The following is a 55,048-nucleotide window of genomic DNA, read 5'->3' on the forward strand; positions in this document are numbered from 1 at the left end:
TGATTTCGAGAGCCGGCTGTTCGTGAAGCCCGATGCCGCCGCGCTGCTGCGCGTCGAACTGGCGAAGCCCGGTTATGTCGTGCGGCCGATGGCGCTGGGGACCAACACCGATCCCTATCAGCCGATCGAGCGCGAATGGGGCGTGACGCGGGCGGTGCTGGGGGTGCTGGCGGACACCAACCATCCGCTGACGATCACGACGAAATCAGACCGTGTGGTGCGCGACATCGATCTGCTGGCGCCGATGGCGGCGAAGGGGCTGGCGACGGTGTGCATGTCGATCACCTCGCTCGATCCCCGGATCGCCGCCACGGTCGAGCCGCGCGCGCCGACGCCGACGCGGCGGCTGGCCGCGGTCAGGCGGCTAAGCGAGGCGGGCATCCCGACCTATGTCTCGATCGCGCCGGTCATCCCGGCGATCACCGACCACGAGATCGAACATCTGGTCGAACAGGCCGCCGCCGCCGGCGCGCGGCATGCGTTCTTCATCCCGGTGCGCCTGCCCCATGAGGTCGCACCCCTGTTCCGCGCATGGCTCGACGAGCATTTCCCCGATCGCGCGGCCAAGGTGATGGCGACGATCCAGAGCCTGCGGAAAGGGCGCGACAACGACCCCGGCTTCTTTACGCGGATGCAGGGCAGCGGGCCGTGGGCGGACCTGCTGCGCACCCGGTTTCACATCGCGTGCCGGCGGCATGGGCTGAACCAGACGCGGCTGACGCTGCGCAACGATCTGTTCCGACCACCGGCGGGGCCGCAGGGCGAGTTGTTCTGACGGACCCTGGATGGGTCGCGAAGCGTTTCGGGGCGAGCAAGATGGACAGGAGCAAATCATGACCAACCGCAAGCAGGACGAAGCCGCCGACCGCGAGAACGAGGTCACCAAGCCCGATACGGACGGATCGGATGCCGGATCGGCGGGCGAAGGCTCCGGCGGCGGTTATGGCAACCATGCCGAACCGGAAAAGCCGGCGGCTCAGTGATAGGCCCGGTCGCTCAAGCGCTGCGATAGCCACCAGATGTTGCCGGCAGGGTCACGAACGCCGCCCTGCCGGTCGCCATAATCCATATCGGCAACGGCCATGATCGCAGTGGCGCCGGCATCCACGGCATGGACCAGCGCGCGATCGGCATCGTCGACATACAGGTAGAAGGCGGAGCGCGCCGGGGGAAACGCCGCCGATGCCTCACTCAGCATCAGCATTGATCCGCTCAGGCGTAGCTGGGCATTGGCGATGCGCCCCGCCGGATCGACGCTGCGACCGACCTCGACCGCATCGAAGGCGCGAATCAGAAACTCGATATAGGCCGGTGCGCCGGTGACGAAGACATAGGGCGTGACGGCGGCGAAGCCGGACGGGATGATCGGAGAGGTCATGCCGCCGCCAGTTGATAATCGCGGAACCGCTCCCGCAGTGCGGTCTTCAGCAGCTTGCCGGTCGCGGTGTGGGGCAGGTCGTCGACGAAGACGATCTCGTCGGGGAGCCACCAGCGCGCGACATGCTTGGCCAGATGCGCGGCGATGGCGTCGGCGGTAACGTCGCTCCCCGGTTTGCGGACGATCAGCAGCAGCGGGCGCTCGTCCCAGCGGGGATGCGGGATGCCGATCGCGGCGGCCTCGGCGACGCCGGGGCATCCGATTGCGGCGTTCTCCAGTTCGACCGAACTGATCCATTCGCCGCCGGACTTGATGACGTCCTTCACCCGGTCGGTGATCTGCATCGTACCGTCGGGATGGAGGACGGCGACGTCGCCGGTGTCGAACCAGCCCTCCGCATCGATCGCATCGGCGCCGGCGTTGAAATAGCGCTTCACCACCCACGGCCCGCGGCACAACAACCGCCCGGCGCTGGTGCCGTCGCGTGGGCAGTCGCGCCCGTCGGGATCGACGATGCGCAGTTCGACGCCGAAGGGCACCCGGCCCTGCATCGCCACCTGATCGACCTGCTGGTCGAAGCTCAGACTGTCCCAGTCGGGCGAGCGTGCGCCTATCGTGCCGATCGGCGAGGTTTCGGTCATGCCCCAGGCATGGTTGACGCGGATGCCCATGCCCATGATCCGCTCGACCATCGCCCGCGGCGCGGCCGAGCCGCCGATGGTGACCAGTTCCAGATCGGCCGGCACCTGCCCGCCGGCGTCCAGATGCGCGAACATCCCGAACCAGACGGTCGGCACGCCGGCGGAATGCGTCACCCGTTCGCGCGTCATCAGGTCGCACAGGATGGCGGGTTCGTTGACGGCGGAGAACACCGTCTTCGTCCCTACCATCGGCATGGCGAACGGCAGGCCCCAGCCGACCGCATGGAACATCGGCACGATCGGCATCACGACGGAGCGGGTTTCGAGCGCGAACACCGCCGGCTGGATCTCCGCCATCGCGTGGAGGACCGAGGATCGATGGCTATACAGGACGCCGCGCGGATTGCCGGTCGTGCCGCTGGTATAGCAAAGCATGCACGGGTCGCGCTCATCGCCCTCGACCCAGTCGAACGCGCCGTCCTGCGCCTCGACGATCGCGCGAAAGCCGTCCGCGCCGTCACCGTCCATGACGATGTAGTGCTCGATCGACGGCCATTGCGGGCGCATTCGATCGACGATCGGCTGGAAGGCGCGGTCATAGAGCAGCACGCGGTCATCGGCGTCGGCGACGATGAAAGCGAGCTGGTCGTCGAACAGCCGCGGGTTCACCGTGTGGATGATGCCACCCATCCCGATCGCGCCGTACCAGGCGGCCAGATGATGCGCGTGGTTCATCGCCAGCGTGGCGATGCGGTCGCCGGGGCGGCACCCCATCGCGACCAGCGCCTGCGACAGGCGGCGGGCATCGGCGGCGAGGCCCGCCCAGTCGCTGCGGGTTTCACGGCCGTCGGCCCAGCGGCTGACGATCTCGCGGCGCGGATGTTCGCGCGCGGCGTGGTCGATGAGCCGCGGCACGCGCAGCTCGAAATCCTGCATGGTTCCCGTCACGATCGCTCTCCCGGACCGGAGACCCGACGATCGAGACTCCGGGCTAGCCGACCAGCGCCAGCCTCGTTTCAGAGGTCTTCAGCGTGGCGGCGGTGACACCGTGCAACGACTCGACGTGGCTCGCAAGCTCGGCATCGAGCAGGAAGTCGCGACCGAGCAGCACCGTCGCCTCGCCCTCCCCCGCCGTCAGTCGGACGCGCACCTCGCCGCGCGCACCGCGATGATCGGCGAGCAGATGGGCGAGCGGGGCGAACGCGGTGGCGTCGGCAACCTCGACCTCCAGGACGAAGCGCGCCATCGAGGCGAGCGATTCGAACGGCTGGATGCGCTTGACCGACACGCGCGGCGCTTCCTCGCCGGGGCGGCGGTCGAGTTCGACGGTGATGATCCCGCAACCGCCGATGCGCGCGGCCTCTTCCAGATCGGCGGCGACGCTGTCGTCGAAACAGGTGGCGACGAACTGGCCCGACGGATCGGACAGCTGCGCCATCATGTACCGCTTGCCCCGCGCGGAGGTGCGCCAGCGCGCCTCCTCGACCAGCACCGCCATCGTCGCGCCGGCGCGGCTGCCGTCGTCAGGAATGGTCAGCTCAGACAGGCTGCCGAAGCTGCGCGCGCCGTGGATGCGGGCGAGATGCGCGTGACGATCGACCGGGTGGGCGGAGAAATAGAAGCCGAACGCCTCCTTTTCCTGCTCCATCCGCTGCGACAGCGTCCAGCGGGCCGATTGCGGCAGCTTGATCGTGTCGCCGGCGTGGCTGGCATCACCGAACAGGCCGCCCTGCCCGCTGGTCTTCTGTTCATGCGTGCGGGCGGCGATGGCAAGCATCGTCTCGGCGACGGCGTGGATGCCGGCGCGATTGGCGTCCATGCCGTCGAACGCCCCCGCCGCCGCCAGCGTTTCCAGCTGGCGCTTGTTGAGCAGGCGCGGATCGACGCGGGTGGCGATGTCGTCGAGCGAGGCGAACGGGCCGTTGGCCCGCTCGACGATCAGCTTCTCCATCGCGCCTTCACCGACCGATTTCAAAGCGCCAAGCGCATAGCGGACGGCGAGGCCATCGACGCCTTCCACCTGATGCGTTTCGACATCGAAATCGGCCTGGCTGCCGTTCACGCAGGGCGGCAACATGGCGACGCCGGCGCGGCGGGCATCGTCGACGAAGATCGCCAGCTTGTCGGTCTGCGCCATGTCGTAACACATCGACGCGGCGAAGAATTCGTGCGGGTGATGCGCCTTGAGCCACGCGGTCTGATAGGCGAGCAGGGCATAGGCGGCGGCGTGCGACTTGTTGAAGCCATAGCCGGCGAACTTGTCGATCAGGTCGAACAGCGCGTTCGCCTCGGCCTTATTGATGCCGTTGACGGTCAGGCATCCCTCGACAAAGCCGGCGCGCTGGGCGTCCATCTCCGCCTTCACCTTCTTGCCCATCGCGCGGCGCAGCAGGTCGGCGCCGCCGAGCGAGAAGCCGGCCAGCACCTGCGCGGCCTGCATCACCTGTTCCTGATAGACGAAGATGCCATAGGTTTCGGACAGGATCGGTTCGAGCAGCTTGTGCGGGTAGACGATCGGCTCGGTGCCCTGCTTGCGGCGGCCGAACGACGGGATGTTATCCATCGGGCCGGGGCGGTAGAGCGAGACGAGCGCGATGATATCGCCGAAATTGGTCGGGCGGACGGCGGACAGCGTGCGGCGCATCCCTTCGGATTCCAGCTGGAACACGCCGACCGTGTTGCCGCCCTGAAGCAGTTCATAGACCTTGGGATCGTCCCATTCGAGCGCGTCGAGCGCGATGGTGACACCGCGCTTCGCCAGCAACTGCACCGCCTTTTGCAGCACCGACAGCGTCTTGAGACCCAGAAAGTCGAACTTCACCAGCCCTGCGCCCTCGACATATTTCATGTCGAACTGGGTGACGGGCATGTCGGATCGCGGATCGCGGTACAGCGGCACCAGTTGCGCCAGCGGCCGATCGCCGATCACCACGCCGGCGGCGTGGGTGGACGAATGGCGCGGCAACCCCTCCAGCTTGGTTGCCAGATCCCACAGGCGGCGGACCTGATTGTCGTTGGAATATTCCTTGGCCAGCTCAGGCACGCCGTTCAGCGCGCGCTTCAGGTCCCACGGATCGGTCGGGTGATTGGGCACCAGCTTGGCGAGACGATCGACCTGGCCATAGCTCATCTGGAGCACGCGGCCGGTGTCCTTCAAGACGGCGCGTGCCTTCAGCTTTCCGAAGGTGATGATCTGCGCCACCTGATCGCGGCCATATTTCTCCTGCACGTAGCGGATCACCTCGCCGCGGCGGGTTTCGCAGAAATCGATGTCGAAATCGGGCATCGACACGCGTTCCGGGTTCAGGAACCGCTCGAACAGCAGGCCCAGCGACAGCGGATCGAGATCGGTGATCGTCAGCGCCCAGGCGACGACCGAGCCGGCGCCCGAACCACGGCCCGGACCCACCGGGATATCATGGTCCTTCGCCCATTTGATGAAATCGGCGACGATCAGGAAGTAACCGGGAAAGCCCATCTGGACGATCACGTCGACCTCGAACGTCAGCCGTTCGCGGTACACGTCGCGCCAGCCGGGTTCGCCCTCCGGCTCGCCCTTGGCCACACGCAGTTCGGCGATGCGGTCGAGCCGCGCTTCCAGCCCGGCGCTGGCATCGTCGCGCAGCATCTGCGCCTCGCCCGCCAGATCGCCGGCCAGCGTCGGGAGAATCGGCTTGCGATAGGGCGCCATCACCGCGCAACGCTGCGCGACCACCAGCGTATTTTCGATCGCCTCCGGCAGATCGTCGAACAGCGCCTTCATCGTGTCGGCGGGCTTCAGCCACGCATCGGGGCAACTGCGTGGGCGTTCCTCGGTTTCGACATAGGTGGAGTTGGCGATGCACAGCATCGCGTCGTGCGCGTCGCCGAACGCGGATTCGGCGAAGCAGCAGGGATTGGTCGCGACCAAAGGCAGGTTGCGGGCATAGGCGAGGTCGATCAGGTCGGCCTCGGCCGCCTGTTCGGTCGCGTCGTTGCGGCGTGCCAGTTCGATATAGAGGCGGTCGCCGAACATCGCCTGCAACCGGTCGCAATAGGCGAAGGCGCGATCGGGCTGCCCCTCGGCGAACAGACGGGCCAGCGCCCCCTCACCACCCGCGGTCAGCGCGATCAGGCCGGTGGTGTGGCGAGCGAGCGTCGCCATCGAGACATGCGCGGCCAGTTCGATCGGGCGATCGAGATGCGCCGCCGACACCAACGCGCACAGATTGTCGTACCCGGTCATGTCCTGCGCATAGAGCGCGATCCAGTCGAGCGGGGCGGCCACGCCCTCCGGCATGTCGGGCCGGCAGACGCCCAGCATCGTGCCGATGATCGGCTGCACCCCGCCCTTCTTGGCGGCATCGGAATAGGCCATCGCCGCATACAGGCCGTTGCGGTCGGTCAGCGCGGCGGCGGGAAAGCCCTGTTTGCGTGCCTCGGCCGCGATCGCCTTGGGCTCGATCGCGCCGTCGAGCATCGTGAAGGATGAAAATATACGAAGTGGCACGAACCCTGAATGCATCACCGCAACCTAGTCCTCCTGGCGCGATTTCGCCAGCACCGGAACCGGTGTTGCGACAGGCCGTTTGCCGGGCGGACGACAGGAGCACGACATGACCGACACGCGACGACACGACTTCACCGGCCCCGGCCCCGGCACTGGCACCGGTATGCCGCCCGTGGTGGGCGCAGGGTGGGGATGGATGCTGGGATATGGCGTGCTGTCGGCCCTGCTGGGGCTGGCTGCCTTCGCCTGGCCGTTCGCGGCGACGATGGCGGCGACGCTGGTGATCGGCGCGTTCTTCATCGCCGCCGGCGCGGTATCGATCGCGGCGGGTATTTTCGGGCGCGGACATGACGGGCGCGGCTATGCGATCGGATTCGGGCTCGTATCGCTCGTCATCGGCTGCATCATGGCGTTCGAGCCGGCGACGGGCGCGCTGTCGCTGACGCTGCTCGTTACGGTGTGGCTGGCGGTGCGCGGCGCGATGGAGATCGTGTGGGGCAGCCGGATGCGGCGCGGCAAGGGGATGATGATCGCGCTGGGTATCATCAACCTGATCCTGGCGGCGTTCGTACTTGTCACCCTGCCCCTTTCGGCGCTGACGCTGCCGGGGTATATTCTGGGGATCAGTTTCCTGTTCGGCGGCATCGCCTCGATCACGTCGGCGCTGGCGCACAAGAAGGGAGAACCGGCGTTCTCCGTCTGACGCCGGGCGTCTACAGCAATTTCTCGATATCGACGGTCAGTTCGTCCGGTTTGGTCGTCGGGGCATAACGATGAACCGCCTTGCCCTGACGATCGACGAGGAACTTGGTGAAGTTCCACTTGATCGCCTTCGACCCCAGCAGACCGGGCGCTTCTGCCTTCAAATGGTCGAACAGCGGGTCGGCATCGGCGCCATTGACGTCGACCTTGGCCATGACCGGGAAGGTCACGTCATAACTGGTGGTGCAGAAATTCGCGATCTCCGCCGCATCGCCGGGTTCCTGCGCGCCGAACTGGTTGCAGGGAAAGGCCAGCACGGTCAGGCCGCGATCGGCGTAGCGGCGATGCAACGCCTCCAGCCCCTCATATTGCAGGGTGAACCCGCATTTAGACGCGGTGTTGACGATCAGCAGCACCTGTCCGGCATATGCCGCCAGCGCGACCGCACCGCCCTTCGCATCGCGCACGGTGAAGTCGGTGACGGTCATCGGTCGTACCTTCCCAGCAGATAGTCGAGATTCTGTCGCACCGCCGGCCATTCGCGGTCGATAATCGAATAGACGATTGTATCGCGCAGGCGACCGTTCGCCATCACCTGATGCCCGCGCAGGATGCCGTCCTGCTTCGCGCCGAGTCGTTCGATCGCGGTCTGGCTGCGCTTGTTGAGCGCGTCAGTGCGGATCTGCACGCACTGGCACCCCAGCACGTCGAACGCGTGGGTCAGCAGCAGCCGCTTCGCTTCGGTATTCACGCCCGTGCGCTGGACGCGGGTGGCATAAAAGGTGCCGCCGATTTCCAGACGGCGATGCGCCTCGCTCATCCGCATGAAGCGGGTGGCGCCCGCCACCGCACCCTCCGCATCGAGGACGGTGAACAGACGCGCGCGGCCGTGATCCTGTTCGGCGAGCGCGGCGGCCATCCAACGGTCTGGCGTCTTCAGCTGCGATACGTTGGCGTAGAACAGGTCCCACAGATCGTCCGTCCGCGCCACGTCGGTCAGGGCCGCGACATCGGCGGGATCGAACGGGCGGAGCGTGACGTGGCGACCGGCCAGCGTCGGCGTCTCGCGCCACAGGCTCACGTCAGCACGCCTTCGTGCAGGCGGACGACGCGGTCCATGCGCCTGGCCAATCGTTCGTTATGAGTCGCGACCAGCGCCGCAGAGCCTTCGCCGCGGACGAGGCGGAGAAACTCGCCCAGCACCCGGTCGGCGGTATGTTCGTCGAGATTGCCGGTCGGCTCGTCCGCCAGCACCAGCGCCGGGCGGTTGGCGAGCGCGCGGGCGACGGCGACGCGTTGCTGCTCGCCGCCCGACAGCTGGCTGGGCCGGTGCGTCAGGCGATGGCCGAGGCCGAGCGCGGTGAGGAGGTCGGCGGCCCGGTCGTCCGCCGCGGCGCGGGTGGCGCCGTGGACAAGTTGCGGCAGCACGACGTTCTCGGTCGCGTTGAAATCGGGCAGCAGGTGATGGAACTGATAGACGAAGCCGAGCTGGTCGCGGCGGACGATCGTGCGGCCATGCGCGTCGAGCTTCGCCGCTTCCGATCCGGCGATGCGGATCGATCCCTCGAACCCGCCCTCCAGCAGGCCGACCGCCTGGAGCAGCGTCGACTTGCCCGAGCCGGATGGCCCCAGCAGCGCGACGATCTCTCCAGGACGGACGACGAGATCGACGCCCCGCAGGACGTGGATCGTCTCGCCGCCCTGCACGAAGCTGCGCGCGAGGCCGGTGGTCTGGAGGATGGCGTCGTCGGACGCGGCGAAGCCGCGCCGGCCGTCCTCGGCTGCGCCTGCGGGGTCATTCATAACGCAACACCTGTACCGGATCGGTGCTCGCCGCCTTCCACGCCGGGTACAGCGTGGCGAGGAAGCTGAACCCCAGCGCCATGGCGGCGATTACGACGATCTCGACCGGATCGGTCTTCGACGGCAGTTCGGTCAGATAGCGGATCGACGGGTCCCACAGGTTCTGGCCGGTGACGAGCTGGACGAAGTTCACCACCGCCTGCCGATAGAACAGGAACACGAAGCCGAGCGCGAGGCCCGCGACCGTGCCGAGCGCGCCGATCGTTGTGCCGACCACCATGAAGATACGCATCAAGCCGCCGCGGGTGGCGCCCATCGTGCGCAGGATGGCGATGTCGCGCGTCTTGGCGCGGACCAGCATGATGAGCGACGACAGGATGTTGAACACCGCGACCAGGATGATGATCGACAGCACGGTGAACATCGCCACCCGCTCGACCGCCAGCGCCTCGAACAGTTGCGCGTTCATCGTGCGCCAGTCGCTGATGACCGCCATGTTGCCGATCCGGTCGCCCAGCGGCTTCAGGATATCGCCGACGCGGTCGGCATCCACCGTCTTCACCTCGACCATGCCGGCGACATCGCCCATCAGGAGCAGCGTCTGCGCATCCTCGATCGGCATGACGACATACGCCTTGTCGTAATCATAGATGCCGATCTCGAAGATCGCGCCGACGCGGTAGCTGACGATGCGCGGCACGGTGCCGAACGGCGATGCCTGACCCTGCGGACTGATGAGCGAGATTTCGCTGCCCACCTGCGCGCCCAGCGCCTCGGCCAGCCGGCTGCCGATCGCCACGCTGTCGCTGCCCGGCGTGATGCCGGCGAGCGAGCCCATCAGCACCTTGTCGCCCAGCGTCGCGTTCGAGCGGATGTCGCCGATCCGCATGCCGCGGACCAGCACGCCTTCGACCCGGCCGTTATAACTGGCCATCAACGGCTGTTCGATCAACGGCACGGCCGATGTCACGCCGGGCGTGGTGCGCGCGGCCTGCACGACCTCGCGCCAGTTCGGCAGTCGACCGCCGACTCCCTGCACGACCGCATGGCCATTCAACCCGACGATCTTGTCGAACAGCTCCGCGCGGAAGCCGTTCATGACGCTCATCACGATGACGAGCGCGGCGACGCCCAGCATCACCGCGATGAGGCTGATGGATGCGACGAGGAAGATGAATCCCTCCCCCTTGCCCGGCAGCAGATAGCGGCGGGCGATCATCCGTTCGTATCGAGAGAGGATCATGTCGCCTCAGGCTCTACGTAACGGCGCGGACGGACGCAACATGATCCCGCTGTTGCAGGGAATCCACAGCCGCCCGCCAATCGTGTCGCCGGAGCCGCAAGGACAGTGACAAGTCGCCAGACACGATCTAGCAACAACCTCGCTGAAACACAGGCAAAGGCCTTGGTTCGGGGATGCTCTTCCGCCCGCCCTATAAGAGGCTGGAGCGAGAGCGGGAAATCGGGGGCTGACGAGCGATCGTCACGCAGGCGCCCGGGCTGGCAACGGCCCGGGCGTTTGCCGTTCCGGCGATGAGCCAACAACTTGACGCCGCCGACGATCACTCCATGACATCTGTCACCCGGTCGATGCCGGCGGAAAGTCGGGAGCTTCCAGACTGCGACTCCCCGTCGGCACCCCGACTTTCTGCCATCGCCAGACTTAACGCCGGATGACCATCGGCATCAGAAACTGGCCGATACCGTCAATCCATAGGTTCTGGGATCGCCCGGCTGGCCGACGACCAGTCCTGTACTACCCGATTGGGTGGCGAGCACATCGTAATAGTTCTGGTCGAAGGCATTGCGCAGCCACAGGAAAGCATTCCAGCTCTTCTCGGCCTTGAAGCCCAGGCGGAAGTTGCTGAGCGCATAGCCGTTGATGTCGGTGTAGAGCGACCGCGACGGGTTGGACGAGAATTTCGAACGGTAGCTGCCGTCATACCCCAGATAGAATTGACCATCGACGCCCGCGACCCGCGCCGGCAGGTCGTATTCGGCGCCATAGGAGAACGCCCAGCGCGATACGCCCGGCAACCATTGGCCTGAGATGTTGCAGTTCGCGGGGCTGAGGCCCGGCGTGCCGGCGGCCGCCGGCGTCTGACCCGCGCCGACCGTGGTGCCGCCCGTCAGTTCCGGCGGACACGGCGCATCGACGAAGCGGACATAGCTGGCATCGGTGAAGGCGCCATTGGCGTACAGGTTGATCCGGCTGGTCGGGCGGAAGGCCGAATCGACCTCGATCCCGCGCGTCCGGACCTTGCCGGCATTGGCCAGATAGCCGCGCAGCACGCCCACCTGATTGTTGGTGACCGTGGCCTGATAATCCTCGATCTCGGTCCAGAAGCCCGCGATGTTCACCGTCGCGCGGCGATCGGCGAACTGCGTCTTCAGGCCGAGTTCGAAATGGTTGACCTTTTCGGGCCGAACCGTTGCAACCGACAGGATCGGGTTGTTCTGGGCATCGAGCGGCAGGCCCGACAGGTTGATGCCGCCGGACTTATAGCTGCGGGCATAGGTGGCGTAATAGTGGACGTCCGGGCTGATGTTGTAGGCGACGGTCAGGTCGCCCGACACGTTCCAGTTATCGAAGCTGGGATCATAGGACTGCGGCGCCAGCACGCCGCGCTGGTCGTTGGTCAGCGCGGTGTTGGTGCCGTTGGTGACCAGCGAAACATACGACCCGTCCTTCTTGTCGTAATTCACGCGTAGACCGGGGGAGATCGAGAGCTGGTCGCTGGCATGCCAGGTCAGCTTGCCGAATACTGCCGCCGACGTGTTGGTGAAGCCGATCGTGTTGCGCGACGTCAGGTTGTTGAGCGTGGCGGGAATACAGGCGGTCGTCGTTGCCGTGGCGCAACCGGAGGCACCGGGCCGCACGCTGGCGCCGGGATTGAGCAGGAAACGGCTGGCCGCCGGTCCCTGAACCTGCAACCCCTGCGTATCGATCTCCTGATAGAAATAGAACGCACCGACCACGTAATCGAGCGCGTTGCTGCCGTTCGACGCGAGGCGCAATTCCTGCGTCACCTGGCTCTGCTGCGACGGGTTCGCCGACACGGTGGTTACGCCCAAGCCGATGAAATCGCGGTCGTTCGACGGATTCCAGTGCCAGAATCGATAGGCGGATACCGAGGTCAGCGTGGCCGCCCCCAGATCCCAGTTGGCGACCAGCGACAGGCCGCCCAGTTCCTGCTTCGCGCGAAGATCGGTGTCGACATCGGTGACGCGGTCGAACGCGTTGGTCGACGGCACGACATAGCCCTGCGCGGCGGCAAGCGCGGCGTATTGGCGGTTCAGCGGCCGCTGCGTCGCGCCGGTCCGCGCATAATACTGGACGCAGCAATTGGGGTTCTGGCGGTTGTAATCGCCGTACAGCGTCAGATCGAGATTGGGCGCGGCCTTCCACAGAATTTGGGCACGCAGACCGAGATTGTCCTGGCTGTTCTGATATTCGTCCTGCCGGACATTGTAGATCGTGCCGCGCCGCGTGGTGACCGACGTCGACAGCCGGATCGCGACCTTGTCGTCGACCAGTGGGCCGGACACGGATGCCTTGCCCTGGAAGAAATCGAGATTGCCGGCGGTCAGTTCGACCCGTGCCTCCGGCGTGAAGCTGGGTTTGCGGGTGATGACGTTGATCGCACCCGCCGTCGTGTTCTTGCCGTACAGCGTACCCTGCGGACCACGCAGGACTTCGATCCGCTCGGTATCGGTGAAGTCGAACGTCGCCGAGGCGATACGGCTGTAATAGACCTGATCGACATAGATGCCGACGCCCTGTTCGATCCCGTCGTTGGTCAGGCCGAAAGGCGCGCCGAGGCCGCGGATATTGGCGGCCGAATTGCGCGGATTGGTCGAATAGAATTGCAGCGTGGGCTGAAGCTGGGTCAGGCGACTGACATTATAGGTGCCTGTCTCCGCCAGTGCGGTGCCGCCGATGACCGAGATCGCGATCGGCACCTGCTGGATCGATTCGGCCCGCCGCCGGGCGGTGACGACGATATCGCCGCCGGTGTTCGCCACAGCCGGACCGGTACGGCCGGTTGCGGCATCGTCTTCGGGGGCCGGCGCCGGCGTGGTGGCGGGCACCGCCTGATCCGCCGGAACCTGCGCGGGCGCGGGCGTGGCGGCCTGTAGAGCCAGAAGCAAGGCAAGCGTCGACGTCATCAAAATCCCCTTTGTTGCCCGTAAACTCCATCATTCGGGTGGAGTTTGAAACAAGCTTCCGTTTGGGGCGGGTGAAGTGCAGCTTCGGGGGTGAAGGCGGCAGCTTACCCTGTGGTTGCCGCGTCCACTCTCGCGGGGTCATAATACCGATTCGATAATTCCGACGTGTCGTCATCGCGAGCTTAGCGAAGCAACCCGGCGTTCCGCGCGCTGCCCTGGATTGCTTCGCTGCGCTCGCAACGATGGCCATTCATCGATCTTCCTTCCTCTCCCGTGGGAGAAGGCATTCTCAGACCAGACGGCTCTGTTTGACGGCGGCTTCGATGAAGCTGGCGAACAGGGGGTGCGGATCGAACGGTTTGGACTTCAGCTCCGGGTGGAACTGGACGCCGACGAACCACGGATGGTCGGGCCGCTCGACGATCTCCGGCAGCGTGCCGTCGGGCGACATGCCGCTGAACACCAGCCCGCCTGCTTCCAGCGCCGCCTTGTAATGCGTGTTCACCTCGTACCGGTGGCGATGCCGCTCCGAAATATCGGTGGTGCCATAGATCGAGGCAACGACCGAATTGCCAGTCAGCTTCGCGGCATAGGCGCCCAAGCGCATCGTGCCGCCCATGTCGCCCTGCTCCTCGCGCTTCTCCAGCCCGTCACGACCCATCCATTCGGTGATGAGGCCGACGACCGGTTCTTCGGTGGGCCCGAATTCGGTGGAGGATGCACCGGCGATACCCGCGAGATCGCGGGCGCCCTCGATACAGGCCATCTGCATGCCGAAGCAGATGCCGAAATACGGCACCTGCCGCTCGCGCGCGAAGCGGACGGAGGCGATCTTGCCCTCCGCGCCACGCTCCCCGAACGCGCCGGGGACGAGGATCGCGTGGCAGGGTTCCAGGTGCGCGGCGATCTCCGCCTGATCGTCGCCCTCGAACAGTTCGGCGTCGATCCAGCGGACGTTCACCTTCACGCGGTTGGCGATGCCGCCATGGACCAGCGCTTCGTTCAACGACTTGTAGGCGTCCTGCAGCCCGACATATTTGCCGACGACGCCGACCGTCACCTCGCCCTCCGGATTGGTCAGGCGATCGACGATGTCCGACCAGCGCGACAGGTCGGGCGCGGCGCCGGGTTCGATCCCGAACGCGCGCAGCACTTCCTCGTCCAGCCCCTCGGCGTGATATTGCAGCGGCACGGCGTAGATGCTCCTGGCATCGAGCGCCGGGATGACGGCGGCGGCGGGCACGTTGCAGAACGAGGCGATCTTGGACCGCTCCGACGGCGGCAGCGGATGCTCGCAGCGGCAGACCAGCACGTCGGGCGCGACGCCCAGGGCGGCGATCTCGCGCACCGAATGCTGGGTCGGCTTGGTCTTCAGTTCGCCGGCGGCGGCGATATAGGGGACCAGCGTGACGTGGATCGAGATCGACTGGCCGCGACCCAGTTCGTTCTTCAGCTGGCGGATTGCCTCGATGAAGGGCAGCGACTCGATATCGCCGACGGTGCCGCCGATTTCGCACAGCACGAAATCGAGGTCGTTGCCGTCCTCGTCGATCGTGTCGGCGCGCGCGAACGCCTTGATGGCGTCGGTGACGTGGGGAATGACCTGCACCGTCGCGCCCAGATAATCGCCGCGCCGTTCGCGGGTGATGACCTGATGATAGATCCGGCCCGACGTGACGTTGTCGGACTGGTGCGCCGCGACGCCGGTGAAGCGTTCGTAATGGCCGAGGTCGAGGTCGGTTTCCGCGCCGTCGTCGGTCACATAGACCTCGCCGTGCTGATACGGGCTCATCGTGCCGGGATCGACGTTCAGATACGGATCGAACTTGCGAATCCGGACCTTGTAGCCGCGCGCCTGCAACAGCGCCGCGAGGGAGGCCGCCATGAGCCCCTTGCCGAGCGACGAGACCACGCCGCCGGTGATGAAGATGTACCGTGCCATGGGAGGAATCGCCTAGCTTGGATGGGACACGCGCGACAAGCGCCCGCGAAGCTCGCAGGCGCCGCGATTGCGGTGAATGGAGTTTTAGTTGGCGAGCGGGACCGACGAATTGTCGGCCGGGCTGCCGGGGCCGACCTGCACCGGCTTGCCGGCGCCGGTGGTGACGGTGCCGTCGGCCGGCGTGTTCGGCACGGCATTATCCTGCGGCGCGGGAACGCCCTGCGGCACGCCAGGCTGCGTCGACACCGGCCGCGCGAGCGACGTGTCGATCGATTCGACCTTCCGCGTGGCGGCATAGACCGCCATCACGATCGAGAAGATCACGAACACGCTGGCCAGCACCGATGTGGCGCGGCTGAGGAAATTGGCGGCACCGCGCGCCGACATCAGTCCCGACGGGCTGCCGCCCATGCCAAGGCCGCCGCCTTCCGAGCGCTGCATCAGGATCACCGTCACGAGGGCGGCGGCGATGATGGCGTGAACGATGAGCAGGAAGGCGAACATGGATCGGGGGCGTTCCGGACATTGAAGGGGCGATGACGGCAGCGCACATAGGCCAGCCGCCCGGCGCGATCAACCGATCGCGGCCAAAAGCCGCTGCGCTGCGGGAAACCAGCCGTGCCTCAGGCGTTATGACATCGAAACGAAGCCCGACCCATCGGGCGACAATTCGGAAACACAGCGCCGTGGCCATATACGATCCCCATGCCCTATCGACCTGGATGACCGCGCTGGTGGACTATGTCCGCTCGGGCGAACCGGATCTGACCAATCGCCAGATGGCGTTGCTGCTGCTCGTCTATCTGAAACCGGGGCCGCATACGGTACGCGGACTGGCCGGCGCCTTGAACGTATCGAAGCCCGTCGTTACGCGCGCCTTGAACAGACTGGGCGCGCTCGGCTATCTGCGCCGGCAACGCGATGATAGCGACAAGCGCAACATCTTCGTCGCGCGCACTTCCGAAGGGGCAGTTTTTCTTGAAGAGTTCGGGCATTTCATCGGCGACGGCGCTCCCCACGCCATCCAGCGCGCCGTCGCGTAAGGCGTTCGCGCTGACGGGTCGTTCGGCGACGCTCGACCCGGCCACGAACGCGGTGCGCGCCGATCTGGCCGATGTCCGTCTCGCCGAACTCGTCTTCGCACCGCATTATGCCGCCCCGATGCCGCGCGTGCTGACGATCGATTCGGAACTTCGTGAGGCGCGGGCGCAAGATTCGAGCGTGATCGTCATGTTGAACAAGGGCGATGCGTTCGAGGTGCTCGACCTGATCGGCGAAGCGGCCTGGGGCATCGCGCCGGGCAATGGCCTGGTCGGGTATCTTCCCGCCGCCGCGCTGGGCAAGCCATCGATCGAGGATGTGGCGGCATGACCGCGCGGGTCTTTGTCGACGGCGCCGCCGGCACCACCGGCCTTGAAATCCGTGAGCGGCTAACCGGACGGGCCGGTATCGATCTCATCACGATCGACGACGCCCGCCGCAAGGACGCCGCCGCGCGAGCCGAGGCACTCAACGACGCCGATTTCGTCATCCTCTGTCTGCCCGACGATGCCGCGCGCGAGGCGGTGACGCTGATCCGCAACGACCGGACGCGGGTGATCGACGCCTCATCCGCCCACCGGGTCGCCGATGGCTGGACCTATGGCTTTGCCGAACTGGAGCCGGACGGTGCGGACCGCATCGCCGGGGCGGCGCGGGTATCCAATCCCGGTTGCTATCCCACGGGCTTTCTGGCGCTCGTCCGGCCGCTGGTACGCGGCGGACTGTTGCCGGCGGACTGGCCGGTCATGGTCAACGCGGTGTCGGGCTATTCGGGCGGCGGCAAGGCGATGGTCGCGGAATATCAGGCGGGCGGCGCCCCCGCCTTCCGCGCCTATGCGCTGGGGCTGGCGCACAAGCATGCGCCCGAGATGACGGTCCATGCCGGCCTGACCCACGCACCGATCTTCGCCCCCGCCGTGGTCGATACCTATCGCGGCATGGTGGTGGAGGTGCCGTTGCACCTGCACGCGCTGCCCGGCGCGCCGACGCTGGCGGCGGTGCGCGACGTACTGGCCGCGGCCTATACCGGCCAGCCGCTGGTGACCGTCGCCTATGACGATGCGGCGACGGTCGCGATCGAGGAACATGCCGGCACCGACGCGATGACGTTGCGTATCCACGGCAATGCCGCCACGGGTCAGGCGCGACTGATCGCGACGCTGGACAATCTCGGCAAGGGTGCCGGCGGCGCGGCGGTGCAGAATCTCAACCTGATGGCGGGTCTCGACCCCGTCGCCGGGCTTTCCCTGTAAAATAAAGGACAAGCGATGCCCCGCGACCCCGTAGCCAAGCTGCTGCTGTTCGGCGCGACCGGCGATCTGGCGCAGCGCATGTTGCTGCCCTCGCTCTATGGCCTTCATACCGATGGCCTGTTGCCGGCCGGGCTGACGATCACCGGTGCCGCTCGTCACGATTACAGCGACGAGACGTATCGCGATTTCGCGAAGAAGGCGCTCGACGAGTTCCTGCCCGAGGATCGCAAGGACGAAAGCGCAGTCGGCGCGTTCCTCGACCGGCTGTTCTACCAGCCGACCGACCTGTCCGATCCGGCGAGCTTCCAGCCGCTGGCCGACAAGATCGGCGACATTTCCGGCGGTCTTGCCATCTATTTATCGACCGCGCCGTCGCTGTTCGAATCGGCGATCGAGGGGCTGCAATCGGTCGGCCTCGCCGGCAACACCGTGCGGGTCGGGCTGGAAAAGCCGCTCGGGTACGATCTGGAGAGCAGCCGCGAGATCAACGACGCGGTCGCCAAGGCGTTTCCGGAAGAGCGCACGTTCCGCATCGACCATTATCTGGGCAAGGAAACCGTCCAGAACATCCTCGCGCTGCGTTTCGGCAACTCGTTCTTCGAACCGGTGTGGAATGCGCAAGGCATCGACAACGTCCAGATCACGATCGCCGAAAAGGTCGGTCTGGAGGAACGCGCGGGCTATTACGAGACCGCCGGCGCGCTGCGCGACATGGTGCAGAACCATATCCTGCAATTGCTGGCCTTGATCGCGATGGAGCCGCCGGCGCATTTCGACGGCGCCGATGTCCGTGACGAAAAGTCCAAGGTCTTCCGTTCCCTGCGGATGATGAAGCCCGAAGAGGTGCCGCACAACACGGTCACCGGCCAGTACAGCGACGGCGCGGTCGGCGGCCAGTTCGTCAAGAGCTATACCGAGGAACTCGGCAAGCCTTCCACCACCGAGACGTTCGTGGCGATCAAGGCGCATGTCGACAACTGGCGCTGGCAGGGCGTGCCCTTCTACCTGCGCACCGGCAAGCGCATGGCAGCACGGCGATCGGAAATCGCGATCCAGTTCAAGGCGGTGCCGCATTCGATGTTCGCGGGGCGCGGCGGGCTGCTCCAGCCCAACATGCTCATCATCCGTTTGCAGCCGGAAGAATATGTCCAGCTGCTGGTGATGGCGAAGGAACCGGGCCTCGACCGCGACGGCGTCCGCCTGCGCGAGGTGCCGCTGAACCTCAGCCTCGACGCCGAATTCGCCAAGAGCCGCCGCCGCATCGCGTACGAACGCCTGCTGCTCGACCTGATCGAGGGCGACCAGACGCTGTTCGTCCGTCGTGACGAGGTGGAGGCGCAGTGGAAGTGGATCGACGCGATCCGCGCGGGCTGGGTCGCCAACGACCAGAAGCCGAAAAGCTACCCCTCCGGCAGCTGGGGACCGAACGCCGCCGTCGCGCTGACCGAGCGCGATGGTGTGACGTGGCAGGATGACTGACGGCGGGGCGACCTGCTATAGGCGTGTCCGCTACGCCGCCACCTAATACGTATGCCGCCCGGATGCCGGGCTTACCGAATGTTGCGGGATGACGTACCGTCCCCGCTGGAGAGAATGCATGACCGAGATCGAATGGTGGGATTATGACGATGCGGCCGAACTGGCCAAAGCCGTCGCCGGCGATATCCAGTTCGTGATCGAAAGCGCGCTGGACGCGCGTGGATCGGCCGTGATCGCACTGGCTGGCGGCAAGACGCCCTTCCCCGCCTATGAGCATCTGGCCAAGGCCAAGCTGGACTGGAAGAAGGTCACGATCATCCCCACGGACGAACGGGTGGTGAAGCTGGGCGATCCCCTGTCGAACGTCACCGCGCTGGCCAAGATCTTCCTGCCCAAGGGCGCGCGGGTGATGCCGATCGTTCCGGAAGCGACGCCGGATTACAAGGCGGCCGGCGGCTCTGCCGACGCACTGATGCAGGACCTGCACTGGCCGCTGGATTTCTGCCTTCTCGGCATGGGTGGCGATGGCCATACCGCGTCGATCTTTCCCGGTCCCGATCTGGACGAGGCGCTGAATGGCCCCAGGGAACGCCGCGCACTGGGCGTCATGCCCGATCCGCTGCCACCCGAGGCGCCCGTCGCCCGTGTCACCCTGTCGCGCGCATCGATCGCATCGGCCCGCGCGCTGATGATCGTCGTCACCGGCGCCGACAAGCGCAAGGTGCTGGAACAGGCGATCTCGGAGGGCCCGTCCTCCCCCTACCCCATCGGCCGCGTCCTCGCCGACGTCGAACTGCCCGTCGATATCCACTGGAGCGAATAATGCTGAATGCCGCGGTTGCCGCCGTTACCGACCGGATCGTCGAGCGATCGCGGTCCACCCGGCGCGCCTATCTCGACCTGATCGACCGCGAGCGGGAGAACGGCATCCGTCGTCCGAACCTCGGCTGCGCGAACCTCGCCCATGCCTATGCCGGCACGGACGAGGATCGCGAGGCGATGAAGGCCGACCGCGGCATGAACATCGGCATCGTGACGTCGTACAACGACATGCTGTCGGCGCATGCGGTCTATTATCGCTACCCCGAACAGATGAAGGTCTGGGCACGCGAGGCCGGCGCGACCGCGCAGGTCGCGGGCGGCGTGCCGGCGATGTGCGACGGCGTGACGCAGGGCTATCCCGGCATGGAATTGTCGCTGTTCAGCCGCGACACCATCGCGCTGTCGACGGCGGTGGCGCTGAGCCATGGTACGTTCGAGGGGGCGGCGCTGCTCGGCATCTGCGACAAGATCGTGCCGGGTCTGTTGATGGGCGCGCTGCGTTTCGGGCATCTGCCGACGATCCTGATCCCCGGCGGGCCGATGCCCACCGGCCTGCCCAACAAGGCGAAGGCGGCGGTGCGCGAACGCTATGCGGTTGGCGATGCCAGCCGCGAGGAACTGCTGGACGCGGAAATCCAGGCCTATCACGGCAAGGGCACGTGCACTTTCTTCGGCACCGCCAATACCAACCAGATGATGATGGAGGTGATGGGCCTCCACATGCCCGGCTCCGCCTTCGTCAATCCGGGCACGAAATTGCGCCAGGAACTGACCCGCGCCGCCGTCCACCGGCTGACCGAGATCGGCGCACGCGGCGACGATTACCGCCCGCTAGGCTGGTGCGTCGATGAAAAGGCGATCGTCAACGCAGCGGTCGGCCTGCTCGCGACGGGCGGATCGACCAATCACCTGCTCCACGTCCCCGCCATCGCGCGGGCGGCGGGCGTCATCATCGACTGGGAAGATTTCGACCGATTGTCGGCGGCGGTGCCGCTGATCGCGCGCGTCTATCCCAATGGATCGGCCGATGTGAACGCGTTCGAGGCGGCGGGCGGCATGCCCTATGTCATCCGTGAATTGATTGGCAGCGGTCATCTGCATGCCGACCTGATGACCGTGTCGCCCGGCGGCATGGCGTCGTTCGGCGAGAAGCCGATGATGGATGGCGAGACGCTCGCCTGGGCCGATCCCGGCGTCAGCGGTGACGAGACGATCCTGCGCTCGCCCGCCGCGCCCTTTTCGGCGGATGGCGGCATGCGCATCCTTCAGGGCAATATCGGCCGCGCCTGCATCAAGGTGTCGGCGGTGGACAAGGAACGCTGGGTCGTCGAGGCGCCCGCGCGGGTATTCAACGACCAGCTCGACGTGCTGGAAGCGTTCAAGGCGGGCGAGCTGGAACAGGACGTCGTCGTCGTCGTCCGTTTTCAGGGTCCCCGCGCCAACGGCATGCCCGAACTGCACAAGCTGACGCCGCCGCTGGGCGTGCTCCAGAACCGCGGGTTCAAGGTCGCGCTGGTCACGGACGGCCGGATGTCTGGTGCCAGCGGCAAGGTGCCGTGCGCGATCCATTGCTCGCCCGAGGCGTTGCTGGACGGCGCGATCGGCAAAATCCGTGACGGCGACCGGATCCGCGTCGATGCAGTAGCCGGGACGGTCGATGCGCTGGTCGATGCCGCCGAATGGGCCGCCCGCCCGCTGGCCGTCGCGCCGCCCGCCGCCACCGGCATGGGCCGTGAACTGTTCGGCATGTTCCGCAGCTTGGCGGACGAGGCGGAAAAAGGCGCGTCGGCGGTGTTGGCCGGCGCGGGTCTATAAAAACTCCCTCTCCCCGACGGGCGCCCACGAAAGTATTACTTTCGTGGGACCCTGCCAGGGGAGAGGGCCGGGGAGAGGGGCAGTGCGGCGAAGTGGGTGGATTCCCCCTCTCCCCTGCCCTCTCCCCTGAAGGGGAGAGGGAGTAAAGATGCAGGTCGTCGCCGTCGATATCGGGGGAACCCATGCCCGCTTCGCGATCGCGGAGGTGGAGAACCGCCGCGTCGTGTCGCTGGGGCCGGTCATGACCCAGAAGACCGCCGAGCACGCCTCGCTGCAGACCGCGTGGCAGGCGTTCGAGGCCGCGCATGACGGCCCGCTGCCCCGCGCGGCAGCGATCTCGGTCGCCTCGCCGATTACGGGCGACGTCATCCGGCTGACCAACAATCCCTGGGTCATCCGCCCGTCGCTGATCCCGGAAAGGCTGAACGCCGAGACCTATACGATCATCAACGATTTCGGCGCGGTCGGCCATGCCGTCGCGCAGTTGCCGTCGGCCGATTTCGAGCATCTGTGCGGGCCGGAGGAAGCCGGCCTGCCGACCGAGGGCGTCACCACCGTCTGCGGCCCCGGCACGGGTCTGGGCGTGGCACAGGTGTTCAAGCACGACGGCGAATACCACGTCCTGTCTACCGAGGGCGGGCACATGGACTATGCACCGCTCGACGGGATCGAGGATACGTTCGTCCGCCGCCTGCGCAAGACGTTCACGCGCGTTTCCGCCGAGCGCGTAGTCGCCGGCCCCGGCATCATCGCGATCTATGAAACGCTTGCCGAGATGGAGGGGCGCGCCGTCCCCAGCCGCGACGACAAGACGATCTGGGCGGAGGCGCTGGACGGCACCGATTCGATCGCGCTCGCCGCGCTCGACCGGTTCTGCCTCGCGCTCGGATCGGTGGCGGGCGATCTCGCGCTGGCGCATGGCGCGAAGGCGGTCGTGATTGCCGGCGGCCTTGGCTTGCGGATCAAGGACAAGCTGCTGCGATCGGGCTTCGATCAGCGCTTCGTGGCCAAGGGCCGCTTTCAGTCGATGATGTCGAAGATCCCCGTCAAACTCATCACCCATCCCCAGCCGGGCCTGTTCGGCGCCGCCGCCGCCTTCGCCCAGGAACATCAAAGGACCGCCTCATGACCGATATACTCACCATCATGCGCACCAGCGCCGTCATCCCCGTGCTGGTGATCGACGACGCCGCCACCGCCCGCCCGCTGGCCGAGGCGCTGGTCGCCGGCGGCCTGCGCGTGCTGGAGGTGACGATGCGCACCCCCGCCGCGCTCGATGCGATGGCGGAGATGAAGAAGGTGCCGGGCGCGATCGTCGGCGCCGGCACGGTGGTGTCGACCGAGCAGTTCGAACAGGTCATGGCCGCCGGTGCCGAATTCATCGTCTCGCCGGGCCTGTCGCAGGGTCTGGGCGAGGTGATCGTGCGTTCCGGCGTGCCGTTCCTGCCGGGCGTCGCGACGGCAGGCGACATCATGCGCGGGCTGGACATGGGCCTGACTAACTTCAAGTTCTTCCCGGCGGAGACCAGCGGCGGGATCAAGGCGCTGAAGGCGCTGGCCGCGCCATTCTACCAGTGCCGCTTCTGCCCCACCGGCGGCATCACCGAAGCGAGCGCACCCGACTGGCTGGCGGTCGAGCCGGTCGAATGCGTCGGCGGCAGCTGGGTGACGGGCGGCACGATGGCCGAGGTCGAGGCAAAGGCACGCGCCGCGGCGGCGCTGCGCGGTTGATCGACGAACCGGTCCGGGATCGCTCCCGGACCGGACACCGCTTCAGTAGAAGAAGCGGTTATAGACCTGCACGACTTGGCCCGACCGGGTGTCCACCAGCACGACGTCATTGCCGTATCGGACCCAGCGCTGATAGCCATAACGGGGCGTGGCCAGTCGATAACGACGATAGTCGTTGACCCAGTAATCGCGGCCATAATAACCCGGCGCGAACCGATAGCCGACATTCACCGGGCGATAGCGATAGCCCGCCGGGCCGCGATAGATCGGCCGGCGATAGACGTCGGCATGGCTGCGGCGATAATCCCGCCAGTCCTCGCGCATTTCGCGGCGATCCTCACGCAACTCCTGTCGCGCATCGCGGATATCGCCGCGATCGCCACGCCGGATCGCGCGGTTCAGGTCGCGTCGATCCTCGCGCAATTCACGCTGATCGCGGCGAACCTCGCCATAACTCTGCGCGCTGGCGGCAACGGGGATCAGCATGGCGGCGCTCATGGCGGCCAGAATGATATGCTTCATCGATCCAACTCCTGTGCATCGTGCCGGCCGATGGGCCGGCATGACCATGGATATGGACCCCGATCACTGAACGGGATCAGACCACGCCGGTCAGGCAGTGGAAAGGTAGCGGCCCGATCCGGACAGGTTACATCTCGCCGCGCGACCGCCGGATCGCGTACCACTTCGCCACATTGGCGTTGTGTTCGGGCAGCGTATTCGCGAACACATGGCCGCCGGTGCCATCCGCCACGAAATACAGCGCCTGACTATCCGCCGGGTTCAGCACCGCATCGATCGACGCCCGCCCCGGATTGGCGATCGGCCCGACCGGCAGGCCGGGGCTGGCATAGGTATTGTAGCCGTTCTTCGCGTGCAGTTCCGACCGCAGGATGCGGCGGCCGAGCGGTCGCCCCTTCGTGATCGGATAGATCACCGTCGGGTCCGCCTGCAACGGCATGCCCATCCGCAAGCGATTGCCATACACCGCCGCGACGGTGCGCCGTTCGGCGGGCTTGCCGGTTTCCTTCTCGACGATCGATGCCAGCACGATCGCCTGTTCGGGCGTCGAGACGGCGATGTTCGGCTTCCGCTTCGCCCAGGCAGCGGCGAGATAATCGCTCATCGCCTTTTGCATCCGCGCCACCAGTTGCGCACGCGTATCGCCGCGCTGATAGGCATAGCTGTCGGGCAGGATCGATCCCTCGCGCGGCACCGCCACCGTGCCGGTCAGACCATCGGCGCGCATCACCGCATCATGGACCGACACCGATGGATACCCTTCCGGCACCGCGACCAGTCGCTGCCGGACCTTGCCCTCTTCGAGCAGCGCCAGCACGTCCTTCTGGCTCGCGCCGGCGGGAATCTCGTATTCGCCCGCCTTGATCGATCCCCCGCCGCCGAACACGCGGGCCAGCAGGCGGAACCGCGAGGCGGAGCGGATCGCGCCCGCCTGTTCCAGTTCGGTCGCCGCCCGGCCGAGGCTGGCACCTTCCGGCACCACCACCGACACCGGCCTGGCGGCGGGGCCGGTTCCTGCCCACATGTTGGTCGCGACCAACGCGCCGATCGCCACCAGCGCGATCAGGAGGACAAGACAGCCTAATTTGCGCATCGGCCGGTCAGATCGACCGCATCACCAGCGACGCGTTGGTGCCGCCGAAACCGAACGAATTGTTCAACACCGCGCGCACCTGACGCTTCTTGGCGACATGGGGGACGAGATCGACGCCGACGCAGCTATCGCTCGGATTGTCGAGATTCAGCGTCGGCGGCACGATCTGGTCGCGCAGCGCGAGGATGCAGAAGATCGATTCGACCGCCCCCGCGCCGCCCAGCAAATGGCCGATCGCCGACTTGGTCGACGACATCGACACGGTCTGCATCGCATCGCCGAACAACCGCCGCACCGCGCCCAGTTCCAGCTCGTCGCCCATCGGTGTCGAGGTGCCATGCGCGTTGATGTAATCGATATCGGACGGCTCAAGCCCCGCCTTCTTCAACGCCATCTGCATCGACCGGAACGCGCCATCGCCCTCCGGATGCGGCGCGGTGACATGATAGGCGTCGCCCGACAGGCCGTACCCGATCACCTCGGCATAGATCTTCGCGCCGCGTGCCTTGGCATGCTCATATTCTTCCAGCACGACGATGCCGGCGCCTTCGCCCATCACGAAGCCGTCGCGATCCTTGTCATAAGGACGCGACGCCTTTTCCGGGGTGTCGTTGAAACCGGTCGACAGCGCGCGTGCCTGTGCGAAGCCGGCGATGCCCAGCGGGCATACCGTGCCCTCCGCGCCACCCGCCAGCATCACATCGGCATCGTCCATCGCGATCATCCGCGCGGCATCGCCGATCGCGTGCGCGCCCGTCGAGCAGGCGGTGACGACCGCATGGTTCGGTCCGCGCAGGCCGTATTTGATCGAAACCTGACCCGAAATCAGGTTGATGAGGCGGCCATGCACGAAGTGCGGCGACACGCGGCGCGGCCCCTTCGTATGCAGCACGATCGATTCGCTCTCGATCCCCGGCAGGCCGCCGATACCCGATCCGATCGAACAACCGGCGCGCCAGCTTTCCTCGACCGTCATGTCGGTCAGCCCGGCATCTTCCAACGCCTGTCCGGCGGCATCGATGCCATAGATGATGAAGGGATCGACCTGACGCTGCACCTTGTGGTCCACGCGCTTGCCCGGATCGAAGCCATATTCATGGGTAGCGGGCTTCACCTCGCAGGCGATGCGACACACCTGATCGGACGCGTCGAAACGGGTGATCGGCCCCGCTCCCGACTTCCCCGCCAGAATGTTCGCCCAGGCCGTCTCGACATCAGCGCCGAGCGGCGTCACGAGACCCAAACCGGTCACGACGACACGCCGCATACCCACTCTCCATTCCATCATAACAAAACGGCCCCCCGCCCTCTCAGCGGGACGGGGAGCCGTTCGGAACCCGTACCCCGAAGGGTGGGGCAATCAGTACCTTACGACCAGTACCGTGAGGACGAATGCCTCAGGCCCGATCCTTAGGCCTTGTGCTCGTCGATATAGGTGATCGCGTCCTTGACGGTCGTGATCTTCTCGGCGGCATCGTCAGGGATCTCGACGCCGAATTCCTCTTCGAACGCCATTACGAGTTCGACGATATCGAGGCTGTCCGCACCAAGGTCATCGATGAAGCTCGCTTCCTCGGTCACCTTTTCGGCCTCTACGCCGAGATGCTCGACGACGATCTTCTTCACGCGGTCGGCGGTCTCGCTCATGGTAGTCCCTCTTCGTTCTGCAGAGATTGGTATTTCCTGAACGCACCTAGAACGGGGCTGGTGCCGTGGCAAGTGCCCCGTCCGGCGCATCAAACCATCGCCATGCCGCCATTCACGTGCAGCGTCTGACCGGTGACGTACCCGGCCTCGCGGCTGGCGAGGTAGACGACGGCGGCGGCGATGTCCTCGCCCGTGCCCAGATCGCCTGCCGGGATACGGCCCGTGAGCGCGGTTTTCTGCGCCTCGGGCAGCACGTCTGTCATTGCCGAACGGATGAAGCCGGGGGCGACGCAATTGACGGTGATGCCGCGGCTGGCGAGTTCCTGTCCCATCGCCTTCGACAGGCCGACCAGACCCGCCTTCGACGCGGCATAGTTCGCCTGCCCCGGATTGCCGGTCTGCCCGACGACCGAGGTGATCGAGATCATCCGCCCGAACCGCGCCTTTATCATCGGCTTGGCCGCGGCCCGCATCAGCCGGAACGCCGCCTCCAGATTGACGCGGATGACCGTGTCCCACTCCTCGTCCTTCATCCGCATCGCCAGATTGTCGCGGGTGACGCCGGCATTGTTGACGAGGATATCGAGCCGCCCGAGCGCGGCCACCGCCTGCGGCACCAGCGCATCGACGGCAGCGGGATCGGACAGGTTGCAGGGCAACGCGACATGGTCCGCGCCGCCCAGCGAGGCCCGGAATTCCTCCAGCCTGGCCTCATTGGACCCCGACACCGCCAGCCGCGCCCCCTGCGCCGCCAACCCCCGCGCGATCGCGGAACCGATACCGCCGGACGCACCGGTGACGAGGGCGGTCATGCCTGAAAGATCGAACATCGGTTTAGTCTCCTGTCTGATTTTGTTCGCGCAGAGGCGCGGAGGACGCTGAGGGGCGGTGGTTATTGACCAAGCGTCGCACGCCTTCTTTCAGTGTTTCGCCACCGAAGTTTATTAACAGCCCGACGGGCTGCCGGGTCAGGCGAAGATATGTCAGAAGTTGCTTGGCGTGGACGGGCAAAAGCCGTTCGATCGATTTGATCTCCACGACAAGTCGACCATCGATAAGCAGATCGATCCGAAAAGCGCCTTGAATCCGCAATCCCTCGAACTCGATGTCCACAGGCTTCTGCCGCTCGACTCCATAGCCCATCCGACCCAGACGGGCTGCGAGAACCGCTTCATAAACACTTTCCAACAGGCCAGAACCCAGATCGCGATGCAATCGCAGGGCAACATCAAGCAGGTCGCCACTGATTGCATCGATATCCTTCAAGACCTTCTCTTCCTCCGCGTTCTCTGCGCCTCTGCGCGAAACATCCTGTTTTCTACAGTCGTTTCAGCAGCGCCTCGATGTCGTCCATGGACGTGACGCTGATCGCCTCCACATCGGGCGCGATGCGCTTGACCATGGGACTCAGCACCTTGCCACCGAACTCCACGAACTCGGTCACGCCCGCCGCCGCCATCGCCAGCACCGATTCGCGCCAGCGGACCATGCCCGTCACCTGCGCGACGAGCGCGGCGCGGATGGTGCCGGGGTCGGCGATCGCGACGGCGTCGACGTTGCAATAGAGCGGCACCAGCGGCGCGTTCAGCGTCACATCGACCAGCGCATCGTCCATCGCCGTCGCCGCATCCGCCATCAACGGGCAGTGGAACGGCGCCGACACCGGCAACAGAACCGCCCGCTTGGCGCCCAGCTCCTTGGCCAGCGCCACCGCCCGCTCGACGGCGACCCGGTGGCCGGAGATCACGACCTGCGACGGATCATTGTCGTTGGCGACGGTGCAGACCAGCTCGCCCCCGCCCTCCGCCGCAATCGCGTCGACCGCCGCGCCGGCGATCGTCTGCGCCTTGTCGAGATCGGCGCCCAGCAGCGCCGCCATCGCCCCCTCGCCAACCGGCACCGCCGCCTGCATCGCGCGGCCGCGCAGTTTCAGCAGGCGCGCGGTGGTGCGCAGATCGAACGACTGCGCCGCACACAGCGCGGTATATTCGCCGAGCGAATGGCCGGCGACATAATCAGCCTTGTCGGCCAGCCGGATGCCGCCTTCCCGCTCCAGCACGCGCAGCGTCGCGATGGCGTTCGCCATGATCGCCGGCTGCGCATTCTCGGTCAGCAACAAATCGTCCGCCGGCCCCTCGGCCATCAGCCGGAACAGGTGCTGGCCCAGCGCCTCGTCGACCTCGCCGAACACCTCGCGCGCGGCGGGGCTGGCATCGGCCAGCGCCTTGCCCATGCCGACCGCCTGGCTGCCCTGGCCGGGAAAGATGAACGCACGCATCGGCCTCTCCTTAGGATCAATTGAGGCCGCGCCCTTACGGACGGCCGTCGCAACAGGCAACCTGATCGCGCCCCGATCACGCCGGCCGCCTTGCCTTTCGGGTGGAAGCGCGTATGAGGCGCGGCTCGGGGTGGCAGGCATGTGTCTGGCCGCCCCGTTGACGTACGAAGACAGCCGGAGGGGCGACCGCATGGGGCGGCGTCAGCGATCGGCCAACATAGAAGGTAAGACATGGCTCTATACGAGCACGTGTTCCTTGCGCGCCAGGATCTGGCACAAGCGCAGGTGGACGCACTGGCGGAAGCCGCTACCAAGATCGTCACCGACAATCAGGGCAAGGTCGTCAAGACCGAGACCTGGGGCCTGCGCAGCCTGGCATATCGCATCGCCAAGAACCGCAAGGCGCATTACGTGATGCTCGAAATCGACGCCCCCGCCGGTGTCGTCGCCGAGCTGGAACGCCAGACCCAGATCAACGAAGACGTCATCCGCTTCATGACCGTCAAGGTCGACGAGCTGGAGGAAGGTCCGTCCGCGATGATGCGCAAGCAGGAGCGCGATCGTGAGCGTCGTGGCGACCGCGAAGGCGGCGACCGTGGCTCGCGCGGCGACCGTGATGGTGGCCCGCGTGGCGATCGTCCCGAGCGCGCACCCCGTCGTGACGCACAAGAGGAGGCCGCATAATGGCTCGCCCGTTTTTCCGCCGTCGTAAGTCCTGCCCGTTTTCGGCCAAGGATGCCCCCCGGATCGATTACAAGGACGTCCGGTTGCTGCAGGGCTTCGTGTCCGAGCGTGGCAAGATCGTGCCGTCGCGCATCACTTCGGTAAGCGCGAAGAAGCAGCGCGAACTGGCCCAGGCCATCAAGCGCGCCCGTCACCTGGGCCTGCTGCCCTACGTCGTTAAGTAAGGAACGGACACATGGACGTCATTCTGCTTGAGCGCGTCGAGAAGCTCGGCGCCATCGGCGACGTGGTGAAGGTAAAGGACGGTTTCGCCCGTAACTTCCTGCTGCCGAACAAGAAGGCACTGCGCGCCAACGAAGCCAACCGGAAGGTCTTCGAGGCCAACCGCGCGCGCATCGAAAGCGACAATGCCAACCGTCGCGGCGAAGCCGAGACCGAGGCGCAGAGCTTCAAGGACGCATCGGTCACGCTGATCCGTCAGGCATCGAACACCGGCCAGCTATACGGTTCGGTCGCGGTCCGCGATCTGATCGAAGCGCTGGAGGCCGATGGCCACAAGGTGGCGAAGTCGGCGATCGTGCTGGACAAGCCGATCAAGTCGATCGGCGTGTACACCGTGAAGGTCGCACTGCACCCCGAGGTGTCGGTGTCCGTCAAGGTCAACGTCGCCCGTTCGCCCGAGGAAGCCGAGATGCAGTCGCAGGGCGTCGATGTCATGGCATCGATGTTCGAGCGCGACGAAGCCGGCTTCACCGAGGATTACGACCCGAACGCCGAACCCGGCGCGACGGCCGAAGTCCAGGACGAGCCTGCGCAGGGCTGATCGCCCCACGCCATCGACCGATAGAAAAGGCCGTCCGGAGCGATCCGGGCGGCCTTTTCTTTTGGTCGCCGATTTCAGGGGAATGTCAGTCCGCCATCATGGGCATGTCACGCACGCGCCGATGACGGCGGCCAGCGGGATGAGGGCGAGAAAGACGGGAAGAATCTGCTTCATGATCCACCGGATGACGAATGGCTGGTCTTGCCCGGAATAATGCGGCGAGGGCTGAAAGGTTTCCCGGCGATGAACGACGGCGATCATGTCGGGCATCGATTGTTAAGGTGCGCGGGGTTACGCTTCCCCATGCACCGCCGGACACCGACCACATGAAAGCGACCGAGCCGCTGGCGCTCCATCACAGCTGGCCGCTGATCGAGGCCGGGCAGCGGTTCGATCTCGGCTGGGTCCATACCTGGAAAGCGACACCTGCCGCATCCGCCGATCCGCGGGAGCAGCAATGGTTCGCCGATCGCGGGATCGGGATGTGGACCTACGACCTCCGCCACGATGTGCTGGAATGGTCGCCGGCGGTGTACGACGTCATGGGCTTCCCCCGCGGCGTCGTTGCCTGCCGGCCGGCGTCGCTGACGCTGTACCGTGAGGGCTCGCGTGCGGCGATGGAACGGTTGCGGGCGCATGCGATCCGGCATCGGCGCGGCTTCACGCTCGATGTCGAGTTGCAACCGGTCGGTGGCGCGATGCGGTGGATGCGGCTTTCGGCCATGCCGGTCTGCAACGGCGACCGGGTCGTGGCGCTGTCCGGAGTGAAGCAGGATATCTCGCACGAATATGCATGAGATCGGACGCCTTTCGATCCGGGCCGCCTGGGATATAGTATCGCCGATGTTCCGCCCGCTCCGAGTCGCTGCCGCTCTGGTCGCCCTTGCGACGACGGGCGGCGTGCAGGCGGCGTCGCTGCTCGATTATGTCGGCCAGTGCGTGCCGTTCGCGCGCGCCGCGTCGGGCATCCAGATCTACGGCGATGCCTGGACCTGGTGGGAACAGGCGGACGGCCGCTACCCCCGTGGCCATGTTCCGCGCGTCGGTGCGGTCATCGTGTTCGCCAAGACCAGCCGCCTGCCGATGGGTCATGTCGCCGTCGTCAGCCGCGTCGTCGAGAAGCGGGTGGTGATGCTCACCCACGCCAACTGGTCGCGGCAGAATGGCGAGCGCGGCCATGCCGAACAGGACGTGACTCTATACGACGTGTCGCCCGCCAACGACTGGTCCGACGTGAAGGTCTGGTACCGCGACAATGACGGGCTGGGCGGCGGCATCTATCCGGTGAAGGGCTTCGTCTATGCCACCGGCCGGTCGGCGGCGGAACTGACCGGCCGTCACCCGGACGACGTCGCGGCGTTGATCGATGCCTATGTTCCCGATGCGGGCATGCGCTGACCGGCATCGATGTTCCTGAATTTCCTCGACGCCCTGCGCGCGGCAGGCATTCCCGCCGGGCCAAAGGAGCATCTGGTCCTGCTGGAGGCGCTGGACGGCGAGGTCATCGATCGCAGCGCCGAGGAATTCTATTATCTCGCCCGCGCCACCTATGTGAAGGACGAGGGGCTGCTCGACCGGTTCGATCAGGTCTTCGCACAGGTGTTTCGCGGGGTCATCACGCCGGCTGACCCGGGCAATGCGGATATCCCCGCCGACTGGCTGGAAGCCATCGCCGAACGCTATCTGAGCGCGGAGGAACGCGCGAAGCTGCAATCGCTGGGGTCGTGGGACGAGATCATGGACACGCTGCGCCAGCGGCTGGCGGAGCAGCAAGGCCGGCATCAGGGCGGCAGCAAGTGGATCGGCACCGGCGGCACCAGCCCGTTCGGCAATGGCGGCTACAACCCCGAAGGCGTGCGGATCGGCGGCGAATCGAAAGAAGGCCGCGCGATCAAGGTGTGGGACCGGCGCGAGTTCCGCAATCTCGACACCACCCGCGAACTGGGCACGCGCAACATCAAGGTGGCGCTCCGCCGTCTGCGCCGTTTCGCCCGCGAAGGAGCGGCGGACGAACTCGACATCGACGGCACGATCGCCGGCACCGCCCGGCAGGGATGGCTGGACGTGCAGATGCGGCCGGAGCGGCGCAATGCCGTGAAGCTGTTGCTGTTCCTCGATGTCGGCGGATCGATGGACCCGTTCGTCACGCTGTGCGAGGAGTTGTTCTCTGCGGCGACGGCGGAGTTCAAAAATCTCGAATTCTTCTACTTCCATAATTGCCCGTACGAGGGCGTATGGAAGGACAATCGCCGCCGCTTCGCCGAGCGGACGCCGACCTGGGACGTCCTGCATAAATACGGCCATGACTATAAACTGGTCTTCGTCGGCGATGCGTCGATGAGCCCGTACGAGATCAGTCACCCGCACGGGTCGGTCGAACATCTGAACGACGAATCGGGCACGGTATGGCTGCAACGCCTGACCACCACCTATCCGGCCGCAGCGTGGCTCAACCCGCTGCCGCGCGAACAATGGAATTACACCGCGTCGGTCGGCATGATCCGGTCGCTGATGGCGGACCGGATGTACCCGCTGACCCTGGCGGGTCTGGATGCGGCGATGCGCGAACTCGGTCGCAAACGCTGATGGCGACCGACCGGACTTTTGATATGATGGCGGAGTCTATGGGAGAAGATCGATGCGCCTGATCGCCGCCGCCGCCATCATGCTACCCCTTGCGCCTGCCCTCGCCGCCGAAAAACCGGTCGTCACGCCGAAGGCCACACCGGCCCGGTGTACCGCCCCCATCGCCGCCAAAATGCATTCAGGCCCGCTCGCCTCGATGCCCAACGCGACGGAGATCAAGGCGCTGCATCGGACGATGAACGGTTGCCCCGCGCCGCTGGTCGGCCGTACAGATCTGGGTAGTAATAAATCAGCGGATGCCGATCGGCCCGACCAGCCGTTCACGATCACGCCGGGTCGCTGAAGGGGGTCGTTGAAGCAGCCGGCGGGTTCAGCCCGCCAGCGCTTCCAGCTTGCGCGTATAGCTCTCGACGAGGCGTAGGCGTCGCTCACGGGCCTCGGCGGTCAGTGCGCGTTCGGCGGCGGCTCGTTCGATCACCACGCGGCGGGCATAATAGCGATAGTCGGATTCCACGATTCAGCCCTCCCGAAGCGTCGTTTGATCCATGTTATACGCATCGACTCGTTAGTCGATGGTAAACGCGGCCGATCGCGACTGGGCGCCCCTCAAATGCGGTGGACGACACCGCCCGCCATGGCAGCGCCGACGCCGGTGGTGCCGGGGAAGCTGATCGGCAGATTCTTCAGCGTTCTGACCGCCATATAGGCGAATCCTTCCGCCTCCACGCCATCCCCGTTCCACCCCAGCGGGTCGGCCGGCTCGGCTGACAATCCACAACGATCCGCGATCATCCTCAGCATCGTCGGGTTGCGCCGCCCGCCGCCGACCACGAACAGGCGCCGGGGTCGCGCGGGCAGATGATGCAGCGCCAGCGCCACCGTCTCGGCTGTAAACGCGGTCAGCGTCGCCGCGCCGTCGGCTGGCGACAGACCACGCGCGGGCTGGATCGTGAAATCGCTGCGATCGAGCGATTTGGGGGCAGGCGCATCGAAATAGGGATGATCGAGCATCGCGGTCAGCACCGCCTCGTCCACCCGCCCGCTTGCCGCCAGCGCGCCGTCGGCATCGTACCGCGCGCCGCTATATTCGCCGATCCAGTCGTCGATCAGGCCATTGGCCGGTCCGGTGTCGAAGGCGACCAGTTCGCCATCTTCGCCGACGAACGTGACATTGCCGACGCCGCCGAGGTTCAGCACTGCGACCGGCTTCTCCAGCGCACCGACCAGTGCCGCGTGATAGATCGGCAGCAACGGCGCGCCCTGCCCGCCCGCCGCGACATCCGCCGACCGGAAATCGGCGACCGTCGTGATCGCGCACGCCGCCGCCAGCGCCGCGCCGTCGCCGATCTGCCACGTCCAGCCGCGATCGGGTCGATGCGCGACGGTCTGGCCATGGAAACCGATGACGCCGACCTCCTCCGCCGCCACGCCGGCATGACGAAGCAGCTTGTGCACCACCATCGCATGCGTGCGCGTGATGAGATCGGACGCCTCGACCAGCGGCGGGCTGACGCGCGGCCGGTCATAGGTCAGCGCGATCCGCGTCGCCTCGGCCAGTTGCGCGCGGGCATCGTCGGTATAGGGTTCGCCCCAGAACGCGACCGGGCGCACCGCCCCTTCGCCGTCGGTGTCGATGAGCGCGGCATCGATGCCGTCGAGCGATGTTCCAGACATGAGGCCGATGGCAAGCATGCCTCCGTTCCGAGCATAAAAGGACGGTGCTGGCAAATCGGCTCGTCCCGCATTATGTGGCAGGCATCCCATGGCAACGAAACTCCCCTCCCCGCCGCGCGTCGGCATGGTGTCGCTTGGCTGTCCGAAGAACCTCGTCGACAGCGAACGCATCCTGACGCAACTGCGCGCCGACGGTTACCAGATGTCGCCCGACTATGCCGGCGCCGACGTCGTGCTGGTCAACACGTGCGGTTTTCTCGATTCGGCAAAGGAAGAAAGTCTCGAAGCCATCGGCGAGGCGATTGCCGAAAACGGCCGCGTCATCGTCACCGGCTGCATGGGCAAGGAGGCGGAAACGATCCGCGCCCGCTTCCCGCAGGTGCTGGCCGTTACCGGCGCGCATCAATATGAACAGGTGGTCGAGGCCGTCCACGCCGCCGCGCCCGCCAGCCTATCGCCTTATATCGACCTGATTCCGGATGCCGGGTTGAAACTGACCCCGCGCCATTACAGCTATCTGAAGATTTCGGAGGGCTGCAACCACCGCTGCTCGTTCTGCATCATCCCCAGCTTGCGGGGCGATCTCGTCAGCCGTCGCCCCGATGCGATCCTGCGTGAAGCGGAGAAGCTGGTCGCGGCGGGGACGAAGGAACTGCTGGTCATCAGCCAGGATACGTCGGCTTACGGGCTCGACCTGCGCCATGCCTCCTGGCCGCTGAAGAGTGGCGGAGAAGTCAGAGCGCACATGACCGATCTGGCCCGCGAACTCGGCCGGATCGCACCATGGGTGCGGCTGCATTACGTCTATCCGTATCCGCACGTCGACAACGTCATCCCGCTGATGGCCGAGGGACTGGTGCTCCCCTATCTCGACATCCCGTTCCAGCATGCGGCGCCATCGGTGCTGAAGCGGATGAAGCGCCCCGGCAACGACGCCAAGGTGCTCAGCCGTATCCATGCGTGGCGCGACATCTGTCCCGATATCGCCATCCGGTCGACCTTCGTCGTCGGCTTTCCCGGTGAGACGGAGGCGGATTTCCAGTATCTGCTCGACTGGCTGGACGAGGCGCAACTCGACCGCGTCGGTGCGTTCCGCTTCGAACCCGTCGAGGGTGCCGCCGCGAACCTGCTGCCCGACCATGTGCCGGAGGAGTTGAAGGAAGAGCGATATCAGCGGATCATGGCTAAGACCGCCGCGATCAGCGCCGCCAAGCTCGCCGCCAAGATCGGCCGGACGTTCGACGTCATCATCGATGCAGTCGATGACGAGGGCGGCGCAACGGGCCGTTCCTATGCCGACGCGCCGGAGATCGACGGCGAGGTGTTCCTGCGCGATGCCGGGCACGTCACGGTCGGCGATATCGTGCCGGTCGCGATCGAGGACGCGGACGAGCACGACCTGTACGGCGTGCCCGTCGGCGCCTGACCGGTCGCTACACCACGCGGCGGCCGGTGAAGAGCTGGATCAACCCGACGATCAGCGCCACGACCAGCAGGATGTGGATCAATCCGCCCGCGATGTGGAAGGTGAAGCCGAGCAGCCAGAGGATCAGCAGGATGACGGCGATGGTCCAAAGCATCTGATACGCTCCTTGGGGCAGATTGCGATGCCCGTAGGCCGGCCTGCCGATCCGCTTACGGGTGCGTAACGAACACTGACGGTGCCGCGATGGTTCCGCCGGTTGCACCGGCACCGGGCATCTGCTTGGATCGCCGCCATGTTCCTGCGTCCCCTGTTCGCCGTCATCGCGCTGGCGACCCCCGCTCCCCTGCTTGCCCAGGTCCTGACCGCGACCGAAACCGCGCGGATCGATAAGGTGGTCTCCGCCGCGCTGGCCGATACCGGCGTGCCATCGGCGTCGATCGCGGTCGTGCGCGGCGGCCGCGTCGTGCTGGCCAGGGCTTACGGAAAACAGGCGGAGGGCCGCACCGTCGCCGACCCCCACCAGCCCTATCAGATCGCATCGATTTCGAAACAGTTCACGGCGGCGGCGCTGTTGCTGCTGGAGGACGATGGCAAACTGCGCCTCGACGACCCGATCGGCCACTACGTCCCCGGCATCACCGATGGCGATCGCATCACGATCCGCCAGTTGCTCAGCCACACCGCCGGCCTGCAGGATTACTGGCCGCAGGATTACAGCTTCCGGGCGATGGCTAGCCCGGTGACGCCGCAGCAGATCCTCGACCGCTGGGCGCGCAAGCCGCTCGATTTCGCACCCGGTACGCAGTGGCAATATTCGAACACCGGCTATGTCGTCGCCGGCCTGATCGTCGAGAAAGTCGCGGGGATGCCGCTGCTCGAATTCCTGCAGGCCCGTGTCTTCCGCCCGCTCGGCATCCGCGCGGTCGATCAGGACAAGGCGGTCGGCGCCGGGTTCCCGCAAGGCTACAAGCGGTTCGCGCTCGGCCCCGTCCGCGTGGAAACCCCGGCGGCGTCGGGCTGGCTCTACGCCGCCGGCGAACTGTCGATGTCGGCGGAGGATCTCGCCCGATGGGATATCGCCCGGCTGAACCGCACGCTGCTGCCCGCCGACGACTGGGTCGCTCAGGAAACGCCGGTGACGCTCACCGATGGTCGCTCGACCTCCTACGGTCTGGGCGTCATCGCCCGCGACCGCGGCGGCCGTCGCGTGATCGAGCATGGCGGCGAGGCGGTGGGCTTCCTGTCGCAGAACATCGTCTATCCCGATGACAAGGCCGCGGTCGTCGTGCTGACCAACGCCTGGTTCGCCGATGCGCAGAGCCGAATCGCCGCCGGCATCGCCGACATCGTCCTGCCGCCACCACCCGCATCCGCCGATGCCACCGAAGACGCCGCCGCCCTGACCCGTGCGCGCATCGTGTTCGATCAATTACGCGCGAACCGACTGGATCGGACACTGCTGACCGACAACGCCAACTACTATTTCACGCCCGTCGCGCTCGCCGACTACGCGCGCAGCCTCGGTTCGCTCGGCGAGCCCGGCGCGTTCGTTGCGGAGGGTGGCGGCCGGCTGCGCGGTGGTTTCGTCGGCCGCGCCTATCGCGTGACGATCGGCGGGCGCACGCTCTCCCTCTCGACCTTCGCGGAGCCGGACGGCCGGCATCGTTTCGAACAATTTCTCGTGAGTCCCGCCCAATGAACCGCTTCGACACCCTGCTCCTGCCCGACCGGGGCCAGTCCGCCCATCCGATCGAGGTGATCGCCCCGGCCGCGCACGACACCTGGCTCGCCACCCAGTCGTCCCGCGTCCGCGCGACGCTGGCGGCGCAGCGGTTCAGGGGCAAGGCGGGCAGCCATGCGATCGTACCCGACGAAGGCGACGGCTGGCACGTCGTCGCCGCGATCGACAACGACACGCCATGGGCCCTGGCGAAGCTGGCCGAGCAACTGCCCGGCGGCACGTACCGGGTCGACGGGCATGAGGGCGGCGAACTAGGCTGGCTGCTCGGCCAGTACAGTTTCGATCGATATCGCAAGCCCGACCGCACCGATCCCCGCATCCTGCTGACCCGCGATGCCGCATCGCTGGCGGAAACGCTGCGACTGGCCGAGGCGACGGCATGGGTCCGCGATCTCGTCAACACCGGGGCTGGCGATCTCGGCCCCGCCGAGCTGGAGGCCTCCGCCGAGGCGCTGGCCCGCCGTCACGGCGCGACCGTTACGGTGCGGCGCGGCGACGAGCTGGAACAGGGTTATCCGCTGATCCATGCGGTCGGCCGGGCGGCATCGCGCGACCGGGCGCCGCGGCTGATCGAACTCACCTGGGGCACCCCCGGCGCACCGCGCGTCGCGCTGGTCGGCAAGGGCGTGTGCTTCGATACCGGCGGCCTCGACATCAAGCCGTCGTCCGGCATGCGGTTGATGAAGAAGGACATGGGCGGCGCGGCACATGCGCTGGCGCTGGCCGATCTGGTGATGGCGGCGCGATTGCCGATCCGGCTCCATCTGCTGATCCCGGCGGTGGAGAACGCCATTGCGGGCGATGCCTTCCGCCCCGGCGACGTGCTGCGCAGCCGCAAGGGGCTGACGGTCGAGAACACCAACACCGATGCGGAGGGTCGCCTGATCCTGGCCGACGCCCTGACCCGCGCGGCCGAGGAAAAGCCCGAACTGATCCTCGATTACGCCACGCTGACCGGCGCGGCACGCGTGGCACTCGGTCCCGATCTGCCGCCGCTGTTCACCGACGACGACGCCCTCGCCACCGACCTGCTCGCCGCCGGCACCGCCGCCGCCGACCCGCTGTGGCGATTGCCGCTGTGGGACGCGTATGACGAGATGTTGAAATCCGACATCGCCGACATGGTCAACGCCCCCGATGGCGGCTTTGCCGGCGCGATCACCGCCGCGCTGTTCCTGCGCCGGTTCGTGCCGAAGGATATCGCCTGGGCGCACATGGACGTCTTCGCCTGGCGGCCGACCGCGAAGCCGGGCCGGCCGAAGGGCGGAGACGCCTATGCCCTGCGCACGTCTTTCGCCGTGCTCAAGCGCCGCTATGCTGGTTGATCTGATCTCCTCCGTTCGTCCCGAGTAGGGGCTGAGCGAAGTCGAAGCCTGTCCTGAGCGCCTGCCTTAGCAGGCAGTCGAAGGGACCCATATCGAGGGACAGGTTGTCGCGCGAAGCGGTGCCTCGATACAAACCCTCGATACGCCCCTGCGGAGCTACTCGGTCTCTACTCGGCACGAACGGATGTGCTTGAATTACGCAGGCGCGAGCGGCGTGCCCGATCGCTGGCAGATATAGGTCGCCAGCTCCTCGCGCAGCGGCAGGCCGGCGATCGGCCGCAGCGGCCCCTCGGCGGAATTGCCGACCTCGACGCTGACCCGCGACGGGCCAACCGCGAGCACGTGGAACAGCCGTTTGGCGCAATCCACCTCGGTCCGCGCATAGGCGATCCTGTTGCCGCGCTCCTCGCGCAGCATCGCGATCGTGTTGCCGCCGATCGCCCGCCGCTCCCGCAACAGGAAATGCTTCGACCGTGTGTCCGACGGGGTCGGGATCAGCGTACCCTTCAGGCGGAACTCGCGCTCGCCAGCCTCCGTCGCCACTTCGCTTTCGGTCAGGTTGCGCAGCGACACCGAATGATTTTCGGCCGCCCCCTCGTCCGTCGCGCCACCCGAACAGGCCGCGACCATCAGGGCGGCGGCCACACCGGCCGCCGCCATCATCTTGTTCACCGTCATTCTTCACTCCCGGAAAGAATATCTCGGGCAAACGTAGCCGCTGGCGGTTCGATCCGCCAGCGCCCCGGATCAAAGCCGCGCCGCCGCCTCGATCACCGGCACGAACTTCGCCGCGGTCAGGCTCGCGCCGCCGACCAGCGCGCCGTCGACATTCTCGGTCGACAGGATCGCCGCCGCATTCTCGCCCACCACCGAACCGCCATACAGGATGCGGACATCCGCCGCGCAGTCGCCGATCATCATCCTGAGCTTTTCGCGCGCGATCGCGTGGATCGCGGCGATCTCGTCCAGCGTCGGGGTGCGGCCCGTACCGATCGCCCAGCGCGGTTCGTACGCGAGCGTCAGCCAGTCGGCCGTCGCATTCTCCGGCACCGATTTCTCGATCTGCGCCTGCACGATCCGCTCGGCCCGCCCGGCATTGCGCTCCGCCTCGGTCTCGCCGCAGCACAGGATCACCGACAGGCCGTTCCGCCGCGCCGCCGCCGCCTTGGCCCAGGCGTCATGGCTGTTCTCGCCCTGATCCGCCCGGCGTTCGGAATGGCCGGCGATCGTGAAGACCGCGCCCGCCTCCCTGACCATGCCCGCCGAAACGCAGCCGGTATGCGCGCCCGCATCCTCGTCATGCACATCCTCCGCACCGATCGCGAGGCCCGGCACGCGCAGCGCCGCCGGGTGGATCAGCGTAAACGGCACCGCGATCGACACGTCGATATTCGGGGCCGCCGCCGCCGCCGCCGCGATCCCGTCCAGTTCCGCCAGCGTCGCGAGCGACCCGTTCATCTTCCAGTTGCCCGACACCAGCTTGCGCCGCATTCCCATACTCCCATGATGTGACCCGACCCTAGCGACAAGCCGGTCGCGCTTGAAGCCCGCTCGCCCGCGCCCTAAGGCGGCGTCCAAGAAATCTCGCGAACGGTCCTTCATGCTCAGCTTTTTCCGCCGCATCATCCATTCGAAGGTCGGCTATGTCGTCACCTTCATCGTGCTGGGCGTCATCGCCCTCGCCTTTGCGGCGGGGGATATCTCAAACCTCGCCGGCGGCTCGACCGGCGGTCTGGGCGGCAACGACGTCGCCACCGTCGGCAAGCAGGAAATCACGATGGCCGACCTGCGCCAGCGTGCCAATGACGAGGTCGCCGCCGCCCGCCAGCGCAATCCGCAGGCGGACATCGCCGGCTATCTCGCCGCCGGCCAGCTCGATGCCTCGCTCGACCGGATGATTTCAAGCTACGCGCTCGCCGACTTCGGCCGCCAGCAGGGCATGATCGTGTCGAAGCGCGCGGTCGATGGCCAGATCGCCAGCATCCCCGGCCTGCAGGGACCGACCGGCAAGTTTGACGAAAACATCTATCGCCGCATCCTGATCGAACGAAAGCTGACCGACGCCGGCATCCGCCGCGACATCGCCCGCGACATCGTCGTGCAGCAACTGGTCGCGCCGACGCAGGGCGCGACGCAGGTGCCGGCCCAGATCGTCGCCCCCTATGCCTCGCTGATGCTGGAACGCCGTGCGGGCGAGGTTGCGTTCGTGCCGATGCAGGCGGCGGCGTCCGGTGCCGCCCCGACGCCGGCCGAGCTTCAGACCTTCTACGCCCGCAACCTTCAGCGGTATCGCGTGCCGGAACGCCGCACGATCCGCTACGCCCTCGTCACCCCCGATCAGGTCCGCGCCAGCGCCGTCGCGACGCCAGCCGAAATCGCGCAGGCCTATCAGCAGAACCGAGCGAAATATCAGCCGACCGAAAAGCGCACCATCGCGCAGGTCATCGTCGCCGACCGCGCCGGCGCAGAGGCGATCGCCGCCAAGGTGAAGGCCGGCACGCCGCTCGCCGCCGCCGCCCGCGCCGCCGGGCTGGAAGCATCGACGCAGACCGCAGTCGAAAAGGCCGCCTATGCCACCCAGACCGGCACCGCCGTCGCCGATGCGGTGTTCGCCGCGCCGGCCTCGTCGGTCGTCGGGCCGGTGCGCGGATCGCTGGGCTTCACCGTCGCGCGGATCGAATCGGTCCAGCAGGTGCCGGGGCGCACGCTGGCGCAGGTGCAGGACGAACTGGCGAAGGAAATCGGCGTCCGCAAATCCGCCGATGCGCTGGCGCAGCTTCATGACACGCTGGACACCGCGCTGACCGGTGGCTCGACCTTCGACGAGGCGGTGGCCGATGCGAAGATCAAGCCCGTCACCACACCGGCGTTGACCGCCAGCGCCACCGATCCGAACGATCCGCTGGCGAAACCCGATCCGGCCCTGATCCCGATCGTGCAGGCCGCCTTCACCGCTGAGGATGGCGATGCGCCCCAACTGGTCCAGACCGGTGCGGATGGCAGCTTCGCCGTCGTCGCCGTCGGCCAGATCACACCCGCCGCCCCGCGCCCGCTGGCCCAGGTCCGCGACGAGGTCGCCGCCGCGTTCGTCGCCGATCGCACCCGTCAGGCCGCCCGGCGCATCGCCGCCGGCATCCTCGCCAAGGCCAATCGCAACACGCCGCTGGCACAGGCGGTGCGCGAGGCCGGCACGTCGCTGCCGGCGCCCCGCCCGATCGCCGGCGCGCGCACCGACCTCGCCCGCCAACAGGCCGGCGGTCCCGATCCGGCGCTCGCGCTGATGTTCGGCATGGTGCAGGGCACGACGAAGATGGTCGAGGCACCGCAGGGCACCGGCTGGATCGTCGTGCGGCTGACCGGCATTCAGCGCGGCGACGCATCGAAGAACCCCGCCATCCTCGCCGCGACGCGCGGGCAGCTGGGTCAGATGATCGGCAGCGAATATGTCCAGCAATTCGCCCGCGCCGCTCGCAATCAGGTCGGCGTGAAGACCGATGCGACGGCGCTGAAGCGCCTGCGCGCCGAACTCGCCGGTCAGGGTGGTTCCGATAACTGATCCGCGCGCGATGACCGCCCCCAGCACCGACTCTCGGGCCGCCCTCGCCGCCGGCAAGCCGGCGCTGATCTGGCGGCGGCAGGTCGCCGACACGGAAACGCCGGTCGCGGCGGCGCTGCGGCTGATGGAGCCGGGTCGCGGCGACTTCCTGCTCGAATCGGTCGAGGGTGGCGCGATCCGCGGGCGTCACAGCCTGCTCGGCCTCGCTCCCGATCTCGTGTTCCGGGCGCACGGTAACGACGCCGCGATCAACCGCCGCTGGACGACCGATCGCGATGCGTTCGAACCGTGCGGCCAGCCGACGCTCGATGCCCTCCGCGCGCTCGTTGCCGATTGCCGCGCCGATGTGCCGCCCGAACTGCCCCGCGCGCTCGCCTGTCTCGTCGGCTATTTCGGGTACGAGACGGTGGGATTGGTCGAACGGCTGGAACAGCCCGCCGCCGATCCGCTGGGCCTGCCCGACATGATGTTCGTGCGGCCGACCGTGTTGCTGGTGTTCGATCGCCTCGCCGACGCACTGTATCTGGTCGCGCCCGCCTGGCCCGATCCGTCACGCGATCCCGCCGCGATCGTGACGCAGGCGGAGGAGCGGCTGGATGCGGTCGCGGCGCGTCTGGCCGACGCCGCCTTGCCGGCGCCCATCCGCGCGGTGCTGGACGAGCCGGCCTATACACCGGCGATGGCCCCCGCCCGCTACGGCGAGATGGTCGCCGCCGCGAAGGAATATATCGCGGCGGGCGACATCTTTCAGGTCGTGCTGGCCCAGCGTTTCACCGCGCCGTTCACGCTGCCGCCGTTCGAACTGTATCGCTCGCTGCGCCGGATCAATCCGTCGCCGTTCCTCTATCACCTCGATCTGCCGGGCTTCGCGCTGATCGGGTCCAGCCCCGAAATCCTCGTCCGCGTCCGCGATGGCGAGATTACCGTCCGCCCGATCGCCGGCACCCGCCCGCGCGGCAAGACCGCCAGCGAGGACGAGGCGAACCGCACGAGCCTGCTCGCCGATCCCAAGGAGCGTGCCGAGCATCTGATGCTGCTCGACCTCGGTCGCAACGATGCCGGGCGAGCGGCCGCGCCGGGCAGCGTCCGCGTGACCGACAGCTACACGGTCGAGATGTACAGCCACGTCATGCACATCGTCTCGAACGTCACCGCCCGGCTGTCACCCGACAAGGACGCGCTGGACGCGATGTTCGCCGGCTTCCCCGCCGGCACCGTCAGCGGCGCGCCCAAGGTCCGCGCCTGCCAGATCATCGCCGAACTCGAACCCGAACGGCGCGGCGCCTATGCCGGCGGCGTCGGCTATTTCTCGCCGGACGGATCGCTCGATTCGTGCATCGTCCTGCGCACGGCGGTCGTGAAGAACGGCATGATCCATGTTCAGGCCGGCGCGGGCATCGTCGCCGATTCGCAAGCTGAATACGAACAGCGCGAATGTGAGGCCAAGGCCGGCGCCATCCTCGCCGCCGCACGCGAAGCGGTCGCCCGAGCCGGCGCGGCCGGCTTCGGGCAATAACCCGGCTTCCGAATCAGGGAATCGACGAGTCCGCCTGACGCTGCGCCCGCTTCTCCGCCGCCCACTGCTTCGCCGCCAGCACCGAACAACCGGTCTGCCCGCCATTGCCGACCGGCGAGCAGGTATTGGGGATACCGCCCGCCACGCGGTTGGTCTGGTCGATATCGGCGACGCGGTTGACCCAGCTCTGGTTCTGCATCGGGATCGGCCCGCTGTCGCGCAGGCTTTTGGGGATGCGATAAGGGTCTTCCGCCGGCGAACACACGACGATCTCGTCGCCCGCACCCTTGGGGCATTGCTGACCGGCGGTCAGTTGCACGCTGCGGATGCGCTGCGGCGGGGTCGAGCTTTCGGCGGCCGGCACGGCGGTCTGCGCCACGGCCAGTGCCGGTGAGGCGAGCAAGGTGACGACAAGGGCGAGACGGATCATGGCAACGGGCTCCTTAAGCTCCACCAACGTGCAAAGCCCCATCAGGCTCCACTGGTCGACCGCCATTTCACGCGTCCGGGTTGCGGGAATGTTTCAGGCGGCTATGGGCAGGCGATGATCCTCGTCGTCGACAATTACGACAGCTTTACGTGGAACCTCGTCCACTATCTCCAGCAACTGGGGGCGGTGGTGGAGGTGGTGCGCAACGACGCCATTTCCGCGGGGCAGGCGCTGTCGTCGGGGGCGGAGGCGTTCCTGATCTCCCCCGGCCCCTGCACCCCGACCGAAGCCGGCGTCAGCCTCGATCTGGTCGAGGCGTGCGCGGCGGCGGGGCGACCGCTGCTCGGTGTGTGTCTGGGCCATCAGGCGATCGGCCAGCATTTCGGCGGCAAGGTGGAACGCGGCGGCCTGATGCACGGGAAGACCTCGCCCGTCCTGCACGACGGCACCGGCCTGTTCGCCGACCTGCCCTCGCCCTTCATCGCGACCCGATATCACTCGCTGATCGTCAACGACATTCCGGACACGCTGCTGGTCAACGCCCGCGCGGAGGATGGCACCGTCATGGGTTTCCGCCACGCCACGCTGCCGATCCACGGTGTCCAGTTCCATCCCGAAAGCATCGCCACCGAACACGGCCACGCCATGCTCGCCAATTTCATGCGCGCGGCCGGCATGACGGTGAAGGAACTGGCGTGACCACCATCGCGCTTCTGCCCGACACCGCGTCACCACTGTCGCGCGAAACCGCCGCCGCCGCCTTTGCCGACATCCTCGACGGCCGCGCCGGCGACGACGCCATCGCCGCCTTCCTGATCGGCCTGACCGAACGCGGCGAAACCTCGATCGAGATCGCCGAGGCCGCCCGCGCCCTGCGCAACCGGCTGATCCCGATCGACGCCCCCGCCGGCGCGATCGACGTCTGCGGCACCGGCGGCGACGGCCATCACACGCTGAACGTCTCGACCGCCGTCAGCCTCGTCGTCGCGGCGTGCGGCGTGCCCGTCGCCAAGCACGGCAACCGCGCCGCCTCGTCCAAGGCGGGCGCCGCCGACACGCTGGAGGCGCTGGGCCTCGACATGGCCCGCGCCGGGGCGATGGCGGAGGCGAGCCTCGCCGATCTCGGCATCTGCTTCCTGTTCGCGGCCAACCATCATCCCGCGATGGCCCGGATCACGCCAATCCGCCGCCGCATCGGCCGTCGCACGATCTTCAACCTGATGGGCCCGCTCGCCAATCCCGCCCGCGTCACCCGCCAGTTGATCGGTATCGCCCGCCCCGATTACGCCCCCGTCTATGCCGAGGCGCTGGAACAGCTCGGCACCGAGGCGGCCCTGGTCGTGTCGGGCGAGGAGGGGCTGGACGAGCTGTCCGGCGCCGGCCCCAGCCTGGTCACCAATGTCGGCAGCGCCAGCCTGCCGACCCGCGTCATGCCCGAGGATGCCGGCCTGACCCGCCATCCGATCGATGCGATCCGGGGCGGCGATCCGGCGCACAACGCGGTTGCCCTCCGCCGGCTGCTGACCGGAGAGGCAGGTGCCTATCGCGAGGCCGTTCTCCTCAATGCCGCCGCCGCGCTGATGCTGGCGTCGCGCGCCGCCACCCTGCCCGATGCCGCCGCGCTGGCGGCCGAGGCCATCGACAGCGGCGCTGCCAATACGCTGCTCGACCGCTGGATCGCCTATTCATGACCATACTCGACACGATCGTCGCGCATAAGCGCACCGAGGTCGCCGCCCGCAAGGCCGCCACTACCGACGCCGCGCTCGCCGCACGTATCGCCGTCGCCAGCCCCCCGCGTGGTTTCCGCGCCGCGCTCGACGCGAAACCCGGCCACGCGCTGATCGCCGAAATCAAGAAGGCCAGCCCGTCCAAGGGCCTGATCCGCGCCGATTTCGATCCCCCCGCCCATGCCCGCGCCTATCAGGCGGGTGGCGCCGCCTGCCTGTCGGTCCTGACCGACGAGCGGTTCTTCCAGGGCGCCGACGATTATCTGGTGCAGGCGCGCGCCGCCGTCTCGATCCCGGTGATCCGCAAGGACTTCATGGTCGACCCATGGCAGGCCGCCGAATCGCGGGCGCTGGGCGCCGACGCGATCCTGTTGATCGTCGCCGCGCTCGACGACGCGACGCTCGCCAAGATCGAGGTCGCTGCGATCGACCACGGCATGGACGTACTGGTCGAGGTGCATGACGAGGTCGAACTCGACCGCGCGCTGAAACTTCGGTCACGGCTGATCGGTTGCAACAACCGCGACCTGCGCGACTTCTCGGTCGATGTCGCGCGGTCCTATCGGTTGAAGACGCTCGCCCCCGCCGATTGCACGTTCGTCGCCGAAAGCGGCCTGACGACGCGAAGCGATCTCGATGCGATGGCCGATCACGGCGTCCATTGCTTCCTGATCGGCGAAGCCCTGATGCGCCAACAGGACGTCGAAGCGGCCACCCGCATGCTGATCGGCCAGACAGAGCGCTAAACCGTCCTGAAACGGGACTGTCCGGCCGTTTCGACAAGCCGTTTGCAGCCATGACGCCGGCATTATCGCTGGCTAGACAATGGCATGGGTATTTCCCTTTTCACACCAGCACCGATTCCACCCGACGATCATCGCCGTATCCTTGCCGTCGAGGCGTCGGGTCTGATCGACGCGCATCGCGATCCACGATTGATGGCACTGGCAAAGCGCATGCGGATCGCGCTCCATGCGCAATGGGCCGGCGTCAATGTGATCTCGGCGGATTGGCAGCACGTGATCGCGGCATCGGGCGGAATGCTCGGTGATTACCGGCGTTCGACGTCGATCAGCAGCTATGTCGTCAGTTTACCCGACACGCCCTTCGTCGTGCTCGACGCTTCGACGGATGAGCGGTTGGCAGGCAGTCCTTTCGTATACGACGGTCTGATCCGCTTCTACGCCGGCGCGGTATTTCGAGATCGGGATGGTTACGCCCTCGGCGCGCTGTGCGTCACCGACGCGGAACCACGTCACGCCTTCTCGAACGAGGACGCCGCCTTGTTGATGGCCTTTGCCGGCGAAGTGATCGACTGACCCGACCTATTTCGCCAGACGACCATCGACCGTCGCCTGCTGATCGAACGGGAATAGGATGGACGGATCGGGATCGCCGACATGCTTCGCCACGGACGGCGGCGCGATCTCGCGGACGATGTGACGCATCACCGCCAGCCGGGCGGGTTTCTTGTGGTCGGCCCGCACGCAATGCCATGGTGCGATCGGCGAATGCGTCCGCGCCAGCATCAGGTCGCGCGCGTTGGAATAATCCTTCCACCGGTCCTGCGCCACGGCATCCATATCGGATATCTTCAGCACCTTCAGCGGATCGTCGTGCCGCGCCTCCAGCCGCTTCTTCTGCTCGCCCCGGTCGATGTCGAGCCAGATCTTGATGATCCTGATCCCGCTTTCGACCAGCATCCGCTCCAGATCGGGCGCATCGCGCAGGAATTCCGCCTGCTCGGCCTTGGTGGAAAAGCCCATGACCACTTCCACCCCGGCGCGATTGTACCAGGACCGGTTGAAGATCACGAGTTCCCCCGCCCCCGGCAGATGCGCGACATAGCGCTGGAAATACCATTGCCCCCGTTCGTGGTCCGATGGCTTGGGGAGCGACACGACGCGCGTCGATCGCGGCGTCAGATGTTCGGTGATGCGCTTGATGGTGCCGTCCTTGCCCGCCGCATCGCGCCCCTCCAGCACGATCACCGCCCGCTCGCCAGACGCGATCATCGCCTGCTGCGTCTTCAACAGGGCCAGTTGGAGCGTGGCGAGTTGCTCGTCATAATCTTTCATGCCGCGTGAACGCCGCGAGACAACGCATGGTTCATCCATGCCATGACGTGCGTTAGAACGATTCACCGCCTCTTCCGATCAGGACATCATGACCCGTCTCACCCATCTCGACGATACCGGCGCCGCGCGCATGGTGGATGTCGGCGCGAAGCCCGCCACCGCGCGTCAGGCGATCGCCACCGGCCGCATCACCATGGCCCCCGTCGCCCTCGCGCTGGTTCGTGATGCGACCGCCAACAAGGGCGACGTGCTCGCCGTCGCGCGGATCGCCGGCATCATGGCGGCCAAGCGCACCGCCGACCTGATCCCGCTCTGCCATCCGCTGCCGCTGTCGCGCGTCGCGATCGACCTAACGCTGCTGGATGATGGTGTCGCCGTCACCGCCACCTGCGCCACCACCGGCCAGACCGGCGTCGAGATGGAGGCGCTCACCGCCGCCACGGTCGCGCTGCTGACCATTTACGACATGGTGAAGGCGGTCGACAAGGCGATGGTAATCGACGGCGTCCGCCTGCTCGCCAAGAGCGGCGGCAAATCCGGTGATTGGACCGCCCCAGATGGCCGCTGATCCCACCGCATTGGGCGTCGCCCTGCTGCCCGTCGCCGAGGCGCAGGCACGCCTGTTCGTGATGGTGCCGCCCGTCGCGCCGGAACGCGCGCCGCTGCGCGCCGCCGCCGGACGCTGGGCCGCGCAGGATATCCTCGCCCGCCGCACCCAGCCGGCGGCCGACCTGTCGGCGATGGACGGCTATGCGATCCGTCATGCCGACCTGCCCGGCCCCTGGCGCGTCGTCGGCGAAAGCGCGGCCGGCAATCCCTTCAACGGCACCGTCGCCGCCGGCGAGGCCGCGCGCATCTTCACCGGCGCGGCCATGCCCGCCGGCACCGACACCGTCCTGATCCAGGAAGAGGCGGCGCGCGACGGCGAGCGGCTGATCCTGACCGGCGAAGGCCCCGGCCATCATGGCCGCAACGTCCGCCGCCGCGGACTCGATTTCAGCGAAGGCCAGCCGCTCGTCCGCGTTGGCGAGCGGCTGACGCCCGCGCGTATCGCCGTGGCGGCGACGGGCGGGCACGGCGACCTGCCCGTCCGCCGCCGCCTGCGCGTCGCCATCGCCGCGACGGGCGACGAACTGGTGCCGCCGGGCAGCGATCCGACCGGCCTGTCGCTGCCCGAATCGAACGGCGCGATGCTGGCGGCGATGCTGGCGCACCTGCCCGTCGACGTGATCGATCTCGGCATCCTGCCCGACCGGCTCGATACCCTGCGCGATACCTTTGCGGGGGTGGAGGCGGACCTGCTCGTCACCACCGGCGGTGCCTCGGTCGGTGACCACGATCTGGTACGCCCCGCGATCGAGGCGGCGGGCGGCGTCATCGATTTCTGGCGGATTGCGCTCCGCCCCGGCAAGCCGATGATGGCTGGCCGGCTGGGCGATGCCATCGTGCTGGGCCTGCCCGGCAATCCTGTGTCCGCGTTCGTCACCGCTACGCTGTTCGTGCTGCCGGTGGTCGCGCATCTGGGCGGCGCGGGCGATCCGTTGCCGCTCGTCACCAGTGCGCTGCTCGGCGAACCGTTACCCGCCAATCAGGGCCGCACAGACTATCTGCGTGCCGAAATACGCGACGGCCGCGCCTTCGCCTCGACGATCCAGGACAGCTCGATGCTGCTGACGCTGGCGCGGTCGACCTGCCTCATCATCCGGCCCGCGCACGCTCCCGCTGCGCAGGCTGGCGAATCGGCGGAAATCCTCGTGATCGCTTGACGCAAGGGCTAATGTTCCTTATCGGTTCCTTATCTGTTCCCGACGGAGGCCGAGATGCTCACGCGCAAGCAGCACGAACTGGTGTGCTTCATCAACGACCGCCTGAACGAGACGGGCGTGTCACCCTCGTTCGAGGAAATGAAGGACGCGCTCGACCTGAAATCGAAATCCGGCGTCCACCGCCTGATCTCGGCACTGGAAGAACGCGCCTTCATCCGTCGCCTGCCCAACCGTGCCCGCGCGCTGGAAATCCTGCGCATGCCGGAACGGGTCGAAAAGAAGCCCGCGGGTCGCGCGGCGAAGTCCACGGCTCCGGTGCCGCCGCCCGCCAACGACGTGATCGAGATCCCGCTGCACGGCCGCATCGCCGCCGGTATGCCGATCGAGGCGTTCGAGGGATCGAGCATGCTCGCCGTCCCCGCCGCGCTGCTCGGGCCGGGCGATCATTACGCGCTGGAGGTGGCGGGAGACTCGATGGTCGAGGCTGGCATCCTCGACGGCGACTATGCGCTGGTCCGCCGGACCGAGGTCGCCCATGACGGCGAGATCGTCGTCGCGCTGATCGAGGATTCGGAGGCGACGCTGAAGTATTTCCGTCGGGAAGGCGCGATGGTCCGCCTCGACCCCGCCAACCGCGCCTATGATCCGCAACGTTACGCCCCGCAACAGGTGCGTATCCAGGGCAAGCTGTCCGGCATCCTGCGCCGCTACGACTGAGGCTCGCGGCTTAAGCCTCACGCGGGCGCGCGCACGATCGCGCGCACGTAGAGGGTGTGACTTTAGCGACTTTCCGCCCGAACCGGCATCACGCGGGGCGGCCTGCGCCAGGGATGCCGGTCCCCCGCCCGCTTCACCGTCACCACCTGCCCCCGTGCGAAACTCACTGCCACGCCGCCGGTGGTTGCCAGCGTGGGCCGGTCCAGCCGCAACCACCGTGGCCGGCACCCCCGCGGCAACCGCCGCTCGCTGACCACCACATCCGCCATCCGGCACGCCGCGACCAGCTCGCCGACCGGCACCAGATACGCACTCCGCATCATCAGCACCCGCCATTGCCCCGCAACCGTCGCCACGCACAGATCGGCGCTGCACCGCACCCCCGCCGCTTCCGACATCAGTCCGGGCTCGACAGTCGAACCGCCCGTCTCCGCCAGCATGCCACGCATGTAATCGCCCGTCCGGTCGCGGAGCAGCATCACCCCCGCCGGCGTCCTGATCGCCGCATGTCGACCGTCGCCCGTCACCAGCAGGTCCGGCGCCGGCGTCATGATCGCCCAAGCCGCCCCTACGACAAGCGGCACCAGCCCCCAACGCCGCCAGCCGGTCCGCCACAGCGCCAGCCACAGCCCGCCACCGACCATCAGCGCGAACGCAGCATCGGGCATCGCCGGCCACGCCGACACCGCCCCCGGACTGGCCGCCACCAGCCGCGCCAGCCACAGCAACAGCCCGATCGCCTGCGCCACCAGCCACCAGACCGGCGCGCCCCGTCCCGCCGCATCGAGCGCCAGCGCCAGAGCTTCCAGCGGCATCACCACAAACGTCGTCCACGGGATCGCGACGATATTGGCCAGCGCGCCGTACAATCCCGCCTTGTGGAAGTGATAGGCAGCGATCGGCATCAACGCGACCTCCACCACCACGCCGGTCAGCAGCAACAGAGCCATGCCGCGAAACAGCCGCCGCCCTGGCCCCTCGTCCCGCACCAGACCGAACGTCCGCAGCCGCGGATGATCGTGCAGCGCCACGATCGCGGTGATCGCTGCGAACGACAGCTGGAAACTCGGCCCCGCCAAGGACTCCGGCCAGAACAGCAGCACGATCAGCGCCCCCGCCGCCACCAGTCGCAGCGTCATCGCTTCACGCCCCATCGCCAGCCCGACCAGCACCATCAACGCCGCGACGCACGACCGGACCGTCGGCACTTCCGCGCCCGTCAGCAGCGTATATCCCACCGCCGCCAGTGCCCCCGCCCCCGCCGCCACCAGCGGCAGGCGGACGCGCAGCGCCAGTCCGGGGATCAGCGCCAGCAACCGCAGCATGACGATCATCGTCGCCCCGACGACGGCGGTGATGTGCAACCCGCTGACCGACAACAGGTGCGCCAGCCCCGCCGCCCGCATCGCCTCCGCATCGTTTTCCGAGATCGAGCCGGTATCCCCCGTCACCAGCGCCGCCGCGACACCGCCGGCACTACCCGCCACGCTGCTCGTCACGTGACCCGTCAACGCCCGCCGCAAGCCGGCCTCACCCCGGCCGGCAACAAGCACCTTCACCGGCGCGAACCCGCGGCCTGTCGCCCCGATAGCGGTGAACCATGCCACCCGCGCATAGTCGTAGGCACCCGGCACCGCTGCTTCCGGTGGTGGCATCAAACGAGCTCGCAGCCGGATCGTCGCCCCCGCACTCAACCCCGCCGGTGCATCCGCCTCCGTCAGATTGACCCTTATACGTGGTGGCAGCGAGGAGACATTGGGCGCCAGCGTCAGCCGCACCAACCCGCGCGCCACTAGCGGCTCGACCCGCTCGACCCGCGCCGTCATTGCCACCATCGCCGGGCGTGCCAGCACCGGCGCCGCGACCCGCTCGGCCCGCCACCAGATCAGCGCCATCCCCAATGCCATCGCCAGCGCCCCGACCGCCAGCGATCGCACCAGCCGCCCGCCCCGGCCCAGCGCGATCAGGGCCAATCCGCCTGCCACCAACGCCAGCATCGCCGCCGCCCACAGTGCCGGACGCGGCAATGCGAACCACAGCACGACCCCGCCGCCCAGCGCCACCGGCAACCACAGGCCGAGTTGATCGCGCTCGATCTCCAGCCGTCGTTCGAGCGCAGCCGCGATCGACCCCGCCGACATTTGTCGCCACGGGAGGTGCATGCTAGGGGCGTCGGCGGCTGAACTGGCCATTCATCATCCAGTCTGGGAGCATGCGCGCTTGGGCGCAATAACCGAACGGGGCGCCGCGACGGCGCCCACCCCATCTTTAGCGGTCGTCACGCGCTTTGCGCCATCGCCGACCGGCTTTCTGCATCTGGGCGGCGCGCGGACCGCGCTGTTCAACTGGCTGTTCGCCCGTCATCATGGCGGCAAGTTCCTGCTTAGGATCGAGGATACCGATCGCGCCCGCTCGACCCAGCCGGCGATCGACGCGATCCTGGCCGGCATGCGCTGGCTGGGCCTCCACTGGGACGACGACGCCGTCTTCCAGTTCGCCCGCGCCGATCGCCATGCCGAAGTCGCACACCAGATGGTTGCCAGCGGTCACGCCTATCGCTGCTACATGACGCAGGACGAGATCGCTGCCCAGCGCGAGGCGGCACAGGCCGCCAAGCAACCGCTGCGCATCCGTTCCCCCTGGCGCGACCGCAGCGACGGCCCGGAGAACGCTTCGTTCGTCGTCCGTCTGCGTGCGCCGCAGGATGGCGCGACGACGATCGACGATCAGGTACAGGGATCGGTTACCGTCCAGAATGCCGAACTGGACGACCTCGTCCTGCTGCGGTCCGATGGCACGCCGACCTATATGCTGGCGGTGGTCGTGGACGATCACGACATGGGCGTGACCCATGTCATCCGCGGCGACGACCATCTGAACAACGCCTTTCGCCAGTTGCCGATTTATCGCGCCAATGGCTGGCCCGAGCCGGTCTATGCACATATCCCGCTGATCCACGGATCGGACGGCGCCAAGCTGTCGAAGCGCCACGGCGCGGTCGGGATCGAAGCGTATCGCAACGAACTGGGCATCCTGCCCGAGGCGCTGGACAATTATCTCCTCCGGCTTGGCTGGGGTCATGGCGATGCCGAGATCATCAGCCGTGACGAGGCGGTGGAATGGTTCGATCTCGGCGCCGTCGGGAAGAGCCCGTCGCGGTTCGACCTGAAGAAGCTCGAACATCTAAACGGTCATTATATCCGCGAGGCGGACGATGCCCGGCTCGCCGCGCTCGTCGCCGACAGGCTGGGTGGCGATGTCGATGTCGCGCTGCTCACCGCGGCGATGCCGGCATTGAAGCCGCGGGCTGCGAATCTCAACGAACTGGCCGATGGCACCGCGTTCCTGTTCGCGCAGCGACCGCTGCCGATCGACGAGGCGGCGGCGCCATTGCTGGCCGGCGATGCGCCCGCGATTCTCGCTTCGCTCCATGCGGCGCTTGACGCGGTCGATGACTGGGATACGGAAGCGCTCGAAGCCGCGGTACGCGGCGTGGCCGAAGAGCGGGGCGTGAAGCTCGGCCAGGCCGCGCAGCCGCTGCGTGCCGCATTGACCGGGCGCAAGACGTCGCCCGGCATCTTCGACGTACTCGCCCTTCTAGGGCGCAGCGAAAGCCTTGGTCGGATTGCCGACCGCATGGCTGCCTGACACGTGAACGCTCAATACAAAGGATGCGTGGAATGACCGACGCCGCAAAGCTCTCCCTGACCGGCAAGGAACTCGAATATCCGGTCATGTCGGGCACGATCGGCCCGGATGTGATCGATATCCGCAAGCTCTATGCCCAGACCGATGCCTTCACCTACGACCCCGGCTTCACCTCGACCGCGTCGTGCCAGTCGAAGCTGACCTATATCGATGGCGACCAGGGTATCCTGCTCCATCGCGGCTATCCGATTGGCGAACTGGCCGAACAGTCCAGCTTCATGGAGGTCGCCTATCTGCTGCTGAACGGCGAACTGCCCGATGCGGATCAGCTGGGCACGTTCGATCGCACGATCACGCGCCACACGATGGTGCATGAGCAGCTGGCGACGTTCTTCCGCGGGTTCCGCCGCGACGCGCATCCTATGGCGATCCTGTGCGGTGTCGTCGGCGCGCTGTCGGCCTTCTATCACGATTCGACGGACATCCACGATCCGGCACAGCGCGTGATCGCATCGCATCGCCTGATCGCCAAGATGCCGACG

Annotated in this window: 59 protein-coding genes (2 of these 59 only partly in view); 32 read left to right on the forward strand and 27 right to left on the reverse strand. The window is 67.0% G+C overall.

Annotation, left to right across the window (positions count from 1 at the left end; genetic code table 11):
- Both JAO74_RS05325 and JAO74_RS05330 read left to right on the forward strand, forming a co-directional pair.
- On the forward strand, positions 1-775 hold the 3' portion of the coding sequence (locus JAO74_RS05325) for a PA0069 family radical SAM protein (protein ID WP_199035855.1). It extends 302 nt beyond the left edge of the window; 775 of the gene's 1,077 nt are visible here — the last part of the coding sequence; its start codon lies beyond the left edge, outside the window; it ends in the stop codon at positions 773-775.
- 58 nt (positions 776-833) lie between these two features.
- Positions 834-983, forward strand: a complete 150-nt coding sequence (locus JAO74_RS05330) for a hypothetical protein (RefSeq protein WP_199035858.1) — start codon at positions 834-836, stop codon at positions 981-983.
- Here JAO74_RS05330 and JAO74_RS05335 read toward each other — a convergent pair.
- Genes JAO74_RS05335 through dnaE form a run of 3 tightly spaced genes read right to left on the reverse strand, consistent with a single transcriptional unit; the run spans position 977 to position 6,526 of the window.
- Positions 977-1,378 (reverse strand): VOC family protein, encoded by a 402-nt coding sequence (locus JAO74_RS05335; protein WP_199035861.1) that lies wholly within the window; start codon positions 1,376-1,378, stop codon positions 977-979. The two genes, JAO74_RS05330 and JAO74_RS05335, sit on opposite strands and share 7 nt — an antisense overlap.
- Positions 1,375-2,955, reverse strand: a complete 1,581-nt coding sequence (locus JAO74_RS05340; protein WP_199036101.1) for a long-chain fatty acid--CoA ligase — start codon at positions 2,953-2,955, stop codon at positions 1,375-1,377. The genes JAO74_RS05335 and JAO74_RS05340 overlap by 4 nt, the downstream gene beginning before the upstream one ends.
- Positions 2,956-3,010: 55 nt before the next feature.
- The gene (dnaE, locus tag JAO74_RS05345) at positions 3,011-6,526 is read right to left on the reverse strand and encodes a DNA polymerase III subunit alpha (protein WP_199035864.1); all 3,516 of its coding nucleotides are present in this window, start codon (positions 6,524-6,526) and stop codon (positions 3,011-3,013) included.
- 88 nt (positions 6,527-6,614) lie between these two features.
- Between dnaE and JAO74_RS05350 the strand changes: the two genes are divergently transcribed.
- Positions 6,615-7,211 (forward strand): HdeD family acid-resistance protein, encoded by a 597-nt coding sequence (locus tag JAO74_RS05350; RefSeq protein WP_233150683.1) that lies wholly within the window; start codon positions 6,615-6,617, stop codon positions 7,209-7,211.
- A gap of 10 nt (positions 7,212-7,221) precedes the next feature.
- Here JAO74_RS05350 and JAO74_RS05355 read toward each other — a convergent pair whose 3' ends face one another.
- From JAO74_RS05355 to secG, 7 genes are all read right to left on the reverse strand, one after another.
- The gene (locus JAO74_RS05355) at positions 7,222-7,698 is read right to left on the reverse strand and encodes a glutathione peroxidase (protein WP_199035867.1); all 477 of its coding nucleotides are present in this window, start codon (positions 7,696-7,698) and stop codon (positions 7,222-7,224) included.
- On the reverse strand, positions 7,695-8,291 hold the full coding sequence (locus JAO74_RS05360; RefSeq protein WP_199035870.1) for a GNAT family N-acetyltransferase: 597 nt from the start codon (positions 8,289-8,291) through the stop codon (positions 7,695-7,697). Before JAO74_RS05360 ends, JAO74_RS05355 begins: the two co-directional genes overlap by 4 nt.
- On the reverse strand, positions 8,288-9,013 hold the full coding sequence (locus JAO74_RS05365) for an ABC transporter ATP-binding protein (RefSeq protein WP_199035873.1): 726 nt from the start codon (positions 9,011-9,013) through the stop codon (positions 8,288-8,290). The genes JAO74_RS05360 and JAO74_RS05365 overlap by 4 nt, the downstream gene beginning before the upstream one ends.
- Positions 9,006-10,256: a lipoprotein-releasing ABC transporter permease subunit gene (locus JAO74_RS05370; protein ID WP_199035875.1), complete on the reverse strand. Its 1,251-nt coding sequence runs from the start codon at positions 10,254-10,256 to the stop codon at positions 9,006-9,008. Before JAO74_RS05370 ends, JAO74_RS05365 begins: the two co-directional genes overlap by 8 nt.
- A 443-nt stretch (positions 10,257-10,699) precedes the next feature.
- A complete protein-coding gene (locus JAO74_RS05375) occupies positions 10,700-13,183 on the reverse strand; it encodes a TonB-dependent receptor (protein WP_199035877.1) in 2,484 nt (827 codons plus the stop codon).
- A 289-nt stretch (positions 13,184-13,472) separates the two neighbouring features.
- A complete protein-coding gene (locus tag JAO74_RS05380) occupies positions 13,473-15,125 on the reverse strand; it encodes a CTP synthase (RefSeq protein ID WP_199035879.1) in 1,653 nt (550 codons plus the stop codon).
- A gap of 84 nt (positions 15,126-15,209) precedes the next feature.
- Positions 15,210-15,629 carry a preprotein translocase subunit SecG gene (gene secG, locus JAO74_RS05385; protein ID WP_199035881.1) on the reverse strand — a complete coding sequence of 140 codons (420 nt, stop codon included), beginning with the start codon at positions 15,627-15,629 and terminating at the stop codon, positions 15,210-15,212.
- A 218-nt stretch (positions 15,630-15,847) separates the two neighbouring features.
- On the opposite strand from secG, the gene JAO74_RS05390 reads away from it, so the two are divergent.
- The 8 genes from JAO74_RS05390 to eda all read left to right on the forward strand — a co-directional run bounded on the left by JAO74_RS05390 (position 15,848) and on the right by eda (position 23,266).
- Positions 15,848-16,168 carry a MarR family transcriptional regulator gene (locus JAO74_RS05390; protein ID WP_056525920.1) on the forward strand — a complete coding sequence of 107 codons (321 nt, stop codon included), beginning with the start codon at positions 15,848-15,850 and terminating at the stop codon, positions 16,166-16,168.
- The gene (locus JAO74_RS05395; protein WP_332908736.1) at positions 16,104-16,496 is read left to right on the forward strand and encodes an SH3 domain-containing protein; all 393 of its coding nucleotides are present in this window, start codon (positions 16,104-16,106) and stop codon (positions 16,494-16,496) included. Before JAO74_RS05390 ends, JAO74_RS05395 begins: the two co-directional genes overlap by 65 nt.
- Positions 16,493-17,419, forward strand: coding sequence for an N-acetyl-gamma-glutamyl-phosphate reductase (argC, locus tag JAO74_RS05400; RefSeq protein ID WP_199035883.1), 927 nt, complete (start codon positions 16,493-16,495; stop codon positions 17,417-17,419). Before JAO74_RS05395 ends, argC begins: the two co-directional genes overlap by 4 nt.
- Before the next feature lie 15 nt (positions 17,420-17,434).
- On the forward strand, positions 17,435-18,898 hold the full coding sequence (zwf, locus tag JAO74_RS05405) for a glucose-6-phosphate dehydrogenase (protein WP_199035885.1): 1,464 nt from the start codon (positions 17,435-17,437) through the stop codon (positions 18,896-18,898).
- 118 nt (positions 18,899-19,016) lie between these two features.
- Positions 19,017-19,721: a 6-phosphogluconolactonase gene (pgl, locus tag JAO74_RS05410; RefSeq protein ID WP_199035887.1), complete on the forward strand. Its 705-nt coding sequence runs from the start codon at positions 19,017-19,019 to the stop codon at positions 19,719-19,721.
- Positions 19,721-21,535, forward strand: coding sequence for a phosphogluconate dehydratase (gene edd / locus JAO74_RS05415; RefSeq protein ID WP_233150684.1), 1,815 nt, complete (start codon positions 19,721-19,723; stop codon positions 21,533-21,535). Before pgl ends, edd begins: the two co-directional genes overlap by 1 nt.
- A 148-nt stretch (positions 21,536-21,683) precedes the next feature.
- The gene (glk, locus tag JAO74_RS05420; protein ID WP_199035889.1) at positions 21,684-22,664 is read left to right on the forward strand and encodes a glucokinase; all 981 of its coding nucleotides are present in this window, start codon (positions 21,684-21,686) and stop codon (positions 22,662-22,664) included.
- Positions 22,661-23,266 (forward strand): bifunctional 4-hydroxy-2-oxoglutarate aldolase/2-dehydro-3-deoxy-phosphogluconate aldolase, encoded by a 606-nt coding sequence (eda, locus tag JAO74_RS05425; protein WP_199035891.1) that lies wholly within the window; start codon positions 22,661-22,663, stop codon positions 23,264-23,266. Before glk ends, eda begins: the two co-directional genes overlap by 4 nt.
- 42 nt (positions 23,267-23,308) lie before the next feature.
- Here eda and JAO74_RS05430 read toward each other — a convergent pair whose 3' ends face one another.
- The 7 genes from JAO74_RS05430 to fabD all read right to left on the reverse strand — a co-directional run bounded on the left by JAO74_RS05430 (position 23,309) and on the right by fabD (position 28,806).
- Complete coding sequence (locus JAO74_RS05430) at positions 23,309-23,788, reverse strand: RcnB family protein (RefSeq protein ID WP_199035893.1); 480 nt, start codon at positions 23,786-23,788, stop codon at positions 23,309-23,311.
- Between the two features lie 127 nt (positions 23,789-23,915).
- Entirely contained in the window at positions 23,916-24,881 is a 966-nt protein-coding gene (gene mltG / locus JAO74_RS05435; protein WP_199035895.1) for an endolytic transglycosylase MltG, read from the reverse strand.
- A 7-nt stretch (positions 24,882-24,888) separates the two neighbouring features.
- On the reverse strand, positions 24,889-26,148 hold the full coding sequence (gene fabF, locus JAO74_RS05440; RefSeq protein ID WP_199035897.1) for a beta-ketoacyl-ACP synthase II: 1,260 nt from the start codon (positions 26,146-26,148) through the stop codon (positions 24,889-24,891).
- 143 nt (positions 26,149-26,291) lie between these two features.
- Positions 26,292-26,528 (reverse strand): acyl carrier protein, encoded by a 237-nt coding sequence (locus JAO74_RS05445; protein ID WP_056525888.1) that lies wholly within the window; start codon positions 26,526-26,528, stop codon positions 26,292-26,294.
- Positions 26,529-26,617: 89 nt separating this feature from the next.
- On the reverse strand, positions 26,618-27,358 hold the full coding sequence (gene fabG / locus JAO74_RS05450) for a 3-oxoacyl-[acyl-carrier-protein] reductase (RefSeq protein ID WP_199035899.1): 741 nt from the start codon (positions 27,356-27,358) through the stop codon (positions 26,618-26,620).
- A gap of 4 nt (positions 27,359-27,362) precedes the next feature.
- Positions 27,363-27,794, reverse strand: coding sequence for a GxxExxY protein (locus JAO74_RS05455; protein ID WP_199035901.1), 432 nt, complete (start codon positions 27,792-27,794; stop codon positions 27,363-27,365).
- Between the two features lie 52 nt (positions 27,795-27,846).
- A complete protein-coding gene (gene fabD / locus JAO74_RS05460) occupies positions 27,847-28,806 on the reverse strand; it encodes an ACP S-malonyltransferase (RefSeq protein ID WP_199035903.1) in 960 nt (319 codons plus the stop codon).
- Between the two features lie 231 nt (positions 28,807-29,037).
- On the opposite strand from fabD, the gene rpsF reads away from it, so the two are divergent.
- From rpsF to rplI, 3 genes are read left to right on the forward strand one after another with little or no spacing between them, the layout of a single operon-like run.
- Positions 29,038-29,490, forward strand: coding sequence for a 30S ribosomal protein S6 (gene rpsF / locus JAO74_RS05465; RefSeq protein WP_199035905.1), 453 nt, complete (start codon positions 29,038-29,040; stop codon positions 29,488-29,490).
- Positions 29,490-29,714: a 30S ribosomal protein S18 gene (gene rpsR, locus JAO74_RS05470; RefSeq protein ID WP_007403456.1), complete on the forward strand. Its 225-nt coding sequence runs from the start codon at positions 29,490-29,492 to the stop codon at positions 29,712-29,714. Before rpsF ends, rpsR begins: the two co-directional genes overlap by 1 nt.
- 11 nt (positions 29,715-29,725) lie before the next feature.
- Positions 29,726-30,313, forward strand: coding sequence for a 50S ribosomal protein L9 (gene rplI / locus JAO74_RS05475; RefSeq protein WP_199035907.1), 588 nt, complete (start codon positions 29,726-29,728; stop codon positions 30,311-30,313).
- A 96-nt stretch (positions 30,314-30,409) separates the two neighbouring features.
- Here rplI and JAO74_RS05480 read toward each other — a convergent pair whose 3' ends face one another.
- Positions 30,410-30,583: a hypothetical protein gene (locus JAO74_RS05480; protein WP_199035909.1), complete on the reverse strand. Its 174-nt coding sequence runs from the start codon at positions 30,581-30,583 to the stop codon at positions 30,410-30,412.
- Positions 30,584-30,639: 56 nt separating this feature from the next.
- Here JAO74_RS05480 and JAO74_RS05485 point away from each other — a divergent pair, with 56 nt between their 5' ends.
- Genes JAO74_RS05485 through JAO74_RS05500 form a run of 4 tightly spaced genes read left to right on the forward strand, consistent with a single transcriptional unit; the run spans position 30,640 to position 33,242 of the window.
- Positions 30,640-31,110, forward strand: coding sequence for a hypothetical protein (locus JAO74_RS05485; RefSeq protein WP_199035911.1), 471 nt, complete (start codon positions 30,640-30,642; stop codon positions 31,108-31,110).
- A gap of 46 nt (positions 31,111-31,156) precedes the next feature.
- Complete coding sequence (locus tag JAO74_RS05490; RefSeq protein WP_199035913.1) at positions 31,157-31,711, forward strand: CHAP domain-containing protein; 555 nt, start codon at positions 31,157-31,159, stop codon at positions 31,709-31,711.
- Positions 31,712-31,720: 9 nt separating this feature from the next.
- Entirely contained in the window at positions 31,721-32,899 is a 1,179-nt protein-coding gene (locus JAO74_RS05495) for a vWA domain-containing protein (protein ID WP_199035914.1), read from the forward strand.
- Between the two features lie 52 nt (positions 32,900-32,951).
- Positions 32,952-33,242, forward strand: a complete 291-nt coding sequence (locus JAO74_RS05500) for a hypothetical protein (RefSeq protein WP_199035916.1) — start codon at positions 32,952-32,954, stop codon at positions 33,240-33,242.
- 27 nt (positions 33,243-33,269) lie between these two features.
- On the opposite strand, the gene JAO74_RS05505 is transcribed toward JAO74_RS05500, so the two are convergent.
- Both JAO74_RS05505 and JAO74_RS05510 read right to left on the reverse strand, forming a co-directional pair.
- Positions 33,270-33,413 carry a hypothetical protein gene (locus JAO74_RS05505; RefSeq protein WP_199035919.1) on the reverse strand — a complete coding sequence of 48 codons (144 nt, stop codon included), beginning with the start codon at positions 33,411-33,413 and terminating at the stop codon, positions 33,270-33,272.
- A gap of 92 nt (positions 33,414-33,505) precedes the next feature.
- Positions 33,506-34,591, reverse strand: coding sequence for an anhydro-N-acetylmuramic acid kinase (locus tag JAO74_RS05510; protein ID WP_199035921.1), 1,086 nt, complete (start codon positions 34,589-34,591; stop codon positions 33,506-33,508).
- A 70-nt stretch (positions 34,592-34,661) separates the two neighbouring features.
- On the opposite strand from JAO74_RS05510, the gene rimO reads away from it, so the two are divergent.
- Positions 34,662-35,999, forward strand: coding sequence for a 30S ribosomal protein S12 methylthiotransferase RimO (gene rimO / locus JAO74_RS05515; protein WP_199035922.1), 1,338 nt, complete (start codon positions 34,662-34,664; stop codon positions 35,997-35,999).
- A gap of 7 nt (positions 36,000-36,006) precedes the next feature.
- Here the strand turns inward: rimO and JAO74_RS05520 are convergent, their stop codons facing one another.
- The gene (locus tag JAO74_RS05520; RefSeq protein WP_156460630.1) at positions 36,007-36,153 is read right to left on the reverse strand and encodes a lmo0937 family membrane protein; all 147 of its coding nucleotides are present in this window, start codon (positions 36,151-36,153) and stop codon (positions 36,007-36,009) included.
- Positions 36,154-36,291: 138 nt separating this feature from the next.
- Between JAO74_RS05520 and JAO74_RS05525 the strand changes: the two genes are divergently transcribed.
- Positions 36,292-37,698 carry a serine hydrolase domain-containing protein gene (locus JAO74_RS05525; protein WP_199035923.1) on the forward strand — a complete coding sequence of 469 codons (1,407 nt, stop codon included), beginning with the start codon at positions 36,292-36,294 and terminating at the stop codon, positions 37,696-37,698.
- Positions 37,695-39,065 carry a leucyl aminopeptidase family protein gene (locus tag JAO74_RS05530; RefSeq protein WP_199035924.1) on the forward strand — a complete coding sequence of 457 codons (1,371 nt, stop codon included), beginning with the start codon at positions 37,695-37,697 and terminating at the stop codon, positions 39,063-39,065. The genes JAO74_RS05525 and JAO74_RS05530 overlap by 4 nt, the downstream gene beginning before the upstream one ends.
- Positions 39,066-39,260: 195 nt before the next feature.
- On the opposite strand, the gene JAO74_RS05535 is transcribed toward JAO74_RS05530, so the two are convergent.
- Together JAO74_RS05535 and tpiA are read right to left on the reverse strand one after the other, a co-directional pair.
- Positions 39,261-39,743 (reverse strand): hypothetical protein, encoded by a 483-nt coding sequence (locus JAO74_RS05535; protein ID WP_199035925.1) that lies wholly within the window; start codon positions 39,741-39,743, stop codon positions 39,261-39,263.
- Between the two features lie 69 nt (positions 39,744-39,812).
- A complete protein-coding gene (tpiA, locus tag JAO74_RS05540; protein WP_199035926.1) occupies positions 39,813-40,562 on the reverse strand; it encodes a triose-phosphate isomerase in 750 nt (249 codons plus the stop codon).
- Between the two features lie 103 nt (positions 40,563-40,665).
- On the opposite strand from tpiA, the gene JAO74_RS05545 reads away from it, so the two are divergent.
- Positions 40,666-42,621, forward strand: a complete 1,956-nt coding sequence (locus JAO74_RS05545) for a peptidylprolyl isomerase (protein ID WP_199035928.1) — start codon at positions 40,666-40,668, stop codon at positions 42,619-42,621.
- A 10-nt stretch (positions 42,622-42,631) separates the two neighbouring features.
- Positions 42,632-44,137: an anthranilate synthase component I gene (gene trpE, locus JAO74_RS05550; protein ID WP_199035930.1), complete on the forward strand. Its 1,506-nt coding sequence runs from the start codon at positions 42,632-42,634 to the stop codon at positions 44,135-44,137.
- Between the two features lie 13 nt (positions 44,138-44,150).
- Here trpE and JAO74_RS05555 read toward each other — a convergent pair whose 3' ends face one another.
- A complete protein-coding gene (locus JAO74_RS05555) occupies positions 44,151-44,567 on the reverse strand; it encodes a hypothetical protein (RefSeq protein ID WP_199035932.1) in 417 nt (138 codons plus the stop codon).
- Positions 44,568-44,681: 114 nt separating this feature from the next.
- On the opposite strand from JAO74_RS05555, the gene JAO74_RS05560 reads away from it, so the two are divergent.
- Genes JAO74_RS05560 through trpC form a run of 3 tightly spaced genes read left to right on the forward strand, consistent with a single transcriptional unit; the run spans position 44,682 to position 47,043 of the window.
- The gene (locus tag JAO74_RS05560) at positions 44,682-45,266 is read left to right on the forward strand and encodes an anthranilate synthase component II (protein ID WP_199035934.1); all 585 of its coding nucleotides are present in this window, start codon (positions 44,682-44,684) and stop codon (positions 45,264-45,266) included.
- Positions 45,263-46,258 (forward strand): anthranilate phosphoribosyltransferase, encoded by a 996-nt coding sequence (gene trpD, locus JAO74_RS05565; RefSeq protein ID WP_199035936.1) that lies wholly within the window; start codon positions 45,263-45,265, stop codon positions 46,256-46,258. The genes JAO74_RS05560 and trpD overlap by 4 nt, the downstream gene beginning before the upstream one ends.
- A complete protein-coding gene (trpC, locus tag JAO74_RS05570) occupies positions 46,255-47,043 on the forward strand; it encodes an indole-3-glycerol phosphate synthase TrpC (protein ID WP_199035938.1) in 789 nt (262 codons plus the stop codon). The genes trpD and trpC overlap by 4 nt, the downstream gene beginning before the upstream one ends.
- A gap of 72 nt (positions 47,044-47,115) precedes the next feature.
- Here the strand turns inward: trpC and JAO74_RS18685 are convergent, their stop codons facing one another.
- On the reverse strand, positions 47,116-47,271 hold the full coding sequence (locus tag JAO74_RS18685) for a hypothetical protein (protein ID WP_233150685.1): 156 nt from the start codon (positions 47,269-47,271) through the stop codon (positions 47,116-47,118).
- Here JAO74_RS18685 and JAO74_RS05575 point away from each other — a divergent pair.
- Complete coding sequence (locus tag JAO74_RS05575; protein ID WP_233150686.1) at positions 47,254-47,616, forward strand: GAF domain-containing protein; 363 nt, start codon at positions 47,254-47,256, stop codon at positions 47,614-47,616. The genes JAO74_RS18685 and JAO74_RS05575 overlap by 18 nt on opposite strands.
- 6 nt (positions 47,617-47,622) lie before the next feature.
- On the opposite strand, the gene ppk2 is transcribed toward JAO74_RS05575, so the two are convergent.
- Positions 47,623-48,375, reverse strand: coding sequence for a polyphosphate kinase 2 (gene ppk2, locus JAO74_RS05580; protein ID WP_199035942.1), 753 nt, complete (start codon positions 48,373-48,375; stop codon positions 47,623-47,625).
- An 88-nt stretch (positions 48,376-48,463) separates the two neighbouring features.
- Between ppk2 and moaC the strand changes: the two genes are divergently transcribed.
- Genes moaC through lexA form a run of 3 tightly spaced genes read left to right on the forward strand, consistent with a single transcriptional unit; the run spans position 48,464 to position 50,858 of the window.
- A complete protein-coding gene (gene moaC / locus JAO74_RS05585) occupies positions 48,464-48,943 on the forward strand; it encodes a cyclic pyranopterin monophosphate synthase MoaC (RefSeq protein ID WP_199035944.1) in 480 nt (159 codons plus the stop codon).
- Positions 48,933-50,141: a molybdopterin molybdotransferase MoeA gene (locus JAO74_RS05590; protein WP_199035946.1), complete on the forward strand. Its 1,209-nt coding sequence runs from the start codon at positions 48,933-48,935 to the stop codon at positions 50,139-50,141. The genes moaC and JAO74_RS05590 overlap by 11 nt, the downstream gene beginning before the upstream one ends.
- A gap of 54 nt (positions 50,142-50,195) precedes the next feature.
- Entirely contained in the window at positions 50,196-50,858 is a 663-nt protein-coding gene (lexA, locus tag JAO74_RS05595) for a transcriptional repressor LexA (protein WP_199035948.1), read from the forward strand.
- 62 nt (positions 50,859-50,920) lie between these two features.
- On the opposite strand, the gene JAO74_RS05600 is transcribed toward lexA, so the two are convergent.
- A complete protein-coding gene (locus JAO74_RS05600; protein WP_199036106.1) occupies positions 50,921-52,999 on the reverse strand; it encodes a ComEC/Rec2 family competence protein in 2,079 nt (692 codons plus the stop codon).
- A 19-nt stretch (positions 53,000-53,018) separates the two neighbouring features.
- Between JAO74_RS05600 and gltX the strand changes: the two genes are divergently transcribed.
- Entirely contained in the window at positions 53,019-54,506 is a 1,488-nt protein-coding gene (gene gltX, locus JAO74_RS05605; protein ID WP_199035951.1) for a glutamate--tRNA ligase, read from the forward strand.
- Between the two features lie 32 nt (positions 54,507-54,538).
- On the forward strand, positions 54,539-55,048 hold the 5' end (the start) of the coding sequence (locus tag JAO74_RS05610; protein ID WP_199035953.1) for a citrate synthase. The gene runs 774 nt beyond the window's last position; 510 of the gene's 1,284 nt are visible here — the first part of the coding sequence; it begins with the start codon at positions 54,539-54,541; the stop codon falls past the right edge of the window.

The sequence above is a fragment of the Sphingomonas mollis genome (assembly GCF_016427505.1).
Lineage (GTDB): Bacteria > Pseudomonadota > Alphaproteobacteria > Sphingomonadales > Sphingomonadaceae > Sphingomonas > Sphingomonas mollis.

Excerpts from the sequence above, each read along its gene's own strand:
- moaC (WP_199035944.1), top strand. The coding sequence starts at position 48,464 with ATGACCCGTCTCACCCATCTCGACGATACCGGCGCCGCGCGCATGGTG.
- mltG (WP_199035895.1), bottom strand. The coding sequence starts at position 24,881 with ATGCGCAAATTAGGCTGTCTTGTCCTCCTGATCGCGCTGGTGGCGATC.
- fabD (WP_199035903.1), bottom strand. The coding sequence starts at position 28,806 with ATGCGTGCGTTCATCTTTCCCGGCCAGGGCAGCCAGGCGGTCGGCATG.
- lexA (WP_199035948.1), top strand. The coding sequence starts at position 50,196 with ATGCTCACGCGCAAGCAGCACGAACTGGTGTGCTTCATCAACGACCGC.
- JAO74_RS05370 (WP_199035875.1), bottom strand. The coding sequence starts at position 10,256 with ATGATCCTCTCTCGATACGAACGGATGATCGCCCGCCGCTATCTGCTG.
- JAO74_RS05335 (WP_199035861.1), bottom strand. The coding sequence starts at position 1,378 with ATGACCTCTCCGATCATCCCGTCCGGCTTCGCCGCCGTCACGCCCTAT.
- JAO74_RS05480 (WP_199035909.1), bottom strand. The coding sequence starts at position 30,583 with ATGCCCGACATGATCGCCGTCGTTCATCGCCGGGAAACCTTTCAGCCC.
- JAO74_RS05525 (WP_199035923.1), top strand. The coding sequence starts at position 36,292 with ATGTTCCTGCGTCCCCTGTTCGCCGTCATCGCGCTGGCGACCCCCGCT.
- JAO74_RS05445 (WP_056525888.1), bottom strand. The coding sequence starts at position 26,528 with ATGAGCGAGACCGCCGACCGCGTGAAGAAGATCGTCGTCGAGCATCTC.
- fabG (WP_199035899.1), bottom strand. The coding sequence starts at position 27,358 with ATGTTCGATCTTTCAGGCATGACCGCCCTCGTCACCGGTGCGTCCGGC.
- gltX (WP_199035951.1), top strand. The coding sequence starts at position 53,019 with ATGCTAGGGGCGTCGGCGGCTGAACTGGCCATTCATCATCCAGTCTGG.
- JAO74_RS05430 (WP_199035893.1), bottom strand. The coding sequence starts at position 23,788 with ATGAAGCATATCATTCTGGCCGCCATGAGCGCCGCCATGCTGATCCCC.
- pgl (WP_199035887.1), top strand. The coding sequence starts at position 19,017 with ATGACCGAGATCGAATGGTGGGATTATGACGATGCGGCCGAACTGGCC.
- JAO74_RS05330 (WP_199035858.1), top strand. The coding sequence starts at position 834 with ATGACCAACCGCAAGCAGGACGAAGCCGCCGACCGCGAGAACGAGGTC.
- rimO (WP_199035922.1), top strand. The coding sequence starts at position 34,662 with ATGGCAACGAAACTCCCCTCCCCGCCGCGCGTCGGCATGGTGTCGCTT.
- rpsR (WP_007403456.1), top strand. The coding sequence starts at position 29,490 with ATGGCTCGCCCGTTTTTCCGCCGTCGTAAGTCCTGCCCGTTTTCGGCC.
- JAO74_RS05535 (WP_199035925.1), bottom strand. The coding sequence starts at position 39,743 with ATGACGGTGAACAAGATGATGGCGGCGGCCGGTGTGGCCGCCGCCCTG.
- JAO74_RS05490 (WP_199035913.1), top strand. The coding sequence starts at position 31,157 with ATGTTCCGCCCGCTCCGAGTCGCTGCCGCTCTGGTCGCCCTTGCGACG.
- JAO74_RS05545 (WP_199035928.1), top strand. The coding sequence starts at position 40,666 with ATGCTCAGCTTTTTCCGCCGCATCATCCATTCGAAGGTCGGCTATGTC.
- JAO74_RS05350 (WP_233150683.1), top strand. The coding sequence starts at position 6,615 with ATGACCGACACGCGACGACACGACTTCACCGGCCCCGGCCCCGGCACT.
- argC (WP_199035883.1), top strand. The coding sequence starts at position 16,493 with ATGACCGCGCGGGTCTTTGTCGACGGCGCCGCCGGCACCACCGGCCTT.
- rplI (WP_199035907.1), top strand. The coding sequence starts at position 29,726 with ATGGACGTCATTCTGCTTGAGCGCGTCGAGAAGCTCGGCGCCATCGGC.
- JAO74_RS05340 (WP_199036101.1), bottom strand. The coding sequence starts at position 2,955 with ATGCAGGATTTCGAGCTGCGCGTGCCGCGGCTCATCGACCACGCCGCG.
- JAO74_RS05485 (WP_199035911.1), top strand. The coding sequence starts at position 30,640 with ATGAAAGCGACCGAGCCGCTGGCGCTCCATCACAGCTGGCCGCTGATC.
- JAO74_RS05520 (WP_156460630.1), bottom strand. The coding sequence starts at position 36,153 with ATGCTTTGGACCATCGCCGTCATCCTGCTGATCCTCTGGCTGCTCGGC.
- JAO74_RS05365 (WP_199035873.1), bottom strand. The coding sequence starts at position 9,013 with ATGAATGACCCCGCAGGCGCAGCCGAGGACGGCCGGCGCGGCTTCGCC.
- JAO74_RS05355 (WP_199035867.1), bottom strand. The coding sequence starts at position 7,698 with ATGACCGTCACCGACTTCACCGTGCGCGATGCGAAGGGCGGTGCGGTC.
- trpE (WP_199035930.1), top strand. The coding sequence starts at position 42,632 with ATGACCGCCCCCAGCACCGACTCTCGGGCCGCCCTCGCCGCCGGCAAG.
- JAO74_RS05390 (WP_056525920.1), top strand. The coding sequence starts at position 15,848 with ATGACCGCGCTGGTGGACTATGTCCGCTCGGGCGAACCGGATCTGACC.
- trpC (WP_199035938.1), top strand. The coding sequence starts at position 46,255 with ATGACCATACTCGACACGATCGTCGCGCATAAGCGCACCGAGGTCGCC.
- JAO74_RS05500 (WP_199035916.1), top strand. The coding sequence starts at position 32,952 with ATGCGCCTGATCGCCGCCGCCGCCATCATGCTACCCCTTGCGCCTGCC.
- zwf (WP_199035885.1), top strand. The coding sequence starts at position 17,435 with ATGCCCCGCGACCCCGTAGCCAAGCTGCTGCTGTTCGGCGCGACCGGC.
- ppk2 (WP_199035942.1), bottom strand. The coding sequence starts at position 48,375 with ATGAAAGATTATGACGAGCAACTCGCCACGCTCCAACTGGCCCTGTTG.
- glk (WP_199035889.1), top strand. The coding sequence starts at position 21,684 with ATGCAGGTCGTCGCCGTCGATATCGGGGGAACCCATGCCCGCTTCGCG.
- eda (WP_199035891.1), top strand. The coding sequence starts at position 22,661 with ATGACCGATATACTCACCATCATGCGCACCAGCGCCGTCATCCCCGTG.
- JAO74_RS05530 (WP_199035924.1), top strand. The coding sequence starts at position 37,695 with ATGAACCGCTTCGACACCCTGCTCCTGCCCGACCGGGGCCAGTCCGCC.
- edd (WP_233150684.1), top strand. The coding sequence starts at position 19,721 with ATGCTGAATGCCGCGGTTGCCGCCGTTACCGACCGGATCGTCGAGCGA.
- JAO74_RS05590 (WP_199035946.1), top strand. The coding sequence starts at position 48,933 with ATGGCCGCTGATCCCACCGCATTGGGCGTCGCCCTGCTGCCCGTCGCC.
- fabF (WP_199035897.1), bottom strand. The coding sequence starts at position 26,148 with ATGCGGCGTGTCGTCGTGACCGGTTTGGGTCTCGTGACGCCGCTCGGC.
- rpsF (WP_199035905.1), top strand. The coding sequence starts at position 29,038 with ATGGCTCTATACGAGCACGTGTTCCTTGCGCGCCAGGATCTGGCACAA.
- JAO74_RS05510 (WP_199035921.1), bottom strand. The coding sequence starts at position 34,591 with ATGCTTGCCATCGGCCTCATGTCTGGAACATCGCTCGACGGCATCGAT.
- JAO74_RS05380 (WP_199035879.1), bottom strand. The coding sequence starts at position 15,125 with ATGGCACGGTACATCTTCATCACCGGCGGCGTGGTCTCGTCGCTCGGC.
- secG (WP_199035881.1), bottom strand. The coding sequence starts at position 15,629 with ATGTTCGCCTTCCTGCTCATCGTTCACGCCATCATCGCCGCCGCCCTC.
- tpiA (WP_199035926.1), bottom strand. The coding sequence starts at position 40,562 with ATGGGAATGCGGCGCAAGCTGGTGTCGGGCAACTGGAAGATGAACGGG.
- JAO74_RS05555 (WP_199035932.1), bottom strand. The coding sequence starts at position 44,567 with ATGATCCGTCTCGCCCTTGTCGTCACCTTGCTCGCCTCACCGGCACTG.
- JAO74_RS05575 (WP_233150686.1), top strand. The coding sequence starts at position 47,254 with ATGCGGATCGCGCTCCATGCGCAATGGGCCGGCGTCAATGTGATCTCG.
- JAO74_RS18685 (WP_233150685.1), bottom strand. The coding sequence starts at position 47,271 with ATGGAGCGCGATCCGCATGCGCTTTGCCAGTGCCATCAATCGTGGATC.
- JAO74_RS05600 (WP_199036106.1), bottom strand. The coding sequence starts at position 52,999 with ATGTCGGCGGGGTCGATCGCGGCTGCGCTCGAACGACGGCTGGAGATC.
- JAO74_RS05495 (WP_199035914.1), top strand. The coding sequence starts at position 31,721 with ATGTTCCTGAATTTCCTCGACGCCCTGCGCGCGGCAGGCATTCCCGCC.
- JAO74_RS05375 (WP_199035877.1), bottom strand. The coding sequence starts at position 13,183 with ATGACGTCGACGCTTGCCTTGCTTCTGGCTCTACAGGCCGCCACGCCC.
- JAO74_RS05560 (WP_199035934.1), top strand. The coding sequence starts at position 44,682 with ATGATCCTCGTCGTCGACAATTACGACAGCTTTACGTGGAACCTCGTC.